50 protein-coding genes and 2 tRNA genes are annotated in these 45,129 nt (G+C 68.0%); 30 read left to right on the forward strand and 22 right to left on the reverse strand.

Annotated features, from left to right (window positions below):
• Window positions 1–157: 157 nt before the first annotated feature.
• Both VFY73_RS08445 and VFY73_RS08450 read left to right on the forward strand, forming a co-directional pair.
• Window positions 158–1,708: a methyl-accepting chemotaxis protein gene (locus tag VFY73_RS08445; RefSeq protein ID WP_329717606.1), complete on the forward strand. Its 1,551-nt coding sequence runs from the start codon at window positions 158–160 to the stop codon at window positions 1,706–1,708.
• A 267-nt stretch (window positions 1,709–1,975) separates the two neighbouring features.
• On the forward strand, window positions 1,976–2,572 hold the full coding sequence (locus VFY73_RS08450) for a chalcone isomerase family protein (protein WP_329717608.1): 597 nt from the start codon (window positions 1,976–1,978) through the stop codon (window positions 2,570–2,572).
• A gap of 89 nt (window positions 2,573–2,661) precedes the next feature.
• On the opposite strand, the gene VFY73_RS08455 is transcribed toward VFY73_RS08450, so the two are convergent.
• The 3 genes from VFY73_RS08455 to VFY73_RS08465 form a co-directional block, all read right to left on the reverse strand.
• Entirely contained in the window at window positions 2,662–2,967 is a 306-nt protein-coding gene (locus VFY73_RS08455) for a 2TM domain-containing protein (RefSeq protein ID WP_329717610.1), read from the reverse strand.
• 126 nt (window positions 2,968–3,093) lie between these two features.
• Window positions 3,094–3,951, reverse strand: a complete 858-nt coding sequence (locus tag VFY73_RS08460; RefSeq protein ID WP_329717612.1) for a LytTR family DNA-binding domain-containing protein — start codon at window positions 3,949–3,951, stop codon at window positions 3,094–3,096.
• A complete protein-coding gene (locus tag VFY73_RS08465) occupies window positions 3,948–5,108 on the reverse strand; it encodes a sensor histidine kinase (protein WP_329717614.1) in 1,161 nt (386 codons plus the stop codon). The genes VFY73_RS08460 and VFY73_RS08465 overlap by 4 nt, the downstream gene beginning before the upstream one ends.
• A 194-nt stretch (window positions 5,109–5,302) precedes the next feature.
• Between VFY73_RS08465 and VFY73_RS08470 the strand changes: the two genes are divergently transcribed.
• Window positions 5,303–5,806, forward strand: a complete 504-nt coding sequence (locus VFY73_RS08470) for a hypothetical protein (RefSeq protein ID WP_329717616.1) — start codon at window positions 5,303–5,305, stop codon at window positions 5,804–5,806.
• Here VFY73_RS08470 and VFY73_RS08475 read toward each other — a convergent pair.
• The 5 genes from VFY73_RS08475 to VFY73_RS08495 form a co-directional block, all read right to left on the reverse strand.
• The gene (locus VFY73_RS08475; protein WP_329717618.1) at window positions 5,803–7,365 is read right to left on the reverse strand and encodes a helicase HerA-like C-terminal domain-containing protein; all 1,563 of its coding nucleotides are present in this window, start codon (window positions 7,363–7,365) and stop codon (window positions 5,803–5,805) included. The genes VFY73_RS08470 and VFY73_RS08475 overlap by 4 nt on opposite strands.
• Window positions 7,366–7,496: 131 nt before the next feature.
• Entirely contained in the window at window positions 7,497–8,012 is a 516-nt protein-coding gene (locus VFY73_RS08480) for a hypothetical protein (protein WP_329717620.1), read from the reverse strand.
• Window positions 8,013–8,036: 24 nt separating this feature from the next.
• Entirely contained in the window at window positions 8,037–8,588 is a 552-nt protein-coding gene (locus tag VFY73_RS08485) for a hypothetical protein (RefSeq protein ID WP_329717622.1), read from the reverse strand.
• A 119-nt stretch (window positions 8,589–8,707) separates the two neighbouring features.
• Window positions 8,708–9,208 carry a hypothetical protein gene (locus tag VFY73_RS08490; RefSeq protein WP_329717624.1) on the reverse strand — a complete coding sequence of 167 codons (501 nt, stop codon included), beginning with the start codon at window positions 9,206–9,208 and terminating at the stop codon, window positions 8,708–8,710.
• 152 nt (window positions 9,209–9,360) lie between these two features.
• Window positions 9,361–11,454, reverse strand: a complete 2,094-nt coding sequence (locus VFY73_RS08495) for a BTAD domain-containing putative transcriptional regulator (protein ID WP_329717625.1) — start codon at window positions 11,452–11,454, stop codon at window positions 9,361–9,363.
• Window positions 11,455–11,629: 175 nt separating this feature from the next.
• Here VFY73_RS08495 and VFY73_RS08500 point away from each other — a divergent pair, with 175 nt between their 5' ends.
• The 10 genes from VFY73_RS08500 to rng all read left to right on the forward strand — a co-directional run bounded on the left by VFY73_RS08500 (window position 11,630) and on the right by rng (window position 20,465).
• Entirely contained in the window at window positions 11,630–12,358 is a 729-nt protein-coding gene (locus VFY73_RS08500; protein ID WP_329717627.1) for a YebC/PmpR family DNA-binding transcriptional regulator, read from the forward strand.
• 79 nt (window positions 12,359–12,437) lie between these two features.
• Window positions 12,438–13,727, forward strand: coding sequence for a phosphoribosylamine--glycine ligase (purD, locus tag VFY73_RS08505; protein ID WP_329717629.1), 1,290 nt, complete (start codon window positions 12,438–12,440; stop codon window positions 13,725–13,727).
• A gap of 16 nt (window positions 13,728–13,743) precedes the next feature.
• Complete coding sequence (locus VFY73_RS08510; RefSeq protein ID WP_329717631.1) at window positions 13,744–14,427, forward strand: 1-acyl-sn-glycerol-3-phosphate acyltransferase; 684 nt, start codon at window positions 13,744–13,746, stop codon at window positions 14,425–14,427.
• A gap of 4 nt (window positions 14,428–14,431) precedes the next feature.
• Complete coding sequence (hemF, locus tag VFY73_RS08515) at window positions 14,432–15,361, forward strand: oxygen-dependent coproporphyrinogen oxidase (protein ID WP_329717634.1); 930 nt, start codon at window positions 14,432–14,434, stop codon at window positions 15,359–15,361.
• On the forward strand, window positions 15,358–15,963 hold the full coding sequence (gene nadD, locus VFY73_RS08520; RefSeq protein WP_329717636.1) for a nicotinate-nucleotide adenylyltransferase: 606 nt from the start codon (window positions 15,358–15,360) through the stop codon (window positions 15,961–15,963). Before hemF ends, nadD begins: the two co-directional genes overlap by 4 nt.
• The gene (gene rsfS / locus VFY73_RS08525; RefSeq protein WP_329717638.1) at window positions 15,964–16,728 is read left to right on the forward strand and encodes a ribosome silencing factor; all 765 of its coding nucleotides are present in this window, start codon (window positions 15,964–15,966) and stop codon (window positions 16,726–16,728) included.
• Window positions 16,729–16,747: 19 nt separating this feature from the next.
• On the forward strand, window positions 16,748–17,218 hold the full coding sequence (rlmH, locus tag VFY73_RS08530; protein ID WP_329717640.1) for a 23S rRNA (pseudouridine(1915)-N(3))-methyltransferase RlmH: 471 nt from the start codon (window positions 16,748–16,750) through the stop codon (window positions 17,216–17,218).
• Complete coding sequence (locus tag VFY73_RS08535) at window positions 17,215–18,351, forward strand: acyltransferase (protein WP_329717642.1); 1,137 nt, start codon at window positions 17,215–17,217, stop codon at window positions 18,349–18,351. Before rlmH ends, VFY73_RS08535 begins: the two co-directional genes overlap by 4 nt.
• Window positions 18,352–18,353: 2 nt before the next feature.
• The gene (locus VFY73_RS08540; protein WP_329717697.1) at window positions 18,354–18,962 is read left to right on the forward strand and encodes a Maf family protein; all 609 of its coding nucleotides are present in this window, start codon (window positions 18,354–18,356) and stop codon (window positions 18,960–18,962) included.
• A gap of 24 nt (window positions 18,963–18,986) precedes the next feature.
• The gene (rng, locus tag VFY73_RS08545) at window positions 18,987–20,465 is read left to right on the forward strand and encodes a ribonuclease G (RefSeq protein ID WP_329717644.1); all 1,479 of its coding nucleotides are present in this window, start codon (window positions 18,987–18,989) and stop codon (window positions 20,463–20,465) included.
• 195 nt (window positions 20,466–20,660) lie between these two features.
• Here rng and VFY73_RS08550 read toward each other — a convergent pair whose 3' ends face one another.
• The 3 genes from VFY73_RS08550 to VFY73_RS08560 form a co-directional block, all read right to left on the reverse strand.
• Complete coding sequence (locus tag VFY73_RS08550; RefSeq protein WP_329717646.1) at window positions 20,661–21,080, reverse strand: VOC family protein; 420 nt, start codon at window positions 21,078–21,080, stop codon at window positions 20,661–20,663.
• Window positions 21,081–21,198: 118 nt separating this feature from the next.
• Window positions 21,199–22,065, reverse strand: coding sequence for an aldo/keto reductase (locus VFY73_RS08555; protein ID WP_329717648.1), 867 nt, complete (start codon window positions 22,063–22,065; stop codon window positions 21,199–21,201).
• A gap of 17 nt (window positions 22,066–22,082) precedes the next feature.
• Window positions 22,083–22,682 (reverse strand): peroxidase-related enzyme, encoded by a 600-nt coding sequence (locus tag VFY73_RS08560; RefSeq protein ID WP_329717650.1) that lies wholly within the window; start codon window positions 22,680–22,682, stop codon window positions 22,083–22,085.
• Between the two features lie 119 nt (window positions 22,683–22,801).
• Between VFY73_RS08560 and tolB the strand changes: the two genes are divergently transcribed.
• The 7 genes from tolB (at window position 22,802) to VFY73_RS08595 (ending at window position 27,218) form a co-directional block, all read left to right on the forward strand.
• Entirely contained in the window at window positions 22,802–24,100 is a 1,299-nt protein-coding gene (tolB, locus tag VFY73_RS08565; protein WP_414654434.1) for a Tol-Pal system beta propeller repeat protein TolB, read from the forward strand.
• A gap of 83 nt (window positions 24,101–24,183) precedes the next feature.
• Window positions 24,184–24,687, forward strand: coding sequence for a peptidoglycan-associated lipoprotein Pal (pal, locus tag VFY73_RS08570; RefSeq protein WP_414654436.1), 504 nt, complete (start codon window positions 24,184–24,186; stop codon window positions 24,685–24,687).
• A 4-nt stretch (window positions 24,688–24,691) separates the two neighbouring features.
• Window positions 24,692–25,474: a tol-pal system protein YbgF gene (gene ybgF / locus VFY73_RS08575; protein WP_329717655.1), complete on the forward strand. Its 783-nt coding sequence runs from the start codon at window positions 24,692–24,694 to the stop codon at window positions 25,472–25,474.
• Between the two features lie 4 nt (window positions 25,475–25,478).
• Window positions 25,479–26,321 (forward strand): tRNA threonylcarbamoyladenosine dehydratase, encoded by an 843-nt coding sequence (locus tag VFY73_RS08580; RefSeq protein WP_329717657.1) that lies wholly within the window; start codon window positions 25,479–25,481, stop codon window positions 26,319–26,321.
• Between the two features lie 14 nt (window positions 26,322–26,335).
• A tRNA-Lys gene (locus VFY73_RS08585) sits at window positions 26,336–26,411 on the forward strand.
• A 51-nt stretch (window positions 26,412–26,462) separates the two neighbouring features.
• Window positions 26,463–26,538: transfer RNA gene (locus VFY73_RS08590), tRNA-Lys, on the forward strand.
• Between the two features lie 188 nt (window positions 26,539–26,726).
• On the forward strand, window positions 26,727–27,218 hold the full coding sequence (locus VFY73_RS08595) for a DUF421 domain-containing protein (RefSeq protein WP_329717659.1): 492 nt from the start codon (window positions 26,727–26,729) through the stop codon (window positions 27,216–27,218).
• Between the two features lie 12 nt (window positions 27,219–27,230).
• Here the strand turns inward: VFY73_RS08595 and xth are convergent, their stop codons facing one another.
• Window positions 27,231–28,022, reverse strand: a complete 792-nt coding sequence (xth, locus tag VFY73_RS08600) for an exodeoxyribonuclease III (protein WP_329717661.1) — start codon at window positions 28,020–28,022, stop codon at window positions 27,231–27,233.
• Between the two features lie 201 nt (window positions 28,023–28,223).
• On the opposite strand from xth, the gene VFY73_RS08605 reads away from it, so the two are divergent.
• Window positions 28,224–28,430 (forward strand): hypothetical protein, encoded by a 207-nt coding sequence (locus VFY73_RS08605; protein ID WP_329717663.1) that lies wholly within the window; start codon window positions 28,224–28,226, stop codon window positions 28,428–28,430.
• Between the two features lie 71 nt (window positions 28,431–28,501).
• Complete coding sequence (locus VFY73_RS08610) at window positions 28,502–29,152, forward strand: hypothetical protein (RefSeq protein ID WP_329717665.1); 651 nt, start codon at window positions 28,502–28,504, stop codon at window positions 29,150–29,152.
• Window positions 29,153–29,174: 22 nt separating this feature from the next.
• Here the strand turns inward: VFY73_RS08610 and VFY73_RS08615 are convergent, their stop codons facing one another.
• Complete coding sequence (locus VFY73_RS08615; protein WP_329717667.1) at window positions 29,175–29,372, reverse strand: hypothetical protein; 198 nt, start codon at window positions 29,370–29,372, stop codon at window positions 29,175–29,177.
• A 55-nt stretch (window positions 29,373–29,427) separates the two neighbouring features.
• Window positions 29,428–30,909: a tetratricopeptide repeat-containing sulfotransferase family protein gene (locus VFY73_RS08620; RefSeq protein ID WP_329717669.1), complete on the reverse strand. Its 1,482-nt coding sequence runs from the start codon at window positions 30,907–30,909 to the stop codon at window positions 29,428–29,430.
• A gap of 128 nt (window positions 30,910–31,037) precedes the next feature.
• Between VFY73_RS08620 and apbC the strand changes: the two genes are divergently transcribed.
• Complete coding sequence (apbC, locus tag VFY73_RS08625; protein ID WP_329717671.1) at window positions 31,038–32,129, forward strand: iron-sulfur cluster carrier protein ApbC; 1,092 nt, start codon at window positions 31,038–31,040, stop codon at window positions 32,127–32,129.
• A 50-nt stretch (window positions 32,130–32,179) separates the two neighbouring features.
• On the opposite strand, the gene VFY73_RS08630 is transcribed toward apbC, so the two are convergent.
• The 3 genes from VFY73_RS08630 to VFY73_RS08640 all read right to left on the reverse strand — a co-directional run bounded on the left by VFY73_RS08630 (window position 32,180) and on the right by VFY73_RS08640 (window position 34,574).
• A complete protein-coding gene (locus VFY73_RS08630; protein WP_329717673.1) occupies window positions 32,180–32,731 on the reverse strand; it encodes a DUF962 domain-containing protein in 552 nt (183 codons plus the stop codon).
• A gap of 278 nt (window positions 32,732–33,009) precedes the next feature.
• Entirely contained in the window at window positions 33,010–34,041 is a 1,032-nt protein-coding gene (locus VFY73_RS08635) for a 2-dehydropantoate 2-reductase (protein ID WP_329717675.1), read from the reverse strand.
• Entirely contained in the window at window positions 34,038–34,574 is a 537-nt protein-coding gene (locus VFY73_RS08640; protein WP_329717677.1) for a DUF962 domain-containing protein, read from the reverse strand. Before VFY73_RS08640 ends, VFY73_RS08635 begins: the two co-directional genes overlap by 4 nt.
• A gap of 93 nt (window positions 34,575–34,667) precedes the next feature.
• Here VFY73_RS08640 and VFY73_RS08645 point away from each other — a divergent pair, with 93 nt between their 5' ends.
• The 6 genes from VFY73_RS08645 to VFY73_RS08670 all read left to right on the forward strand — a co-directional run bounded on the left by VFY73_RS08645 (window position 34,668) and on the right by VFY73_RS08670 (window position 39,528).
• Entirely contained in the window at window positions 34,668–35,441 is a 774-nt protein-coding gene (locus tag VFY73_RS08645) for a Crp/Fnr family transcriptional regulator (protein ID WP_329717679.1), read from the forward strand.
• Window positions 35,438–36,946, forward strand: a complete 1,509-nt coding sequence (locus tag VFY73_RS08650) for a C13 family peptidase (RefSeq protein WP_329717681.1) — start codon at window positions 35,438–35,440, stop codon at window positions 36,944–36,946. Before VFY73_RS08645 ends, VFY73_RS08650 begins: the two co-directional genes overlap by 4 nt.
• 30 nt (window positions 36,947–36,976) lie before the next feature.
• Entirely contained in the window at window positions 36,977–37,546 is a 570-nt protein-coding gene (gene dcd, locus VFY73_RS08655) for a dCTP deaminase (protein WP_329717683.1), read from the forward strand.
• A 126-nt stretch (window positions 37,547–37,672) separates the two neighbouring features.
• A complete protein-coding gene (locus tag VFY73_RS08660) occupies window positions 37,673–37,993 on the forward strand; it encodes a hypothetical protein (protein ID WP_329717685.1) in 321 nt (106 codons plus the stop codon).
• A 181-nt stretch (window positions 37,994–38,174) separates the two neighbouring features.
• The gene (gene ypfJ, locus VFY73_RS08665; RefSeq protein ID WP_329717699.1) at window positions 38,175–39,050 is read left to right on the forward strand and encodes a KPN_02809 family neutral zinc metallopeptidase; all 876 of its coding nucleotides are present in this window, start codon (window positions 38,175–38,177) and stop codon (window positions 39,048–39,050) included.
• 52 nt (window positions 39,051–39,102) lie between these two features.
• Window positions 39,103–39,528: a DUF1801 domain-containing protein gene (locus VFY73_RS08670; protein ID WP_329717701.1), complete on the forward strand. Its 426-nt coding sequence runs from the start codon at window positions 39,103–39,105 to the stop codon at window positions 39,526–39,528.
• A gap of 17 nt (window positions 39,529–39,545) precedes the next feature.
• Here VFY73_RS08670 and VFY73_RS08675 read toward each other — a convergent pair whose 3' ends face one another.
• Window positions 39,546–39,833 (reverse strand): hypothetical protein, encoded by a 288-nt coding sequence (locus VFY73_RS08675; RefSeq protein ID WP_329717686.1) that lies wholly within the window; start codon window positions 39,831–39,833, stop codon window positions 39,546–39,548.
• A 191-nt stretch (window positions 39,834–40,024) separates the two neighbouring features.
• Here VFY73_RS08675 and VFY73_RS08680 point away from each other — a divergent pair, with 191 nt between their 5' ends.
• Complete coding sequence (locus VFY73_RS08680) at window positions 40,025–41,242, forward strand: zf-TFIIB domain-containing protein (RefSeq protein WP_329717688.1); 1,218 nt, start codon at window positions 40,025–40,027, stop codon at window positions 41,240–41,242.
• Window positions 41,243–41,249: 7 nt separating this feature from the next.
• On the opposite strand, the gene VFY73_RS08685 is transcribed toward VFY73_RS08680, so the two are convergent.
• From VFY73_RS08685 to VFY73_RS08700, 4 genes are all read right to left on the reverse strand, one after another.
• Window positions 41,250–41,624, reverse strand: coding sequence for a hypothetical protein (locus tag VFY73_RS08685; RefSeq protein ID WP_329717689.1), 375 nt, complete (start codon window positions 41,622–41,624; stop codon window positions 41,250–41,252).
• Window positions 41,625–41,693: 69 nt separating this feature from the next.
• Window positions 41,694–43,151, reverse strand: a complete 1,458-nt coding sequence (locus VFY73_RS08690) for a sensor histidine kinase (protein WP_329717691.1) — start codon at window positions 43,149–43,151, stop codon at window positions 41,694–41,696.
• Window positions 43,152–43,156: 5 nt separating this feature from the next.
• Window positions 43,157–44,521 carry a sigma-54 dependent transcriptional regulator gene (locus VFY73_RS08695; protein ID WP_329717693.1) on the reverse strand — a complete coding sequence of 455 codons (1,365 nt, stop codon included), beginning with the start codon at window positions 44,519–44,521 and terminating at the stop codon, window positions 43,157–43,159.
• 44 nt (window positions 44,522–44,565) lie between these two features.
• Window positions 44,566–45,129 (reverse strand): ABC transporter permease (locus VFY73_RS08700; protein ID WP_329717695.1); only part of this gene is annotated, 564 nt, incomplete at its 5' end.

Below are 45,129 nucleotides of genomic sequence, written 5' to 3' on the forward strand. Positions count from 1 at the left end.
GAGATGGCACCCCACAGAAGACGCCGATTCGCCCTGCATTTCTGCACTCAACAAAACGTTGCTGCTGCCGAAAATGGCCATGAGAAGGCTGGCTCCTGCGTGATGCAAGAGGGCCGCCGGCTGGCCGCCACGGGCCGGTGAAGACCACGGAAACTGCATGCTCAACATCACCCGACTGAAGATTGGCCAGCGGCTGGCCCTTGGCTTTGGCGTCGTGATCGCCGTCTTTGGCGTCATGGCCGCGATGGCCTACATGCGCATCGGCGCGATGAGCGACGAGATCTCCTTGCTGGTCGGCGACCGTTATCAGAAGACGGTGGTCGCCGGGCAGATCAAGTCCGAGCTGAACGAGGTGTCGCGCAACATGGGCAACATCCTGATCATGACCGAGCCGGGTCAGATCAAGAAGGAGCTCGAGAACATCGACAAGGTGATGAAGGCCAATGATGCGACCTTCGCCAGCCTGAAGACGCTGATCACCGATGAGGCCGGCCAGGAGCAGCTGAAGGAAATCGCCGCGCTGCGCGACAAGTTCAAGCCGGTGTCGGCCGCGTTCTCGCAACTGGTTGCCGAGGACAACAAGGACGATGCGATGGTGAAGTTCATCTTCGCGATCCGCCCGGTGCAGCTGAAGTACTTCGCCGCACTCGACAAGTTCATCAGCTACCAGCACAGCCAGATGGAAGAGGCGCGCGTCGACTCGGCCGCGCAGGCCAAGCGCACCGGCCTGCTGATCCTGGGCATGGCGCTCGGCGCCGCCGCGCTGAGCCTGGGGGTCGCCTACTTCTCGACCCACAGCATCACCGTGCCGCTGACGCATGCGGTGAGGATCGCCCAACGTGTGGCCGCCGGCGACCTGACCAGCCGCATGGAAGTCAAGACGCAGGACGAGACCGGCCAACTGATGGCGGCGCTCGTGGACATGAACGAGTGCCTGCAGCGCATCGTCGGCAACGTGCGCGTGGGCACCGAATCGATCGCCGCCGCCTCGGCCGAGATTGCCAGCGGCAACATGGACCTGTCGACCCGCACCGAGCAGCAGGCCGCTTCGCTGCAGCAGACGGCGCACTCGATCAAGGACCTGACCAACAACGTGCGCCAGAACGCCGACAACGCCCGTCAGGCCGATTCGCTGGTCCGCTCGGCGTCCGAGGTGGCCAAGCAAGGCGGCGAGGTCGTCTCGCAGGTCGTGCAGACGATGGGCTCGATCGACGCGTCGTCGAAGAAGATCGGCGACATCATCGGCGTGATCGACGGCATCGCGTTCCAGACCAACATCCTGGCGCTGAACGCGGCGGTCGAAGCCGCGCGCGCTGGCGAGCAGGGCCGCGGCTTCGCCGTGGTGGCGGGCGAAGTGCGCTCCCTCGCGCAACGCTCGGCCGGAGCCGCGAAGGAAATCCGTACGCTGATCACCGACTCGGTCGAGAAGGTGGCACTCGGCAGCAAGCTGGTCGCCCAGGCCGGCACGACGATGGACGAGGTCGTGGCCAGCGTGCGCCGCGTCAACGACATCATGAGCGAGATCAGCGCCGCGAGCCAGGAGCAGAGCCAGGGCATCGAGCAGGTCAGCCGCACCATCGACCAGATGGACAGCTCGACCCAGCAGAACGCCGCGCTGGTCGAACAGGCGGCGGCCGCGGCCGAGTCGCTGCGCGGCCAGTCGCAGACGCTCGAGCAGACCGTCAGCCTGTTCAAGCTGCACGCCTGAGTCGGACGCGAGCCGTGCCTGCGCACGGATCGCGCCTACGAAGGGGCCGGGCGTCCTCGCCCGGCGCGGGCTGCAAGCCTGAGCCGGACATCCCGCGTCCGCTGACAACCGCGGCCACTCCGGCCGCGTTGTCGTTCAAGCGCATCCCATCGCGGATGCGCCATCAACTGTTTCCCGACCTTGACAGGCCGGCGGCGCCTGTGCCCTGATACGAGACCGGCTGCCTGGCCACGTCCTCACCCTTGTCATTCCTTGCCTGGAGTACGCATGAAACTGAGTTCCGCGATCCCCCGCCTGATGGGTGGGCTGCTGTGCGCGATGGCGCTGGCCCTGCCGGCTGCGGCCGTCGAGGTCGAAGGCGTCAAGCTCGACGACAGCGCAAAGGTCGCCGGGAAAGACCTGAGACTCAACGGCGCCGGCGTGCGCACGCGTGCGTTTTTCAAGGTCTACGTGATGGGGCTGTACCTGCCCGACAAGAAGAAGACCACCGCCGACGTGCTGGCTGTCGACGGCCCCCGCCGCTTCACGCTGGTGATGTTGCGTGACATCAGCGGCGAAGACTTCGGCGAAGCCTTCATGAGCGGCATCAACAAGAACACCGACAAGGCGGAGAAGAGCAAGATCATCAACCAGATGGCCAAGTTCGGCGAGATCTTCACCGCCCAGGGCAACCTGAAGAAGGGTGACATCCTGGTGACCGACTGGGTGCCGGGCACCGGCACGGTGATGACGCTGAACGGCAAGTCGGTCTCAGAGCCGCTGCCCGATCTGGCCTTCTACAACGCGTTGCTGAAGATCTGGCTGGGCGACAAGCCGGCCGACACCTCGCTGAAGCCGGCGCTGCTGGGCGAAAAGGCGTCCTGACCGGGCCGCTTCAGGCCCAATGCCGTCCAGGCGCTGAACGCGGCGCCGGTCCGAGCCCCTCCGGGGGCCGGCCGGCGCCGCTTGTGTTTTCAGCCCTGGCCGCGTAGCCGCGCCAGCTCGGCCGTCAGCATGCGTTCGCGCCAACCGTCACCGACCAGGTTCAGGAAGGTGACAACACCGTGGATCGTGAGCCCCAGGCCCCAGCCCCACAGCGGGAACATGCTCCAGTGGCGGCCGCCGATCGCCTGGTTCAGCGTGAACAAGCCCAGGTTGACGAGCGTGAAGACCAGCGCGTGGATGAAGAACCCGGTCTTCATGGCGACGCGGCGGCGCGCGCGGCGCAACAGCTGGGCATCGGCGGCGTTCGAGGCGGTCGGGGTGGTCCAGTCGTTCATCGCAGTCTCTCGGTTCGTTCGGGGTGACTGCATCGTCGCGCGGCAAGCCCAGTCGCTCCAGCCGGTTGCGACGCGTGGTCGCCGGCGTTCGCGAATGGCTCGTCCGCGGCGCCAACGGCGCCGGCCTCACATGCCCTTGAAACGCGGCGCGTAGATGCGGCTGACGTTCAGCCGCTCGGGCCGATGGCGCAGCACCAGCTGCACCCGGCCCGCCTCGTCGCGCAGCGCGTGTTCGATCTCGCGGGCCTGCACGACGGTGCCGCGGTGTACCTGCCAGAAGCGCTGCGGGTCGAGCTGCGGCAGCAGCTCGCGCAGCGAGGTGCGGATCAGGTGCTCGTGTGTGGCGGTGAGCACGCGGACGTACTTGTCGGCCGCCTCGAAGTAGACGACGTCCTCGACCGGCACCATGTGGACGGTCGATCCGCTGGAGGCCTGGATCACGCTGAGCAGCTGCGGCGCGCTGCCGGCCGTTGGTGCCCCCAGCAGCTGACGCAGCTGGCTGAGCAACTGGTCACCGTCGGCCAGTGCTGTCGAGACCACCGGTGCGGGCGTGCCCGAGACCGGCCGCCGACGGGCGACGAGGCCACGCAGGCGCTGGCAGGCGGCCGCCAGCCGCGCCGGCTGGACCGGCTTGAGGATGTAGTCGACCGCGCAGGCCTCGAAGGCCTGCAGGGCGTACTGGTCGTACGCCGTGATGAAGACGACCAGCGGCAAGGCCCGGTCGGCCGGCCAGTCCTCGACGATCGCCTGCGCCGCTTCCAGCCCGCTGCGGCCGGGCATCCGGATGTCGAGGAACAACAGCTCGGGCTGGTGCTGCAGCGCCAGCTCGACCGCGCTGTCGCCGTCCGGGGCCGACGCGACGACCTCCAGCCCCGGCCAAGCGCGCTTCAGTTCGGCCTGCAGCGCCTGGGCCAGCAAGGGTTCGTCTTCGGCGATCAGCGCCGTCGCGGGCAGTTGAGGATCGTCGGCGAAGGGCTGGGTCATGGCGTCATCGATGAAGGGGAGGAAAGCGTGGTAGGCGTGGCCGCCAGCGGCCAGCGCAAGGTGACCACCGTGCCACCGGCATTCGGCGGGCCTGGCTCCAATTGCAGCGAAGCGCGGTCGCCGTACAAGGTGGTCAACCGTTCGCGTACCTGGGCCAGGCCGAATCGGGTACCTGCTGTTGCTGCCGCCGCTGACGCCTGCGGCCCGACGCCGCTGTCGGTCACGCGCAGGACCAACTCGGCGCCGTCGACCAGCGCCTGCACGCGGATCAAGCCGGCACCGCGCTTGGGCTCCAGCCCGTGTTTGATCGCGTTCTCGACCAGCGGTTGCAACAGCAGCGGGGGGATTGGCGTCGCCGCCAGCGCGTCCGGCAGTTCGAGTTCGACCCGCAACCGGTCGCCCATGCGGATCTGCATCAGCGCCAGGTAGTCCGCCAGGCGCGCGAATTCGGCTGACAGCGGGTGCAAGGGTGCACGGCTGGCGCCGAGCGTGGCGCGCAGGAAGTCGATCAGCCGGTCGAGCATGGCCTGCGCACGCTCCGGATCCAGCGCGATCAGCGCGCGCAGGTTCGCCAGCGTGTTGAACAGCATGTGCGGTTCGAGCTGCGACTCCAGCAGCTTCAGCCGCGTCTCGCTGGCCTGGCGCTGCGCCGTCTCGGCCAGCGCCTGCGCCGTCTGCAGGCGACCCTTCGCGCGGTAGTAGTAGGTGATGCCAACGCCCGGCAGGAGCGAGATCACCAGCATCGCCGCGACCATGCCCGGGCCGCCGCTGAACACATGGCCTTCCCGCCCGATGAGCAGGTTGCCGAGCTGGGTGCCGAGCGTGATGCCCGACAGCGTGCCCAGCCCCAGGCAGGCTGACATCCAGCCCCATCCGGGCCAGTCGACCTGCTTCTCGATGCTGGGCTGCGTCTCGTGCCGGCGCACCCACGCGGTGGCGAGGTGCCGCAGCACGTCGATCGAGACGCTGCAGCCGATCGAGATGCACCAGGAATAGACCAGCGTGTGCCAGGAGCTGCGCCGCGACAGCAGCATCAGCAGCACAGCGACGCCGGTGCCCAGCACCAGCGCATAGCCGACGTGCTGCAGCGAGCGCAGTGCCCAGGCGCGCAGCGGAAGCGCGGCGGCCGGCGACGCGGAAATCGATTGATCAGCCATCGGGGCGATTGTCGGCGTCGCCGATCTCCTGGCCAGCCCTGGCGCGACAGTTGGCGCCCGGCGCGCGCGAAGAGGGGATAGGGCGGCGCGATCGGCGTGGCTTAAGCTGGATGGGGTGAATCCGGCTCCGCGTTGAGTGCGTATGCCTTGTTTGACGCCGCGGGCTGTAGCGGCGACTTGCCGAGGAGACACCGATGACCCGCTTTGCCGAAGTCCGCCACGAGGAGTGGATCGCCGCCGACCTGCCGATCGTCAAGTCGCAGTTCGCCGACCTCGAACACCACATTCAGGCGAACGTGCACCCGAAGCTGCACTTCGAGGTACAGCACCAGTCCGCCCGGCGGGCGCGCTATGTGCAGGAAGTCAGGCTGCTGGGCATCCGCCAGCGCGACGTGTTCGAGCGCGAGTTCGGCGCCGGCGGCAGCATGACCGACACCTCGGTCGAAGGCTTCAACAAGGGCGGTTCGCTGCACTTCGAGTTCGGTGCCGAGACGCGCGAGGCGCGCGCCGGCACCCGTGTGACGGTCACGATCCGGCTGCCGCTACCACCTGTCGTCGGCGTGCTGCTGAAGCCTTTGCTCGAACGCCAGATCCGAAAGGAGTTGCTGGCTGCCGTGGCTGAGGACAAGTACGACCTGGAGGTGCGTGGGTACCGGCGACCGGAGGCCGCGCGGCCGACGTTGGCGCAGGCGGCTTAGCGCCGCCGCCGGGTGCCGCCACCCAGGATCGAGCCCAGCACGCCACGCACGATTTCGCGGCCGACGGCGGAGCCGACCGAGCGCATCGCGCTGCGGGCGGCCGATTCGGCCAGGCCTTCGCGACGGCCGCCGCGCGGGCCGGTGCTGCCGAACAGCACGTCGCTGATGCCACCCCACAGCCCGCCACCCGCAGGGGCTTGTCCGGCGGTGCTGGTCGGCGCCGGGCTTTGGCGTGCGGCCCGCTCGGCTTCTTCCGACATGGACTGGGCCGTGTCGGCACTGGCGACGGCGCGGCCCTTGAGCTCTTCATAGGCCGATTCACGGTCCACCGTCTTTTCGTAGACGCCGGCGACCAGCGAGTTCTGCAGCAGGGCCTGGCGCTGCGCTGGCGCGATTGGGCCGATCTGGCTGCCCGGCGGCAGCACGTAGACGCGCTGGGTGATCGATGGACGGCCCTTCTCGTCGAGGAAGCTGATCAGCGCCTCGCCGACGGCCAGCTCGCTGATCGCGGCGGCCACGTCGAGGGCAGGGTTGGGGCGCATGGTCTCGGCGGCGGTGCGGACGGCCTTCTGGTCGCGCGGCGTGAAGGCGCGCAGCGCATGCTGCACACGGTTGCCGAGCTGACCCAGCACGGTATCGGGCACGTCCAGCGGGTTCTGCGTCACGAAGTAGACGCCGACGCCCTTGCTGCGCACCAGCCGCACGACCAGCTCGATGCGCTCGACCAGTGCGGCCGGCGCATCCTTGAACAGCAGATGCGCCTCGTCGAAGAAGAAGACCAGCTTCGGCTTCTCGACGTCACCCACTTCGGGCAGCGTCTCGAACAGCTCCGACAGCATCCACAGCAGGAAGGTGGCGTAGAGGCGCGGCGCATTCATCAGCTTGTCTGCGGCGAGGATGTTGATCACCCCATGGCCGTTGATCGTTTGCATGAAGTCGCCGATGTTGAGCATCGGCTCGCCGAAGAATTGATCGCCGCCTTGTTCTTCGATCTGCAGCAGCCCGCGCTGGATCGCGCCGACGCTGGCCGCGCTGACGTTGCCGTACTCAGTGGTGAACTGGCTGGCGTTCTCGCCGACGTACTGCAGCATCGCGCGCAGGTCTTTCAGATCGAGCAACGCCAGGCCGTGGTCGTCGGCGATCTTGAACACCAGGTTCAGCACGCCGCTCTGGGTCTCGTTCAACGCGAGCATGCGGGCCAGCAGCAGCGGTCCCATGTCGGTGATGGTGGCACGCACCGGGTGGCCGGCTTCGCCGAACACGTCCCACAGCGTGGCGGGGCAGGCGAAGGGCTCGGGGGCATCGAGGCCGCGTTCCTTCAGGACGGCGGCGAGCTTGTCGCTGACCCGGCCGGCCTGGGTGATGCCGGTCAGGTCACCCTTGACGTCGGCCAGGAAGACCGGCACTCCGATCTTCGAGAAGTTTTCCGCCAGCGTCTGCAGCGTGATCGTCTTGCCGGTGCCGGTGGCGCCGGTGATCAACCCGTGGCGGTTGGCCAGACCGGGCAACAGGTGGCACGCGATGTCGCCATGCTGGGCGACGAGGATGGGTTCGGCCATGTGTGAGGCTTCGCGAGGGACTGGAGTGGCGGGCCACCCCAGTCTAGCGGAGTCACCAGGCCGGGACTGCTTGCGGCCGGCCTGCAAGACGGGGGTCGGGCGGCGCGGAGCTCGCTTGCACGCCACGGTGGTTACTGCGTCAACGTCACCATGTGTGCCTGCACCTGGGTGGACGTTTGGGGCAGCAACGTGATTACCACGTGGTAGCTGTTGGCGGCGAAGTTCATCGCCGGTACCAGTACCGTCACCGTGCTGATCGGCACGGCGGCCGCGCTGACGGCGCTGGCCAGCAAGACAACGGAACCGGTGGCCTTGCTCTTTTCGAACAGTTGGGCACGCACGGCACCGCCGACCGGGTCGAGGTACTGCAGCTGCAGGTAGTCCCAGGTCGGTGCCGCCGTGGCGAACGAGTCCAGCACATTGCAGACATAAACCAGCTTGGCCGCCGGCGCAAGCGGTGCGCGGACGTAAGCGCCGGTGGTCGGGATGGTCGCGGTGCCCAGCGTGCTCGAGTTGATCGGCGTGCAGGCGCTGGCAGCGCTTTGCCAGTCGTCGATGAAGGCGGCGTGGGCGCTGGCGGTGACGGCGAGGAGCGCGCCGGCGGCCAGCGCGCGCGCCAGCCGGGCGGGCGGGAATCGGGTGTTCATGGGAGGCTCCTTCTGGTCGGCATATCACGGGGTGACGATGCAGTCGGTCGGCGTCAGCCACATCGCGCCGATCTGGGCCCGGCCGGCCAACGCCGTCTTGCTGAGCACTGCCTCGACGAAGTACGCCCTGCGCGAGAAGTCGAATTCGTGCGCGATGCACCGGAAGGTCGACTGTGCGCTGCTGCTGGGTGCCACGTTGTTGCTGTCCAGCGTCTCTAGCGTGGTCAGGGTGCCGTTGGACCGGTCGTAGGAGCGCAAGCGCAGCTGCACGCGACCTGACGCACCGTTGTCGATGAAGCGCATGCCGAAGGCGAACGAGCTGAGGTTCGGCGGTGGGACGAACAAGCCATCGACCGCGGTGACGTTGTAGTGCAGCGTGGCTTCGCCGCTTGTCGCATTGAACGGCACGCGGGCCCAGTTGATCGAGTGTTCGACGCTGGCTTGTTGGGTGGGGTTGACGGCGCCGGCGGATCCGATGCTGGTCCAGCTGCGTTCGGTCTGCGCCAGTGCAGGGGCGCCGAGCAGCCCGGCGGCCAGCGGAAGCAGGGCGGGAATGAGGCGACGTTGAATGGACATGATGGTCTCCAGTGAAGGTTGGATGAGTGGGGCCGATGTCTCGACCGGTCTTCACTGTTGGGCCAGGTGTCCTACCGTTCGCCTTCCGATCGCGCTGCAGGATGGGGGGAGCGGAGCCCCTAGTTCGTCAGCATCACCATGTGGGCTTCGGCCGGCATCGTCGGCGCGTCGATCTGGATCGTCACGTAGTAGGCGTTGCGCTTGAAGCTCAGCGGTGCTGGCAGCGGCACGCTCGTGACCATGACGATGCTCGACAGGGGGCTCGCGACGCTGGTCACCGGGCTGACGGCGCCGGTGATGCGGTTTTTCGCGTACAGCGTCGCCACGACGCTGCCGCCGCCGCCGTTCGGGTCCAGCGCCTGCAGCTTCAGGAACTTCCAGCTCGGCGTCGCGGCCAGGTCGTCGGGGTTCCAGACCGGGCAGAAATAGGCCACCGGCGGGTTGCGGCCGGCCGAGCGCACATAGCCGCCACCAAGGCTGGTCAGCCCGAAGTCTAGCGACTGTGATGAATCAGGCACGCAGGTGGGTGCAACGGTCAGCCAGTCGGCAGTGGCATGGGCCGCGGGGTGCCAGGCGCCAAAGGCGAGGGCGGCGGCAAGGATCAAGGGGTGGCGAAGCATGAGGCCTCCTGTTCGTTGGTGGATGTGAGCGAGTCGACAGGTCGGTACGACCGGCTGTCAGCTTCGCGCGGACCGTCTTACCAATGCCCTACGGCTGACCTACCGCGCTCCCCTGGAACTGGGGGTGTGCCCCTGGCGTGGGGCCGGCCGGTTCAGGGTCGCCAAGCGGGCAGGCCGAGCTCGGCGGCCAGCCGGCGCGTGTCGTCCGACGGGCCGATGCCCGCCGCCACGTCGAGCATCGTGCAGCAGGCGCGCCAGGCGCGCAGCGCTTCGGCGTGCTGGCCCAGCTGGCTGTGCAGCCGCATCAGGCGCCGGCTCAGCGACTCGGCCAAGGGCTCGATATCCAGCGCGCGTTCGTAGAGCTGCACCGAGGCGGCGGGGTCGAGCGGTTCCATGTGCGACGCCAGCTGGGCGATCGTGATGACGAAGCGTTGGCGGTAGCGCTGGCGCGCCGCTTGCACCCAGTCCGCGTCTTCGCCGACCAGAAAGGGGCCGCGCATCAGGCCGAGCAACTGCTGGCCCCAACCGCGCAACCGGGGCAGCGACGCGGCGTGGGCCGAGCCGATCTGCTGCATCAGCCCATGCAAGGCGCCGGCGTCGCTCCAGGCCCAACGCGGGTCCAGAAACAACCGGCCGCCTTCCAGGTGCACCAGCCGCGGGTCGTCCAGCATGCGGCGCAGGCGCAGCAACGCCACGTCGAACGACTTGCGTTGCGCCGCCGGCTCGGCGTCGGGCCACAGCCAGTCCAGCGCGGTGGCCACCGGCAGCGGGCTGTCGCCATGCGCCAGCAGCGCGCGCAGCAAATCGAGCGGACGCTGGGCGGTTTTGCCGACGCTGCGGGCCAGTGGCATGTCGTGGAGCGTGACTTCGAACTCGCCGAAGCCGCGCAAAAGCAGGGGCCACGGCCAACTGTCCACCGTTGCATCCGGCCCGGGCAAACCATGTTGGCGCACGAAGCGCCGCACGAAGGCTGGCTCGATGTCGTGCGCCAGTGCCAGCCGCGCCAGCTCGGCCATCACCTGCGGCAACCACCAGACGGCCGTGGTGCGAAAGCCGCGTCGGGCCCCTTCGCCCCACGCAATGCGCAGGTCCGACAGCGCTTCATCGCCATGATCCAGACGCTGCAGGCAGGCGGCACGCATCAGCAAAGCGGTGAAGACCAGCAATTCGGCGCCGATCGGCCGCGCTGCGACTAGCGCACGCTCGAACGCCGCCAACGCGGTCGAGGTCTCCCCGGCCACCAGCAGGGCCTGGCCGAGGCTCAGCGCGTGGGTGGCCGTTCGAAACGGGCCGCCGATCTCGGCCGAGTTGTCGAGCGCCGCGCGCGCCAGTTCCACCGCCTGCGCCGCGTCCCCCTCCAGCAGCGCCAGGCCGGCGTGGAAGTGCCAGTAGTGCGTCTGGTCGGCCTGCGGGCCACGGTCGAGCACCGGGCGCATCGCATCCAGGTGCTGGCGGGCGGCCGGCGCGTCCTGTGCAGCCAGGGCCAGCGCGGCACCGTGGGCATGCAGCGCGTATTTGTGCTCGCGCAGGCCGTGCTGGCGCACGAGCTGAAGTGCGGCGTCGATCGCCTCGCGGCCGCGCTCGGGCTGCGCGGCGTAGCGAGCGTGGGTGGCCAGCGTTTCCAGCCAGACCAGCGCTTCGCCCGGCAGCAGGCCGCTCATGTCCAACCCGGGCAGCGCGTCGACGATCAGGCTGGCGCGGCTGAATTCGCCGCGCCACAGGTGGTATTGGGCCAGGAAGGTGGCAAGCTTCAGCCGCGAGGCGCCGGGCTTGAGCTGCCGCACCAGCGTGGCGCCGCGCTCGGCCCACCCTGCCAGCAGCGGGTGTGCCTGGTCACGCAACAGGATGCCGACGCCGCAGGCCAGCACCCGCGCTTCCAGCTCCTGCGAAGCCCAGCAGCCTTGACGGTCGGGCAGGCGGCTGGCCAGCTGGTCGATCCAGCCGTCCAGTGGTTCCAACGGGCCTTCGTCGACGTAGTAGCTTTCGATGATGGCGGCCAGGCACAGCAGCTCGCCCAGCCGGTCCTGTTGGGTGGTGAAAGCGGCGAACGCGGCTTCCAGCAGTGCCCGCGCTTCGGCCACGTCGAGCGCCGCGTCGACCCGCGTCGCCCAGTAGGTGGCCCATGGTGCCTCGGCAGCGCGGGTAGTGGTGGGTGGGGGCAGGCGCAGCTGCGGCCACAGCGCGGGTTGGGCCAGCAGGCTCAGGCACGAGGCGGCGAGTTCCTGCTCGGTGGGGGCAAGGGCCATGCGGGTTGGTGGAAGCCGAAGTGGGTCGCGTGGTTGGCGACGGGTCAGTGTGCGAGGCTGCCGGAACCCCTGTCAACGCGCTGCGCAGCTAAAATGCCAGGTTCCCCCCGTCGACGACAACGCTGCCAGCCATCTTTCCCTTGATGGCGCCCGAGGCAGCGGCACAGGAGTTCTCATGGCCGGTCATTCCAAATGGGCCAACATCCAGCACCGCAAAGGCCGCCAAGACGAAAAGCGCGGCAAGGCCTGGACGCGCGTGATCCGTGAAATCATGGTCGCCGCGCGGTTGGGTGGCGGCGATCCCACGGCCAACCCGCGTCTGCGGCTGGCGATCGAAAAGGCCAAGGCCGTCAACCTGCCGGTCGACACCGTCAAGCGCAACATCGACAAGGCCACCGGCAACCTCGAAGGTGTCAACTACGAGGAAATCCGCTACGAGGGCTACGGCATCGGCGGCGCGGCGATCATCGTCGACTGCATGACCGACAACCGCGTGCGCACCGTGGCCGAAGTGCGGCACGCCTTCAGCAAGTACGGCGGCAACCTGGGCACCGAAGGCTCGGTGGCGTTCCAGTTCAAGCACTGCGGCCAGCTGGTCTTCGCCCCTGGCACCTCGGAAGACAAGGTGATGGAAGTGGCGCTCGAAGCCGGCGCCGAAGACGTGATCGCCGACGACGACGGTGCGATCGAGGTACTGACGCCGCCGGCCGATTTCGAAGCGGTGAAGAACGCGCTCGAAGCCGCTGGCTTGAAGCCCGAGATTGCCGAAGTCACGATGCGCGCCGAGAACACCATCGCACTGGCCGGCGAAGATGCCGCGCGGATGCAGAAGCTGCTCGACATCATCGAAGACCTCGACGACGTGCAGGACGTCTACCACAACGCTGAAATCGAAGAAGCATGATGCCCCCACGCGAACTTCGTCCGCAGCCCCCCGAGGGGGCCCTCGTCCTCCTAGACACGGCTCGTCGGAGGACGGCCTGATGAACGTCCTGGTGATCGGCGGCGGTGGCCGTGAGCACGCGCTGGCCTGGAAGCTGGCGGCGAGCGAGAAGGTGCAGCATGTCTTCGTGGCGCCCGGCAACGGCGGCACGGCGCTGGACAAGCGGCTGACCAACGTCGCGATCACCGACCCGGACAAGCTCGCCGACTTTGCGGTCGCCGAGAAGGTGGGCCTGACGGTCGTCGGCCCCGAGGCGCCGCTGTCGCAAGGCGTGGTCGACATCTTCCGCGCCCGCGGCCTGCGCATCTTCGGGCCCACCAAGGCGGCGGCGCAGCTTGAAAGCTCGAAGGCCTTCGCGAAGGACTTCATGAAGCGCCACGGCATCCCGACCGCGGCCTACGAGACCTTCAGCGACCCGGCCCAGGCGCACGCCTATATCGACCAGCTCGGCGCGCCGATCGTCGTCAAGGCCGACGGCCTGGCGGCGGGCAAGGGCGTGGTCGTCGCGATGACGCTCGAAGAGGCACACGAGGCCGTGCGCTTCATGCTCGAAGACAACACGCTCGGCGTGGTGCACAACGCCGGCGGCGCGCGCGTCGTGATCGAAGAGTTCCTGCAGGGCGAGGAAGCCAGCTTCATCGTGCTGTGCGACGGCAAGAACGTGCTGCCGCTGGCCACCAGCCAGGACCACAAGCGCGTCGGCGACGGCGACACCGGACCGAACACCGGTGGCATGGGTGCCTACTCACCGGCCCCGGTCGTCACGCCCAACGTGCACGCCCGCGCGATGCACGAGATCATCCTGCCGACGATCGCCGGCATGGCGAAAGACGGCATCGCGTTTACCGGCTTCCTCTACGCCGGCCTGATGATCGATGCGAACGGCCAGCCGAAGACGCTCGAGTTCAACACCCGCATGGGCGACCCCGAGACGCAGCCGATCATGATGCGGCTCAAGAGCGACCTGGTCGACGTGATGATGCACGCCACCGACGGCACGCTGGACCAGGTCGAGCTGCACTGGGACCGCCGCTTCGCACTCGGTGTCGTGATGGCCGCTGCCGGCTACCCGGCGAACCCGCGCCAGGGCGACGCGATCAGCGGCCTGCCCGCCGACCCGGCGGGTGTCGAAGACGCGATGGTCTTCCATGCCGGCACCGCGCAGCAGGACAAGCGTCTGGTCACCAGCGGCGGCCGCGTGCTGTGCGTGACCGCGCTGGGCGACTCGGCCCGCGCCGCACAGCATCGCGCCTACGAGGTGCTGCAGGCGATCCACTTCGATGGTGCGATCTCCCGTTCCGACATCGGCCACCGTGCCATCAAGCGCTAACAGCCATCGCGCCCCCATGGCTGGGCTGGTGTCCAGCCTGCCCCCCGAGGGGGGCAAGGAATTCGGGAGCGGCCCGTCATTCCTTGAACCCAGCCCGCAGGTCGTCACAAGCCGGCTGCCGGCCCCGCGCGGCAGTCGCCTCGCCCGGGCGCTGTTGCGCCTGGCCGGTTGGGAGTTGGTGTTCGACGGCCTGCCCGCGCGGCAAGGCATCCTCATTGCCTACCCGCACACGTCGAACTGGGACTTCATCGTCGGTGTGCTGGCCAAGTGGTCGCTGGGCATTCACTTCGCCTTCTGGGGCAAGGACAGCCTGTTCCGCGTCCCTTTGTTCGGCCCGTGGCTGCGCTGGCTGGGGGGCATCCCGGTCGACCGTTTCAATGCCAGTGGCATCGTCGGCGAGATGGCGCAGCGCTTCCAATGGGCCCGTGAGCACGACGAGTTCCTGTGGCTGGCGCTGGCACCCGAAGGCACGCGCAGGTACCAACCGCATTGGCGCAGCGGCTTCTACCAGGTCGCGGTACAAAGCGGCGTACCGCTGGGCCTGGCCTTCTTCGACTATGGCCGCAAGCGCATCGGTGTCGAGCGGTTCCTGCTGTTGAGCGGGGACCTCGACGCCGACTTGGCGGCGATCACCCAGGCCTACCAAAGCGTGGCTGGCAAGCACCCGGTGCTGGCTGCGCCGATCGTCTTCAAAAGGTGACTGCATGAGCTTCGACGCCAGCACCGCGCGCGCCTACTTTCTCGGCCTGCAAGAGCGCATCGTCACGGCGTTGGCCGCCGTCGACGGTCAACCCTTCCTGACTGACGCGTGGACCCGCCCACCAGGCGAACGCCTGCAGGGCGATGGCATCTCGCGCCTGGTCGAGGAGGGCAACCTGTTCGAGCGCGGCGGCTGCAATTTCAGTCATGTGCAGGGACCCGCGATGCCGGCCTCGGCGACGGCGCACCGTCCGGCGTTGGCTGGTGCACCGTTCGAGGCGATGGGCGTGTCGCTGGTGCTGCACCCGCGCAACCCGCATGTGCCAACCGTGCACCTGAACGTGCGCTTGTTCGCTGCCAAGCCGAAAGACGCCGAGCCGGTGGTCTGGTTCGGGGGGGGCATGGATCTGACGCCCTACTACGGCGTCGAGGCCGACGCGGTGCATTTCCACCGCACTTGCCGTGCTGCGCTCGCGCCCTTCGGTGACGAGTTCCACCCGCGCTTCAAGCGCTGGTGCGACGAGTACTTCTTCCTGAAGCATCGCAACGAGCCGCGCGGCGTCGGCGGCATTTTCTTCGACGACTTCAACGAGCTGGGCTTCGAGCGCAGCTTCGCACTGACGCAGAGTGTGGGTGATGCGTTCCTCGACGCCTACGTGCCGATTGTCGAGCGCCGGCGTGGCACGCCGTACACCGAACAGGAGCGCGACTTCCAGGCGTACCGACGGGGCCGCTACGTCGAGTTCAACCTGGTCTTCGACCGCGGCACCTTGTTCGGTTTGCAGTCTGGCGGCCGTACCGAGGCGATCCTGATGTCGATGCCGCCGATCGTGCGCTGGCGCTACGCCTGGCAGCCGGAGCCCGGCTCCCCCGAAGCCAGGTTGTACTCGGACTTCCTGCGCCCACGCGAGTGGACCGACGAAAGCCCTGCGTGACCCGTCGCATCGGCTTGTACGGAGGCAGCTTCGACCCGCCGCACCTCGCGCACCTGGCGCTGGCCCGTGTGGCGCGCGACACGCTGGCGCTGGATGAACTGCGCTGGCAACCCGCCGGCCAACCGTGGCAGAAGCCGGGGCGCCTGGTGGCCAGTCCCACGCAGCGCGAGGCGATGCTGCATCTGTTGGTCGAAGGCGAAGCGGGCTTCGTCATCGATCCCCGTGAGCTGCATCGCCGAGGGCCCAGCTACACCGTCGACACGGTGCGCGAAGTGGCGGCTGAACAACCCGGTGCCGAACTGTTCCTCGTCATCGGTGCCGATCAGTTCGCGCGCCTGGACACCTGGAAAGAGGCCGGCGACATCGTCCGCCTGGCCACGCTGGCTGTCGCCGCACGCGAGGGGCAGGCCGTCCAACCGCCCGCCGCATGGGTCAGCCCGCCGCTGGCCTGGCGGGAACTGCCATTGCCCCGCATCGACATCTCGGCCACCGACGTGCGCCGCCGCGCCGCCGCCGGCGAGCCCGTTTCCCCGCTGGTGGGCGAGGCGGTCGCAGGCTATATTGATCAACAGCAGCTCTACCGGGCAACCCCCGGACACTGAATGGACATCCGCAAACTGCAACGCGCCATCGTCGATGGCCTCGAAGACGTGAAGGCCCAACACATCGTGGTCTTCAACACCGAGCACCTGTCGCCGCTGTTCGAGCGCGTGATCGTGGCCTCGGGCACCAGCAACCGCCAGACCAAGGCGCTCGCCGCCAGCGTGCGCGACGCGGTCAAGTCCAGCGGGCAGCAGGTGCTGCGCACCGAGGGCGAAGACAACGGCGAGTGGATCATCGTCGACTGCGGTGCGGCGGTGGCGCACATCATGCAGCCGGCGATCCGCGATTACTACCGCCTCGAAGAGATCTGGGGTGGCAAGCCGGTCAAGCTGAAGCTGGCCGACGACAAGGTCTCGCTGCCGAAGGCGTCGGAAAGCGATGACGACGACGAGCCGGTGCCGGCAAAGAAGAAGCCGGCGGCGAAGAAGGCCCCGGCCAAGTCGGCGCACCCGGCACGAACCGAAAAGTCGGCTGCCGGCCGCGCGGCACTCGGCAAGGCGTCGCCAAAGCGCAAGAGCGCCGACGATGCGCCAGTCGCCGTGAAGAAGCCGGCCCCGGCGCGCAAAGTCAGCAGCGGCAAGATCGGTGCCGCCGCCCCCGCGGCGAAGAAAGCTCCGGCCCGCAAGGCCGCGGCGCCGAAGCCAGTGGCCAAGAAGGCGCCGGCCAGGAAGGCCGCGCCGGTGAAGGCAGCCGCGAAGAAGGCCGTGCCCGCGAAGAAGGCGCCGGCCAAGAAGGCCGCGCCGCGCAAGGCCACGGCGCGCTGAAGCCGCCGGCACCGCGCCCATGCGCCTGCTGATCGCGGCGGTCGGCCAGCGCCAGCCCGCCTGGGCCGACACCGCCTACGACGACTTCGCCAAGCGCTTCCCGCCCGAGATGCGGCTGGAGCTGAAGGCGGTCAAGGCCGAGCCGCGCAGCGGTGGCAAGACCGCTGCGCAGCTGATGGCGGCCGAGGCGCCACGTCTGGAGGCGGTCGCGCCCAAGGGCGCGCGGCGTGTGCTGCTCGACGAGCGCGGCACACGGTTGACGACCGTGCAACTGGCCGAACGCATGAATGCCTGGCGCAGCGAAGGCCGCGATGTGGTCTTCTTCATCGGCGGCCCGGATGGGCTGGACCCGGTGCTGAAGACGACCGCAGACGAAAGCTTGCGCCTGTCCGACCTGACCCTGCCGCACGCCTTTGTGCGCGTGCTGCTGGCCGAGGCGCTGTACCGCGCCTGGTCGCTGGCCATCGGCCACCCCTACCACCGCGAATGAACGCTCCCACCCCGGCCCGCGATGCGGCGATCGACAGCCTGCGCGGGATCGCGATCACACTCGTGCTGCTGTTGCACTTCGCGCTGGCCTTCGGTGTCTCCGACAGCCTGATCGGCGATCTCCTCGGCCGGCCCTTCACCGGTGCGCTGGTGCGCAGCGGCAACTACGGCGTGACCGTGTTCTTCGTCGTCTCGGGCTTCTTGATCACCAGCGGGCTGCTGGCGCGCCACGGTGAGCTGTCGCGGCTGAACCTGAAGCAGTTCTACGTGGCCCGCGCAGGCCGCATCCTGCCGCCCTTGCTGCTGGCGCTCGCGATCATCGTGCCGCTGGGCCTCGCCGGCGTGCCGTACTTCGACAACAGCGATGGCGATGTGGTCCGCCCGGCGAGCTTCTGGTGGCCGGCGGTCGGCTCGGTGTTGACCTTCTGGCACAACCAGCTGATGCAAAGCGCGGGCTACTTCAACTACTGCCTGAACGTCTACTGGTCGTTGTCGGTCGAGGAGGTGTTCTACCTCGTGTTCCCGCTGCTGTGTCTGCTGCTGCGGCGTGAGGCGTTGATCGCCGCAGCCTGCCTGCTGCTGGTGGCGCTCGGGCCCATGTTTCGGGCGCAGCACAGCGACAACGAAGTCGCCTACCTCTACGCCTATCCGGCGTGCTTCGACGCCATCGCCTTCGGCTGCCTGTGCGCGTTGGCGTGCCGCCGGTGGATGTTGCCCGCGGGCTGGGCGAAGGTGCTGGCGCCGCTGGCGGCGGTGGCGATGGTGGTGGTCTACTTCATCGGCTTTGCGAACCACCCGGTGTTTGGCTTCAGCGCGATGGCGCTCTCGGCGGCGGTGTTCATCTGGGCCACACGCAGGCCTGCGACGACTTTCGGCGGGGGCCTGAGGCGCGCGTTGGTGCGGGCGACCACACCGCTGCGCTGGCTCGGCCGCCACAGCTACGAGCTGTACCTGTTCCACGTTATCGTGCTGGCTGGGATGCGCCAGTTCTTCAGCCGCGAGTCGCTGCACCATGACCAGCGTGCACCGCTGTTGCTGGCCTTCGTCCTGAGCAGCGCGCTGCTGGCCGCGCTCATTTCCAGGCACTTCGCCGAACCGATCAACCGCCGCTGGCGCCTGCGCTGGCAAGCATGACCATGGCCAGCCACGACTTCATCTACCTCGCCTCCCAAAGCCCGCGCCGGCGCCAGCTGCTGGGCCAGATCGGCGTGAGGCACGAGCTGCTGCTGGCCGATGGTGAGGAGGACGCCGAGGCGCTGGAGGCCACGCGCGCGGGCGAGTTGCCGCGCGCCTATGTCGAGCGGGTCACACGCGCCAAGCTGCAGGCGGCGCGCGAGCGCCTGAAGCGCCGAGGCCTGCCGCTGGCGCCCATCCTGTGCGCCGACACCACCGTCGCGCTCGGCCGTCGCATCCTCGGCAAGCCGGTCGACGCGGCTGACGCTGTTGCCACGCTCACCGCGCTGTCGGGCCGCAGCCACCGTGTGTTGACCGCGGTGGCGGTGTTCGACGGCCGTCGCGCGACGCTGGCCGTCAACGACTCTCACGTGAAGTTCGCGCCGTTGCCGCGCGAGGTGATCGCCGCGTATGTCGAGAGCGGCGAACCCTTCGGCAAGGCTGGCGCGTATGCGATCCAGAGCTCGCTCGCGGGTTGGATCGAGCGCATCGCTGGCAGCTACTCCGGTATCATGGGTTTGCCCCTCTACGAGACAACCCAGTTGCTGCGCCGCGCCGGTCTGCGCGTGTAGATTGCAGCGACGGGGCGAGGCCCCATGCACGACATACTGATCAACTGGGCCCCGCAAGAGACGCGGGTCGCCCTCATCGAAAACGGCGCCATCCAGGAGCTTCACCTCGAGCGCACGCTGGAGCGTGGGTTGGTTGGCAATATCTACCTTGGCAAGGTCGCGCGCGTGCTGCCCGGCATGCAAAGCGCGTTCATCGACATCGGCCTGGAGCGCGCTGCCTTTCTGCACGTGGCGGACCTGCACACCGCCGGCTTCAACCCCCGCGCCAGCAACGACAACAGCGCACCGACGCCGATCGAGAAGCAGGTCTTCGAAGGCCAGACGCTGACCGTGCAGGTGGTGAAGGACCCGATCGGGACCAAGGGCGCACGCCTGTCGACGCAGGTCAGCATCGCCGGGCGCATGCTGGTCTTCCTGCCGCAGGACAACCACATCGGCATCTCGCAGAAGATCGGCTCGGTCGAAGCGCGCGAGCAGTTGCGCACCCGCATGCAGACGCTGGTCGGCAAGCCGGAAGAGGGTGGTGGCGGCGGCTTCATCCTGCGCACCAACGCCGAGGAGGCGACCGACGAGGAACTCGCTGACGACATCGCCTATCTGCGCAAGACCTGGGGCCAGATCCGCCAGCGCGCGTTGTCGCAACCGCCCGGTACGCTGCTGCACCAGGACCTGAGCCTGGTCGAGCGGGTGCTGCGCGACCTCGCCACCGAGCAGACCCAGTCGATCCGCATCGATTCGAAGATGCAGTTCGACACGCTGAAGGCCTTTGGCGGCGTCTACACGCCGACCGCGATCGCCAAGCTCGAGCACTACCGCGGCGAGCGGCCGATCTTTGACCTCTTCGGCATCGAAGAAGAGATCTCGCGTGCGCTGGCGCGGCGGGTCGAGCTGAAGTCGGGCGGCTATCTGATCGTCGACCAGACCGAAGCGCTGACGACGATCGACGTCAACACCGGCGGTTATGTCGGCGCACGCAATTTCGACGACACGATCTTCAAGACCAACCTCGAGGCGGCCCAGGCCATTGCGCGCCAGCTGCGGCTGCGCAACCTGGGCGGCATCATCATCGTCGACTTCATCGACATGGTGCGAGAGGACCATCAGCAGTCGGTGCTCGCCGAGTTCCGCAAGCAGCTCAGCAAGGACCGTACGAAGACGACGGTCAGCGGCTTCACCGCGCTGGGCCTGGTCGAGATGACGCGCAAGCGAACGCGCGAGTCGCTGGCCCACATGCTGTGCGAGCCGTGCCCCACTTGCGGCGGGCGTGGCCAGGTCAAGACTGCGCGCAGCGTCTGCTACGACGTGCTGCGCGAGATCCTGCGCGAGGCGCGGCAGTTCAATCCGAAAGAGTTCCGCGTGGTCGCCAGCGCCTCGGTTGTCGAGATGCTGCTCGACGAAGAGAGCCAGCACTTGGCCGATCTGTCGGCCTTCATCGGCAAGCCGATCTCGCTGTCGGCCGAGCCGACGATGAACCCCGAGCAGTACGACATCGTCTTGCTGTAGGCCCCCACGCCCCCTTCCGGGGGCTGCCTTGCAGGCCGCGCCGAGCCAGAGGCTCGGCCCTTTGCTAGGCAAGAACAGTCCTCAGGACTGTTCATGTCCGAGCGAAGCCCCCGAGGGGGGGCGCGCAGCGGACCGGCAAAGCCGGATCCGCGCACGCCACTTGAAAGCGGTCGGCGCTTCGGGCGCCCGCGAGGGCTACTGCTGCTCGTGCTCGACTCCAACCATCCAGCCGACGCCGAACTGGTCGGTCAGCATGCCGAAGCAGGGTGACCAGAAGGTCTTGCCGAGTGGCATCTCGACCTTGCCGCCTTGCGCCAGCGCATCGAAGGTCTTGTGCGCTTCGGCTTCGGTGGCGTAACTGAGGGACAGCGAGAAGCCCTTGAACGGCTTGTCGCCGGAAGGCGGTGCGTCCGAGGCCATCAGCACCGAGTCGCCGATGCGAAAGTTCGCGTGCATGATCGCGTCGCCGGGCATGTTCGCGCACTCGGGCGGCGGCGGCTCGGGGCTTTCCGACATGCGCATCATGAAATCGACCTGCGCGCCGAGCGTCTTCTTGTAGAACTCGATCGCCTGCTCGGCGCGACCGTCGAAGAAGAGGTAGACATTCACGCTCATGGGTCTCTCCTGAGGGGTGGACGAAGCCGCTCACCATACGCGCCTGGTGGCTCGGTGCCAATCCCTGCCGGAGCGAACAGCGACAGTGCGCGATGAAGCGAGGTTGCGGCGCCGTGAGTCAGGGCACGTCGTGGCCTGTCGACGCGCTCCAGATCCGGTACCAGTCGTCCGGACTCAGCTTCACGTTCAACGCAGCGACGGCCTCGTCCGATGCGCTCAGGCGGCGTGAGCCAATCACCGGAATCGGCTGACAAGGCAGGCGCAGCAACCACGCGATCGCCAGCGTGGTGGTCGACACGCCCAGCCGCGCGCCGATCTCGCCCACCGCCCAGCGCACGCGGTGCGCGGCTTGGGTGTCGGCGTTGAAGAGCTGACCGCCGGCCAGTGGCGACCAGATCATCGGCCGGGCGCGCAGGCGCTGGGCCTGGTCGAACGTGCCATCGTGGATCGGCGCCAGCTGCAATGGTGAACACTCGACCTGGTTGGTTTCGAGCCGGATGCGGCTGTTCAGAAGCTCATACTGTTGCACCGTGCAGTTGGAGACGCCGAAGTGCAGCACCTTGCCGTCGCGCCGCAAGCGTTCGAAGGTGGCGGCCACTTCGTCGGCGTCCATCAGCGCATCGGGCCGATGGATCAGCAGCAGATCGATGCGGTCGGTGTGCAGGGCGCGCAGGCTGTTCTCGACCGACGTGGTGATGTGTGCGGCTGAGGTGTCGTAGCAATGCGTCTCGTGCGCCGGCCGCGCCGGGCCGGTCAGCTTGATGCCGCACTTGGTGACCAGCTGCATCTGCCCGCGCAAGCCGGGCGACTTCGCCAGTGCCTCGCCGAACAGCGCTTCGACCTGGTAGCCGCCGTAGATGTCGGCATGGTCGAAGCTGGTCAGGCCGCGTTCGATGTTGCCTTCGATCCAACTGATGCGTTGGTCGACGTTGAAAGCCCACTCGGCCAGGCGCCAGGCGCCGGCGACCAGGGGGGAAAGCTTCAATGCAGGGGTATCTGGCGTCATTTTGGCCGGGGCTCCCGAGGCACGCGGCCCATCAGGTAGAACTCGTCGTTGGGGCGCAGGCCGATCAGGTTGGCCATGCGGTTGGACAGGGCGAAGAACGCGGCGATCGCGCCGATGTCCCAGGCGTCTTCATCGTTGAAGCCGTGCTCGCGCAACGCGGCGTAGTCGGTTTCTTCGATCTCGTCGGCGTGCAGGCAGACCTTCATCGCGAAATCGAGCATCGCGCGCTGGCGCGGCGTGATGTCGGCTTTTCGGTGGTTCGTGGCAACCTGGTCGGCGATGAGCGGCTTCTTCTCGTAGACCCGCAAGATGGCGCCATGCGCGACGACGCAGTACAGGCAGCGGTTGGCGCCCGAAGTCGCGACGATGATCATCTCGCGCTCACCCTTCGACAGCCCGCCGCCTTCCTTCAGCAGCAAGGCATCGTGATAGGCCAGGAAGGCGCGCATCTCTGCCGGCCGATGGGCCAGCGCGAGGAAGACGTTGGGCACGAAGCCGGCCTTTTCCTGCACCTCGAGGATGCGTTGGCGCAGGTCTTCGGGCAGCTCGGCAATGGTCGGGACGGGGAAGCGGCTGATCGGGGGCAGGATACTCATGGCGACAGACGGAACAGGCGTGGCCGAGGGCGTGATGGTATGCCGCCCGGGCCGCGCCCCTAAAATGCGCCGCGCCAGACCTTGACAACAGACGCCGGGGGGAACCTTCGGCCCGCAGCATGACTCGATCAGCCCCTATGTGGTCCCGACGACATTGGATGGGCGCGCTCGGCGCCCTGGGCGGCGCCGCCGCGCTCCCGGCGCAAGCCGAGTTCCGGGTGGAGATCTCCGGCATCGGTGCGACGCAACTGCCGATCACGCTGCTGCGTTTCCGCGGTGAAGAGCAGGGCGGCGAGGACCTGATCTCGGCCATCATCAAGGCCGACCTGGAGCGCAGCGGCGCGTTTCGCTTCGTGGACGCACCGTTGAACATCGACGAAACCGGCGCACCCGGCTTTGCCGACCTGCGCAGCCGCAACACCGACGCGCTGGTTGCCGGTTCGGTCAGCAAGCTGGTCGATGGCCGCTTCGACGTGCGCTACAAGCTGTGGGACGTGGTCAAGGGCGCCGACCAGGGCGGCCAGAGCCTGGCCGTGCCGGCCGGCGACCTGCGACTCGCGGCCCACCGCATCGCCGACGCGATCTACGAAAAGTTGACCGGCGAGAAGGGCGTGTTCGCGACCCGCATCGCGTTCGTCACCAAGGGCGGGGGGCGCTACACGCTGCGCGTGGCCGATGCCGACGGCGAAGGCGGCCAAGTGCCGCTGACCAGCCCCGATCCCATCATCTCGCCGGCCTGGTCGCCTGACGGCCGTGAGCTGGCCTACGTGTCGTTCGAGACGCGCAAGCCGGTGGTCTGGGTGCAGGACATGGCGACCGGCCAGCGCCGCATGGTGGCCAACTTCAAGGGTTCGAACAGTGCACCCGCCTGGTCGCCGGATGGGCGCCAGCTGGCGGTCACCTTGTCGCGCGATGGCGGCTCGCAGCTGTTCCTGCTGAACCGCGATGGTTCGAGCCCGCGCCGCATCACGCAAAGCCCGGCGATCGACACCGAGCCCGTATTCAGCCCCGACGGCAAGTCGATCTATTTCGTCAGCGACCGCGGCGGCAGCCCGCAGATCTATCGCCAGCCCGCCGGCGGCGGCAGTGCCGAGCGCGTGACCTTCCAGGGCGGCTACAACGTCAGCCCCGCGATCAGCCCGGACGGCCGCACGATGGCCTTCGTGCAGCGCCAGGGCGGCGGCGCCTTCAAGGTGATGACGATGGACCTGTCCAGCGGCACCATGCAATCGGTCAGCGACACCAACGACGACGAAAGCCCGAGCTTCTCGCCCAACGGCCGCTTCATCATCTATGCGACCCGCGCCTCAGGGCGAGAACTGTTGATGACGACCACCCTGGATGGCAAGATCAAGACGAGGCTGTTGACCAGCGGCCTCGATATCCGCGAGCCGGTATGGGGCCCTTACGGCAGGTAAGAGCGTCCAGGCGCATCGCAAACAATCACGTCAACACGAAGGAGAGAGCCGTGAAGGTCAAGTGGAACGTTGGGGCTGGCACGATGTCGGCATTGGCGCTGGTCTGGCTGGCGGGCTGCAGCTCGACCAAGCTGGACGAGCCGGCACCGGTGGAAAACCGCACCCCGACGGAGGTCGGCGCAGGCAACACTGCCGCCAAGCCCGCCGAGAGCGCGGTGAAGACGGTGGACCTGGGCGCCAACGCCACGCCGCCCGCCGGGCTGGGCCGCACGGTGTACTTCGACTTCGACAGCTTCGTCGTCAAGGACGAATACCGCCCGATCGTCGAGGGCTATGCCAAGTTTCTGGGTGCCAACAAGGCCAAGAAGATGCTGATCGAAGGCCACACCGACGAGCGTGGCAGCCGTGAGTACAACCTGGCGCTGGGCCAGAAGCGCGCGGAAGCGGTGCAGAAATCGATGCTGCTGGTCGGCGCGACCGAAGGCCAGCTCGAAGCGGTGAGCTTCGGCGAAGAGCGCCCTTCCGTCCAAGGCAGCGACGAGGCCGCCTGGGCCAAAAATCGCCGCGCCGAGTTGAAGGACCGCTGAGCCCATGCTGCTTGCCCGACACATGTTGCGCAGCGTCGCGCTCGGCGCGCTGATGGCCGTTTGGCTGCCCGCCCAGGCGGGCTTGTTCGACGACGAAGAAGCGCGCAGGGCCATCCTCGACCTGCGCAACAAGGTGACGCAGGGTGAGCAGCAACGCGGCGAACTGGCGGCCCAGGTGAAGCAGCTCACCGAGCAGATCCAGACGCTGCAGCGCAACCTGCTTGACCTGAACAACCAGAACGAGCAGTTGCGCTCCGAAATGGCCCGACTGGTCGGACAGAACGAGCAGATGCTGCGCGATGTGTCCGAAGTGCAGCGACGCCAAAAGGACATTGCGCAGAACGTTGACGAGCGGGTGCGCAGGCTCGAGCCGCAGCAGGTGTCGGTCGACGGCAAGGACTTCCTGGTCGAGGCCGAAGAGAAGCGCGCCTACGACGACGCGATGGCCACGATGCGCGCCGGCGAGTTCGACAAGGCAGCGCCGGCGCTGGTCACTTTCCTGAAACGCTACCCGAGCAGTGGTTACGTCGATTCGGCACGTTACTGGTTGGGCAACGCGCAATACGGGTTGCGCCAGTACAAGGATGCGATCGCCACCTTCCGGGCTTTCGTGGCTGCCGCGCCGGACAACCTGCGCGCGCCAGAAGCCTTGCTCGCACTGGCCAACTGCCAGGCCGAGCTGAAGGACAACAAGAGCGCCAAGCGCACGCTCGAAGAACTGATCCGCCAGTACCCGAAGTCCGAAGCCGCGCAAGCCGGCCGCGAGCGCATCGTCACGCTGAAGTGACCGGGTGAACCACCACCACGCGAGCCTCCCCAGTGCGCCGCCTGAAGACACGCCCGATCTGGAGCGCCGCTTCGGCGGCCTGCGGCGGCTGTATGGCCACGCCGCGTATGAACGGCTGCGCGCTCTGCGCATTGCAGTCGTCGGCCTGGGCGGCGTGGGCTCGTGGGCGGTCGAGGCGCTCGCCCGTTCGGGTGTGGCCGAACTGGTGCTGATCGACATGGACCATGTCGCCGAGTCCAACATCAACCGGCAGATCCAGGCCACCGGTGCCACGCTGGGCATGGCCAAGGGCCAGGCGCTGGCGCAGCGTGTGGCCGACATCCACCCGGGTTGCGTGGTGCACGTGGTGGACGAATTCGTCGATGCCGGGAACTGGCCACACCTCCTGCCCGGGCCGGTTGATGCATTGATCGACGCCTGCGATCAGGTTCGCGCGAAGGCCGCGATGGCCGCCTGGGCCTTGCAAGAGCGCGTCTTCCTGGTGTGCTGCGGTGCGGCCGGCGGCAAGCGCCACGCCGAGCGGCTGGACATCGCCGATCTGGCCGCGGTGACGCACGACCCGTTGCTTGCATCGCTGCGCCAGCGCCTGCGTCGCGAACATGGCGCCACCAAAGCCGGCCAGGGCACGATCGGCGTGCGCTGTGTGTTCTCGCGTGAGAGCGTCGCGCCGCCGACCGACGCGGCGTGCGATACCGAAACGGGTGATGGCAGCTTGAACTGCCATGGCTATGGTTCGGCGGTCACGGTGACCGCGAGTTTTGGCTTCGCGGCGGCGGGCGAGGCACTGGCGTTGTGCCTCTCGCAACACGCCTCTTCCCAATCAAGAAAAAGTCATGATATGATCTAGGGCTCTACCGGTAAGGGTTGTTAGCTCAGTCGGTAGAGCAGCGGACTTTTAATCCGTTGGTCGCAGGTTCGAATCCTGCACAACCCACCAACCTGAAGGCTTGCCGCAAGGCCAGACCAGCAGGCGTCGAATGAGATCTCAGGGCTCTTAGCTCAGTTGGTAGAGCAGCGGACTCTTAATCCGTTGGTCGTAGGTTCGAATCCTACAGGGCCCACCAAATTCGAATGAAGAAGGACTCGCCGCAAGGTCAGTCCTTTTTTCATGGCCGATCGCTGCGCATGTGCTTCCTCGCAGGAGCGGCGTCGACGCCGGCTGCGGTGTTGTCTGACTGCCGACCGGTGCGCCGGCCGACACGGGTGAGCCAGCCCAACCGCTAAGTTCTGGTATCGCCCCACGCGCATCACCATGGACTGGTCCCACCTCTTTGCACTCACGGTACCGCCCCTCGAGCTGATGCTGCGGGGCACGTTGCTCTACTGGTTCTTGTTCTTGGTGTTCCGTTTCGTGCTGCGGCGCGATGCCGGCTCGATGGGGGTCACCGACTTCCTGTTCATCGTGCTGATCGGCGACGCCGCGCAGAACGGCATGATCGGCGACGCCACCTCGTCGGCCGATTCGATGCTTTTGATCGCCACGCTCGTCGGCTGGAACGTGCTGCTGGACGCGCTGGCCTACCGCTCACCGGCGTTCGAGCGTTTTGCGATGGGGCGGCGCCAGTGTCTGTTCAAGGATGGGCAATTGCGACGCAGCCAGATGCGACGCGAGTTCATCACTGCCGAAGAACTGAAGGAAAAAGTTCATGAAGAGGGCGTCAAAAGCTTTGACGATGTCGAGTTGATCTACCTCGAGCCGAGCGGCGAGGTCACGGTGATCCCGAAACAATCCGGCAAGAAATAGCCGCAGTGCCGTTCAAGCGCCGCGCTTCGCCGCCAGCGTCACCCAGGCGGGCGCATGGTCGCTGGCTTTTTCGACGCCGCGCATGGCACGGTCGACCCCCGCGTCCTTCAGCCGTCTGGTGGCCGCAGGGTTCAGCAGCAGGTGGTCGATGCGCAGGCCGGCATTGCGTGGCCAGCGCTGGCGGAAGTAGTCCCAGAAGGTGTACATGGGCTCGCCCGGGTGCTTTGCGGCGATCGCGTCGGTCCAGCCCTGCGCCAACAGCTCGCGGTAGGCCGCCCTCGATTCGGGCTGCAGCAGCGCGTCGTCGAGCCAGGAGCGGGGGTTGTAGATGTCGGCCACGTCGTCGGTCGGCACGACGTTGTAGTCGCCCACCAGCAGCACCGGTTCCGTTTGATCGACCAGCTCGCGGGCGTGCGCGATCAGGCGCCTGAACCACGCCAGCTTGTAGTCGAACTTGGGGCCGGGCTGCGGGTTGCCGTTGGGCAGGTACAGGCAGCCCACCAGCACACCGGATGCGGCGGCTTCGAGGTAGCGGCTCTGCACGTCCTGCGGGTCTCCAGGCAATCCGCGCCGGGTCTCGACCGGCTGGTTGCCGCGGGCCAGGATGGCGACGCCGTTGTAAGACTTCTGCCCGCTCCATAACGCCCCATAGCCAGCCTCTTCGATCGCAGCCTTCGGAAAGGTCGCATCCGACGTCTTCAACTCTTGCAGGCAGACAACGTCGGGCCGGGCTTCGTCCAACCAGCGCAGCAGGCCGGGCAGGCGGCCGTTGATGCCGTTGATGTTGTAGGTCGCGATTTTCATGAAGGCCTCGGCGTCGATCCTATCGGCGCCCGCGGCAATTCACACGCCCGCGGCTGCGTGGGTGGCTTGGTGCTCGCGGCCCATCGCTCCCACATGCCATCCAGCGGGCTGCCGCTGCGGCTGGTCGCACGCCGGTGGCGATGGTCGAAGGGGCTGCCTAGAGTCCACCCATCGACAGCCCTCTCCACCCAGGAGCCGACCATGACCACCAGCCCCCTCCGTTTCGCGCAGCAGGAATCTCAGGTTCGTCGCACGGCCGCCGGCGTTGCGCTGGTGATGGCCCTGAGCCTGATGGCGGCGCTGGGCCAGGTTGCCAATGGCCAGTACGACGACGCGCTGATGGCCCAGGCCGATGTCGCGCCGACGCAGGTGGTGGTGATCACTGCCAAGCGCCTGTCGGGCGCCTGAACCCTCGCGGCCGACTGTGGCAGCGGCTGCATCGTTCGGCGATGCCGGCGAGCCGATGTCATGATGGTGGCGTGAAAGACTCGGCTTCCAAACGCGACCGCGCACAGCTTCCCGCTACCCGCGGCGACAACAGGGCCCCCAGCAGCGCCTCGAAGGTCGCCACCGCGATCCTCGGCTTTCTGGGGGAGGTGCCGGGCTCGAAGGCCAAGCTCAGCCACCAGCCGGCAGAAGCCGCACGAACGATTGCCGCCACTTCGGCGGCCAAGGCAGCGGCGGCGGCGGGCACTCTGGCGCTGCCGCCGGGCCCGCTTGGCTGGTTGACGATCCTGCCGGAGATGCTGGCAGTCTGGCGGATCCAGGCCGGCATGGTGGCCGACATCGCTGCCTATTACGGCAAGTCCGGCACGTTGACGCAAGAGCAGATGCTGTACTGCCTGTTCAAGCACACCGCTTCACAAGCCGTGCGTGACCTGGTGGTGCGGATGGGCGAGCGGGTGATCGTCAAGCAAGCCTCGTTGAAGGTGCTGCAGGCGGTGGCTCAGAAGATCGGGTTGAAGGTTTCGCAACGAGGGCTGTCGCACGGTGCGTCGCGTTGGTTGCCGGTGGTGGGTGCCTTGGGCGTGGCCGCCTATGCGTACTACGACACGGCTCAGGTGGCCAAGGCCGCGATCGAGCTGTTCGAGCGCGACATCGAGCTGCAGCCCCCCGACGCAGACCTATGAAGCCGGTGTTGCGCGGCGGGCTTCAATCGACGGCGATCCAATAGACGTGGCCCTTTTCGCACTTGTACTCGGCGAGCGTCTTGCCGGCTTCCTGCCGCGTATTGCCGGTAGGCGTCATCGTCGTCTTGTCGACCGGGCAGGGTTGAACCTCGACCACGGCGGGCACGCCGGCCAACAGCAGCGCCGCGACCAGGCTGAGCGAACTCGTGAACTTGCGCATACGGCACCTCCAGCGGGGAACGGAGCAAAGCCCGTTCCCGCGGCGTGTCAGTTGCTCAGATCAGATCGCGGCCCAACTGACGCCGCAGTTCGGCGACCAGCGGATCGAGATGGCGCGCATAGTTGCGCCAGCGGCCCGAGGAACGGGTGTAGAGCGCTTCGCGGGCCTGCCACACCGTGGAGGTCTTGATTGCGGAGTCGTTCAGGTGAAAGTCCAGGCAGGCCGGTTCCCATGCCAGGCCCAGATTGCCGAACAGGTCGCGCAGCAGCGGCTCGGGCTCGGTGACCAACGCGTCGTAGCTGATGTCGAGAATGTCCGAGCCGTACAGCGCCTTCCAGTGCAGCATCAACCGGTGGTACTGGCCGTACCAATGCGCCACGTCGGTCAGCTCCAGCGCATAGGGCACCGTGTGGCTCAGGTGCAGGAAGTAGATCGCCAAGCAGTTGTCGATCGGGTGGCGCCGGGTGTGGATGATCCTGGCCTGGGGGAACATGGCCTTGATCAAGCCGATGTAGAGGAAGTTGTCGGGCCGTTTGTCGATCAGCACCGTGGCGTTCGGGTGCAGCCCACGCACGGTGGCCAGGTAACGCTCGCGCATGCGGGCGATGGTCACCATGTCGATCGGCACGCCGCTGTCCAGGCCGGGCAGGTGCTGGCGGATGAGCGTGGGCAGCAGGTCTGGCTCACTGCCGGCGGTGACTTGGGAGTGGCTCGACAGAATCTGCTCGACCAGCGTCGCACCGGAGCGCAACATGCCGCAAGCAAAGACCATCCGGGGAACGCTCTCGTGAGCCCTGCCTGCCGGCGAGGCCTGCGGAAAGGCCTGCATCAGGTGGTCGACCATCTCCTCGTGGGCCCGCCGGTCGTAGTGCGCGCCTGCCGGAGAAGCCGCCTGCCGACTGGCCGTGTTGGCCGCCTGGTAGGCTGCAAACGCCTCATCGTAGGCCTTGACCTTGTCCAGCGCCGCGCCCAGGCTGAAGCCCAGATCGGCGCGTTCGGCGGCTTGCGCGTTGGGACGGGCAATGGCCTGTTTCATCCGCTGGATCAACAGATCGTCGGCGCGCGACAGCGGCTGGATGCTCGTCAGCCGGGCCAGCGCCAGGGCATTGAACGGGTCGATGAACAGCGCGCGGCTGTAGTGTGCGATCGCGCCTGAGCGGTCGCCGCGGTGCTCGCAGATGTTGCCCAGGTTCAGCAGCGCCGGCACGTAGCGAGGGTTCAGGCCCAGCGCGGTGCGAAGCTCACCTTCGGCGTCGAAAGGGCGCCCCAGGTAGTCCGCCAGGATGACGGCACGGTTCAGGTGCACCTCCTCGGGCTGCTCGGCCTTGAAGTCGAGTGCCTGTTGGTAGGCGAGCAGTGCCTCGTCGAACCGGCGCACACGTCGCAGCAGCCGCGCGAGGTTGTACCAACTGTTGGGTGAGGCCGGGCGCAGATCCAGCGCCTTCTGGTAGGCAGCGATGGCCTCGCGGACCTGGCCAACGCGGGCGAGGTGCGCGGCCTGAGCGAACAGGGTATCGACGCTTGCTTCGGGGGGCACAGCAGATCCGGGGGCAGGATTGGAAGCGGAAATGCCCATCAGCACATGAAAAGAGCCTGGGCTAGACTGCATAGCTTACGTTGCCGCGCGAATGCCGCACGTCGCCCTTTCTCACAGTCCACCACACCATGCCCGTTTCCGAGACCGCGCTGCTCGACGCCTTGCGCACCGTCGTCGATCCCCAAACCCAGCAGGACTTTGTTTCGGGCAAACAGTTGCGGCACTTGCGCATCGACGGCGACAACGTGTCGTTCGAGGTCGAACTGGGCTACCCCGCGAAGAGCCAGTATCCCGCGCTGCGCACCGGGTTGTCGGCCGCGGCGCGCAGCGTCGAAGGCGTCGGGCAGGTCGACATCCAGTTCGGCTTCAAGGTCGTGGCCCATGCGGTCCAGCGCGGCGTCGCGCTGTTGCCCCAGGTGCGCAACATCATCGCCGTGGCCTCCGGAAAAGGCGGCGTCGGCAAGAGCACGACAACCGTGAACCTGGCGCTGGCGCTGGCGGCCGAAGGGGCCCGCGTCGGCATCCTGGACGCCGACATCTACGGCCCCAGCCAACCGATGATGATGGGCATCAGCGGCCGGCCCGAGAGCGAGGACGGCAAGACCATGCAGCCGCTGGAAAACCATGGCGTGCAGGTGATGTCGATCGGCTTCATCGTCGAGCCCGACCAGGCGATGATCTGGCGTGGCCCGATGGCGACCCAGGCGCTGGACCAACTGCTGCGGCAGACGAATTGGAGTGATCTCGATTACCTGCTGGTCGACATGCCGCCGGGCACCGGCGACATCCAGCTCACGCTCAGCCAGCGCGTGCCGCTGACCGGCGCGGTGATCGTGACCACGCCGCAGGACATCGCCCTGATCGACGCGCAGCGGGGCCTGTCGATGTTCGAAAAGGTTGGCGTGCCGGTGCTTGGCATCGTCGAAAACATGGCCATCTATTGCTGTCCGAACTGTGGCCACACCGAGCACATCTTCGGCGCCGACGGTGGCCGCAAAATGGCCGAGCAACGCGGCGTGCCTTACTTGGGCGCATTGCCGCTGACGATGAAGATCCGCGAACAGGCCGACAGTGGCCACCCGACGGTGGTGGCGGAACCCGATGGCGAGATTGCCGGGTTGTACAAGTCGGTCGCACGCCAGGTGGCGGTGAGGGTGGCTCAAAAGGCCAAGGACTTCTCGGCCAAGTTCCCGACGATCAGCGTCTCGAAATCGACCTGAGCATCGAATCGGCCGGCGCGGCACGTTGCGTCAGCGCGCCGTCGTCGGCGTCAAGCCGGCAAGGCGAGGTCGCGGATGTGGGTCGGGCCGGCGCGGCGCTCGATCTCGTCGCGCAGGCCGTGCAGCAAGCCGAGCGAGAACAAGGCTTCGGCGGTCACGAACTGGGGGCCGACGAGCAGGCCGATCAGGTCGTCGGTGAAAGCCGGTTTACGGCCTTCGTAGACGTGGCCCAGAAACTGGATCACCCAGCCCAGCAGGAACAGCCCCAGGCCCCAAGCCAACCAGGTGGCCACGCCATGCGCGGCCAGTGGTGCCGCCAGCAGGATCAGCGCGCCGTTGAGCAGGCTGACGGCAGCGCCGAGCATGAATTCGCCCCGTGTCAGGTACCACAGCGTGCTGATGCCCCACAGCAACAGCGCGGGTGTGAGCAGCAGCTCGCCGACCGGCGTGGCCACATCCATCGTCGGTCGCGCCAGCAACACACCGATGGCGAACACGATCATCGGAATACCGACAAAGTGGGTCGCGATGTTGCGGCGGTCACGGTGGTAGTGGGCGTACTGGACCAGCAGCTCACGGGCCGGGCGGAAAGGTGAGGGCATGGCAGCCTCCCGGTGTCGGTGCATGACTAGTGTCGTGTCCCGCAAAAAACCGTCATTGCGATGGGCCGCAATGGGGATGGTCGCGAGACGACGAGCCGGGCAGATACCTCGTGGTATCTGCCCGGCTTGGCGGCCCAGCCGTCCAAACGCACGATCATCACCATCTGGTCGAATCTCAATGGCAGCTATTTGTGGGACAAGACACTAGATGCTAGCGCTGCGCAAGGGGGCTGAACAGGGTTCCGTGACGGTTGTGTGGCGGCTTTGTGTGACACCTGTCAATGCAAGCCCAGGCGCTGCTTCAAGGCAGCCGCCGGCAGCGGCCCCGGGTCGTTCGGCCACGCCTCGACCAAGGCCTGGATGCGCTGGTTCAAAGGGGCTTCCTGCCCCTGTGCACGGGCCAGGCGCACGACCTCGCCGCACAAGGCGTCGACCTCGGTCGTGCGGCTCAGGGCCAGGTCGTCCGCCATGCTGGACCGGGCTTCGGGGTCGATGCGCAACATGCGTGCGGCGATGCGGCGAAACAACCAATCCGGCAACGACAGGATCGTCGGCAGCCGCTCTGGCGGCACCGCCGCCACCTGTGCCGGGCTGATGCCGGCGGCGGCCAGCGCCGCCAGGGCTTCGCGCTGCAATGCGGCAAACACCTGGCGGTAGCCGCGCTGCATCAGCTCGGCCCGCAAGGGCAGGCCGGACAAGGCGTTGACCGGGTTGTTCAGGTTCAGCAGCAGCTTGCCCCACTGCACGGGCTTCAAGTCGTCGTACAGGCGCAGCGGCAGCCGGGCCGCATCGAACAGCGGCAGCCAGGCTCGAAGGGCCGGGGCGTCCTCGGCTGCCAGCTTGCCGCCGGTGCCGCGGTGCAAATGCCCGGGCCCGAGTTCGGCGATGTTGTAAGGCACCATGCCGGGCAGCCAGCGAAGCGCCGGCGCCTCGGCGCGGCCGACGTCTGCGTTGCCGAGCCCGTTCTGCAACGACAGCACCGGCGTGCCCGCCGGCAGCATGGCCCCCAACGCGGCGGCGGCCTCGCGCGTGGCGCCGCACTTGACCGTCAGCAGCACCAGCGCCGGCGTCACGCTGGCTGGCACCGCTCCCCACAGGTGCAGCGCGGGTGGAGGCAGGCGCTCGTCACGGCCGTCCTGGTCGGTCACGCGCAGGCCATGCACGCGCCAAGCCCCGAGTGTGCGTGGGCGGCCGACGAAATGCACCTCGGCGCCGGCGGCCTGCAGGCACGCGCCGACATAGCCACCGACGCTGCCGGCGCCCATCACCAGCAGCGGCCCCGGTGCGGCAGGCAGCTTGGCCGCAGTCAATGCGAGGCCAGGGGCTGCTTCAGGTCGCGGATGTGCGTCGGGCCGGCCTGGCGCTCGATCTCGGCATGCAGCTCACGACCCCAACCGAGCGCGAACAGTGCCTCGGCGGTCACGAACATCGGGCCGACCAGCAGGCCGACCAGGTCGTCGACGAACGCCGGCTTGCGACCCTCGTAATAGTGACCGACGAACTGCAGCACCCAGCCGACGACGAAGGTGCCGACACCCCACACCAGCCATTCGGTGGTGCTGCCACCGGCAACCTGGTGGGCCAGCGCCACCAGCAGCCAAGTGGCTGCGCTGACGGCCACGGCCAGATCGAGCCGGCCACGCAACAGGTACCACACGGTCACCAGTGCGGCGGCGACCCACGCCGCAGTCAGCGCGAAGCCTCCCACCGTGAAGCTCGCCCGTGCCAGCAGCACGCCGATGGCGAAGACGATCATCGGAATGCCGACGAAGTGCGTCGCGATGTTGCGGCGGTCGCGGTGGTAGTGGGCATACTGGATCAACAGTTCGTTCGCACGGCGCATGGTCGGCCTCCTTGGGCGGCAAGTGGCCACATGCTAGGAGCGTGCGGCCGGGCTGACTGTCAAAACGCCGACATTCGGCCCGCGCTCACGACCATGCACGATCAGGACATTCCCGAAGCTCCCTGGCCCGAGGCGTTGGCCGCCTGGCGCGCAGTGATGTGGGCCGACACCTGGTTCGCCGGCATTCCCCCTTCATTGCGCCAGGCGCTGCTGCAACTCGGGCGGGTGCAGTCGCTGGGCCCGGGCCGGGCGCTGTTCGGCCGTGGCCAGGCGGCCGAAGGCCTGTGTTGCGTGCTGGAGGGCGCGCTGCGCGTGGGCGCGGTGCAAGCCGACGGCAGCGAGTCGGTGCTCGCTTTCGTCGAGCCTGGCCAGTGGTTCGGTGAGATCTCGCTGATCGATGGCCAGCCGCGCACCCACGATGCCACTGCCGATGGTCCGACCACCGTGCTGCAGGTGCCCCAGGCGGCGTTGCTCGGCTGGTTGGCCAAGTACCCCGCGCATTGGCAGGCGATCGCGCAACTGGCGTGCGCGAAGCTGCGCATGCTGTTCGGCGTGATCGAGGACATAGCGCACCGCCCGCTCGAGGCCCGCCTGGCCAAGCGGCTGTGGCTGGTCGCGCACGGCTATGGCGGCCGGACCTCCGCGCCGCGCACGACGTTGCGGTTGCCGCAAGAGCAGCTGGCGCTGATGCTGGGGGTCAGCCGCCAGAGCGCCAACAAGGCGCTGCGGGCACTGGAGGCCAGAGGGGTGATCGCGCTGCGCTATGGCGGCATCGACCTGCTCGACCTGGCCGCGCTGGCGGTGCTCGGCGGGGGCCTCGGCTTCATCGGTACAGTGCCGGCTGCAAGGGAGGCAGACACAACATGACGGAAGAGATGGGGATGCCGGTGGCCGTGGCAACGGCTGTCGCGGTGCCGGTGCGCATGCCCGCGCCGCGGCACGCGCCGATGAAAAAGGGGGCGCTGGGCGCGTGGTGGGCGCAGGGCGTGCGTACTGCGCTGTTCATGCGGCCGGATTGGCGGGGGCTGCAGGTGTCGCCGGCCAATCTGTGTTGGCTGGTGCTGGTGGCTTGCGGCGCCGCGATCGGGCTGGAGCGCTTGTACATCGATGGACCGGCACGTTTCTACTGGCCGGCGTTGATGTCCAGTGCCGTGTGGGTCGTCGTCTGGGCCTGGACTTGCTGGTGGGTCATGCCGCCGGTCCCGGCGCCGGCCGACGCGGCCCCGAACGCATGTCGCGCACCAGACGGCGCAGGGTTGCTGTCGATGATGCTGGCGCAGTCGCTTCCGATCACCGTCTGCATCGGCCTGCTGATGCTGCCGATGGTGCAGGGCGAACTCGACCTGGTGCAGGCCTTTGGCCCCTGGAGCGCCTGGTCGCTGATGGTGCTGCCGGCGTTGTGGCCGATGTTGTCCCAGATCGTCCTGTTGTGGCGCGGTGCGACGGCCCGGCCGCGCGCCAAGCTTGCTGCCAGTGTGCTGCTTGCGATGGCGATGGCGCTGATGATGGCCGGCGACTCGTACTTTCGCCACTGGTACCCCACGGCGCCCAGCGGGATGACGGACGAGGACAGCATCGACACGTTCGAGCTGACGCAGGAGCTGATCGAGCTGCAGTCCACCCTGATGACGCAACGCCTGAAGGCGCTGCAACCCCAGCGCAAGAACGCGATCGACGTCTATGCCGTCACCTTTGCTCCCTACGCCGAGGTCGATGTGTTCCGCCGCGAGAGCCAGCTGGTGGTGGACCTGATGGCCGAGCGCTTCGACGCGCAGGGCCGCACGATCCAGCTGGTGAACCACCGCGAAGCCGCACGCGAATGGCCCTGGGCCACGCCGCTGAACCTGCAGCGCGTGATTCGGCAGGTGGCGCAGAAGATGAACCGCGAGCAGGACGTGCTGTTCCTCCACCTGACCTCGCATGGCGCGCAGTCCGGCGAGCTGGCGGCCAGCTTCTGGCCGCTGGAGGTCGACGCGGTCACGCCCGCGCATTTGAAGCAATGGCTGGACGAGGCCGGCATCCGCCACCGCATCGTGTCGATTTCCGCCTGCTACTCCGGCAGCTGGATTGCCCCGTTGGCCGACCCGGACACGTTGGTGATGACGGCGGCTGACGCCGAGCACACCTCGTACGGATGCGGCCGTCGCTCGGAGCTGACCTTCTTCGGCCGCGCGATGTACGCCGAGCAACTGCGCCAGACCCGTTCGTTCGAGCACGGCCATGCGCAGGCGCGGGTCGTGATCGAGCAGCGCGAGAAGGAAGCCGGCAAGACCGACGGCTATTCGAACCCGCAGATTGCGATGGGTCAGGGCATGCGCGAACACCTGCTGCGGCTGGAGGCGCAACTCGACAAAAGCGCGCCGGTGCGATGAGAGAATTCGGGCTTACCTGAAGGCCTCCCGATGAGCATCAAGAGTGACAAGTGGATCCGGCGCATGGCTGAGCAGCACGGCATGATCGAGCCGTTCGAGCCGGGCCAGGTGCGCAATGCGCCCGACGGCCACAAGATCGTCAGCTACGGCACCTCGAGCTACGGCTACGACATCCGCTGCGCGCGCGAATTCAAGGTCTTCACCAACATCCACTCGACGGTGGTCGACCCGAAGAACTTCGACGAGAAGAGCTTTGTCGACATCGAGAGCGATGTCTGCATCATCCCGCCCAACAGCTTCGCGCTGGCGCGCACGGTCGAGTACTTCCGCATCCCTCGCAGCGTACTGACGATCTGCCTGGGCAAGAGCACCTATGCCCGCTGCGGCATCATCGTCAACGTCACCCCTTTCGAGCCCGAGTGGGAGGGCTATGTGACGCTGGAGTTCAGCAACACCACACCGCTGCCGGCCAAGATCTACGCCGGCGAAGGTTGCGCGCAGGTGCTGTTCTTCGAGAGCGACGAGGTCTGCGAGACCAGCTACGCCGATCGCGGCGGCAAGTACCAGGGCCAGCGCGGCGTCACACTGCCGAAGGCCTGACTGAGCTGGGGCGATCTGCGGCGTTTCGGCCCGGTTTTGGCCGCTGTTCGGCGGATCGGCCGCCTGCCGCTGGCCGCACCATCGCAGGCGCTTGGGTCCCACGCCAGGCGCCCTCAGGAGACTGCGATGCCGACCTCGACCACAGCCCATGCCCCCATGCCCGCCCGTCTGCCTTTCGTGGCCGGCCTGGACGCTGGGGTACTGGCCAGCCTGCCGTTGGGGGCCGCTGGCGGCGATGCCGGCGTCCAGGCCCTGCAGCGCTTCCACGCGCTGATGGCCGCCGAAGGCCACCCGGTGCAGATGACGCGCATGTGTTTCGACAGGCTCTACGCCTACGAGCGCATCGCCTTGGCCCATGCCGGCAGCGACCCCGCGCTGCGCCAGTTGGCGCTGCAGCTGTTCCATGCGTGCCACTACAGCCGCTCGCCGCAGCGCACTTTGTCATAAATAGTTTCACAATCGGTCGATCGGGCCCGTGAAGGCGGTCGCCCCTGCCGGCCGGCTCTCCGGGCGCTTGGCGCGAGTCTTGCCCTTGCCCCAGACGACCCGATGGCTCGGGTCGACGCTGTGTGTGAACAAGGCCCGGCCGGGTGACCGCCCGGCGCTGAAAACCGTGGGGGATGGTGCCATGCGCTGGGAAGGCAACCGACAAAGCGACAACGTCGAGGATCGCCGCGCCGCTGGCGGCGGGGGGGGCATCGGCCTGGGGGGCCGCAGCATCGGCCTGGGCACCGTCGCGGTTGCGGTCGTCGCCGGCTGGATCTTCGGCATCAACCCGCTGACGATGCTGGGTCTGCTCAGCGGCGACCCCGTTGCCGGTCCGCCGGCGGCCGAGGCGCCCGGCCAGGCGCCGCCGGCCAATGATCGCGAGGCCGCCTTCGTCTCGACGGTGCTGGCCGATACCGAAGACGTCTGGGGCCAGCTGTTCCAGCAGGCTGGCGGCCAGTACCAGCCACCCAAGTTGATCCTGTTCCGCGGCTCGACGCGCACGGCCTGCGGCCTGGGCCAATCGGCGATGGGGCCGTTCTATTGCCCGGGCGATCAAAAGGTCTACATCGACCTGGCCTTCTACGACACGCTGCGCCGCCAGCTCGGCGCGCCGGGCGACTTTGCCCAGGCCTATGTGATCGCGCACGAAGTGGGCCACCACGTGCAGAACCTGATGGGCATCAGCGATCAGGTCGAACAGCGTCGGGGCCGCGGCAGCCAGGCGCAGGCCAACGCGCTGTCGGTGCGCCTGGAGCTGCAGGCCGATTGTTTTGCCGGCCTCTGGGGCCACCATGCCAACAACGCGCGCCAGATCCTCGAATCCGGTGACATTGAAGAGGCGTTGAACGCAGCGTCACGCATCGGCGACGACGCGCTGCAACACCGGGCGCAAGGCGAGGTGGTGCCCGAGAGCTTCACCCACGGCTCCAGCGCGCAGCGGGTGGCGTGGTTCCGCCGTGGGCTCGAGAGCGGCCGGGTGCAGGACTGCGACACCTTCCAGTCGCGCCAGCTCTAGCGAACCGAGCTGCCACCGCCCATCACGCGCACTGCTGGAGCCCGACTTGATCATGCGCACCGGCTCCCGTTCCAAGGCCCTGGTCTCCGCCTGGCTGGACTTCCAGCCCGAAGCCCAGCGCGAGGTGGCTCAGGCGTTGCGCGCGGCAGTGCGTGAGGCCGAGCCGGCGTTGAACGAGATCGTGCGCTGGGGCCAGCTGGTCTTTGTCTGGGCGGGCGTGCCGCTGCTGGCGATTGCGCCGCACCGGGGCCATGTCAATCTGCAGATCTTCAACGGCCACCTGCTGCCCGCCGATCTCGCGCCGCTGGAAGGCAGTGGCCGTGGCGCGCGCAGCTACAAATGCCGCCTGAACCAGCCGGTGGATGTCGTGCTGGTGCAGATGCTGGTGGCCGCCAGCGTGGCGCGTGCGCCGCATGACGAGCGCGCCGGCATGCCCCGCGATCAGCCCGGCACCGACGCGGACGCCGAGCCCAGCTGAGCCTGCGGCTCTCAGGCTCAGGCCGTCGATCGGGTCGAGGGCTGAACCACCTCCAACCAGTCGCAGCGAAGTTGCTGGCGTTCGTGCAGCCGACGCCGAAACCGCAGGTAGGCCGGTGGCATGAAGAACAGCAGCACGCAGGCCAGCACAGCCCACGGGTCGTCCAGCATGATGAAGGCCGGTGCCCCCATCCAGCCCATCAGCCACAGTGTCAGCACGGCGTCCCAGGCGTAGGACTCGATCGGCGCGCCCCGGCGGTGCGCCACCATCCAGGCCTTCATTGCGGACAGTTGAGCGAGGTTCATGGCGGGCTCCGGCGGCTGCTTGGGCCAGATCGTAGCGCTGTTGTCAGTTTCATGTCAGCTTCAGTTTGGGGAGGCGACTCACTCATTTGCGGGACGCCGGCCAACGGCCGAGTCGAACTTCACGCTCGGCCGTGATTTCGGTTCGGGCGGGCGGTGCCTGCCGATACGGCCTCTCGCCGAGAATGCGCGCCGTGACGCCGACGACGCCCGCTGACCCGACCTTCCACTCGCCGATGGGCTGCCCGCGCTGCCGAACACCGATGCAGGTGCTGGCCCTGCCGTCGCACAAAGGGGCGCCGGTCACGGTGGAGCAGTGCCCGGGTTGCCGGCTGGTCTGGTTCGACCGTTTCGAATCGGTGCACCTGGAGGCATTGGGCTGGGTGCGGTTGCTGCGGGTGATGGAGACGTCGGCGAAGCAGCCGCTGGCCCAGGCGCAGGTCGAACACCCCACTTGCCCGATCTGCGCCGCGCGGCTGCGCCCCGTGCAGAACCAGACCCGCTTCGGCCTCTTCGCGGTGCTCGAATGCCGCCATGGCCACGGCCACCTGCACAGCCACAGCGGCCTGCTGTCGGAGCGGGGCCTCGTCAGGCGCCCGGGCCTGGCCGAGCGGCGCGCGCTCGCTGAAGAGAAGCTCGCGCTGCACTGCCTGAACTGCGGCGGCCCGGCGGCCACCGGCGACGACCACTGCCGCTATTGCCGCACGCCGCTGGTGGTGCTCGATCTGCCCCGGTTGGCGCATTCGCTGCGGCCGCGCGCCGAGTCGATGGCCGCCTCGCCGCAAGGCCTGGGCCGGCACCTGAACTGGCCCTGCCGGGGCTGCGGAGCGCCGCTGGATCCGGGCCGCGACATCAACTGCTCGCGCTGTGGCCACATGGTGGTCGCACACGACCTGCCGGACATCGATCCCTTGCTCGACTCGGCGGAGGCCGAACTGGCCGAACTGGCCGCTGTCCAGGCCCGCCGGCTGGCCCGCTACCCCAGCATGCAGCGGCGGCCGGCCCCACAGGCCGAGCAGGCGCCGGCCGCCCCCTCACGCTTTCACGGTGTGATGCTGGGCGGCTGGACGCCGCTGTTGTTGCTGCTGGTGCTGGCCATGGCGCCGGTGGTCGGGGCGTTCGCCGGCTTGTTCAAGTCGACGCAGACGGAACGCATGGCCCTGGTCTTCATGGCCGGCGCGCTGGTTGCCTTCATGGCGTTCTGCGGCCTGGCGCGTGGGGTGGGTGAGCGCCGCGCCTGTCACGCGGCGATGCTGATCGCTGCGGTGCCGAGCTTCTGGCTCGGCGGCGGCGAAGGGGCGGCATCGGTGCTGCTGATCGGGGCGTACGTCAGCCTCTCGGCGGTCGTGACGTTCGTCTTCACATTCTTTTATCGCGGCTACCGCGACCTGGTGTTCAGGCGCTTCGACTAAGAGCCTCTCAGGCTCTGACGCCGCCGGAGGTGGCGCTGCCCACCCCGCCGATCACGCCACCCAGCACGAGCACGTACCACAGCGACGCGCTGCTGTCGCCGCGCAGCTGCACCAAGCCTGCGCCACTGGCCATCAGGCCAATCGCGGCCAGCAACGCCAGCAACAGCAGGCCACCGCCAAGCAGCCGCGTCGGCGCCCGCACGGCGGGGTCACGGCTGCCGACCACCAGCAGACCGTAGCCGATCAGTGTGAACAGCGGGAACAGGACCCACAGCGTCAGCCCGGGGGTCGCCGCCATCCAGCCCATCGGCGCTGTCACCAGAACCACGGCCGACAGGAAGCCCAGCAGGGCGAGAACGCCACCGGTGATCACGATCAGCATGGTGCGACGACTTCAAGAGATGAGAGAGCGGAAAGCATAGCGCCGGTGGCATTGCTCCACGCTCGGCGTTCACCCGGCGGGCAGGATCAACGTCACGACCAATCCTCCGCCTTCGCGGTTGGCCAGCGCAATGCGCCCACCATGGGCCTCGGCGATCTCGCGGGCCAGTGCGAGGCCGAGGCCGGTGCCGCTGCGTTTGGTCGAGTAGAACGGCAGCAGCGCCTGGGCCAGCACGGCCTCGCTCATGCCGGGGCCTCGATCGGCGATGGTGAAGCGGGTGTCGCCTTCCCGGCTGGTGATGCCCAGGCTCACCGCATCGGCCGCGCTGCCCGATTCATGCGCGTTCTTCAGCAGGTTGATCAGCGCCTGCTCGATCTGCCCGGCGTCGAAGCGTGCGGGCGCGCCGGGCGCGTCACCGTCCAGGCGAAACTGGCTGTGGCCGGCCAGGCGTGCCAGGAAGTCGGGCCAATCGACCGGCTCGATACGTGGCTGCGGCAGCTTGGCGAACTGCGCATAGCTGGACAGGAAGCTGTGCAGGTGGGCGGCTCGGCCGCCGATGCTGTCGAAGACCTGTGGCAGCCTGTCAGCCTGGCCGCGGCGGGCCAGCTCGGCACCGCTGTGCGCGAGCGACGAGATTGGCGCCAGCGAGTTGTTCAGTTCGTGGCTGATGACCCGGATGACGCGCTTCCAGCTGGCCACCTCTTCGCGCGCCAGTTCACGCGTCATGCGCCGCAGTAGCAGCAGCCGATGCGGCGTGCCTTGCAGCAGCAGCGAACGCTGCGAGAGATGAAAGTGCTCTTGGTGGCCGCTGTCGTCGGCGACCGAGAACAACTGGTCCTGCTGGCTGGCCACGGCCTGGCGCAGGTCGGGCGATGCGTCGGCCAGCACCGCCTCGAGCTGCATGCCGACGAGGTTGCGCCCGTGTGCCAGCAACTGCCGCGCGGCGATGTTGGCGTAGACGACCTGGCCGGCGTGGAGCGAGGCAGGGCCATCCCCCGACGACCGGCCCGTGTCGGGCGGCGACGGCGCCACCGCCTGGGGCCGCGCATCGCTGCACAGCAGCAGCGCCAGCGGGGTGTTCTGCACCACGGTGTCGAGCAGCAGTTCGCGTTGAGCCAGTTGCTGGCGCTGCTCGCGCAGCGCGTGGCCGAGTTCGCTGTGCAGCCGCAGCAGCTCGCCCAGCTCACCGCGGCCCTGCGCGCGGATCGACATGCTGAAGTCACCTTCACGGTAACTCAGCACGGCCCCTTGCAACGCCCGCAGAAGGCGGTGCAGCGGTGCCGTGGCGTAGGCGGCCAGCCCGAACACGAAGGGCAGCAGCAACACCAGCGTCCAGCCCAGTGCCGCGGCGCTGCCAGGCACCGGCGCGCTGACATTCCAGCCCAGCTCGCGATGCAACAACGCCAGCATCGGCGGCAGCGCCCATTGCACCAGCGCCATGTGCAGCAATGCCGCCAGCAGCACGACCGCCATCAGCAACAGCGCCAGGCGCGCCTGCAAACCGATCAATGGCCCGCGTGCGGCCATGGGTGTCAGGTGGGCGAGCCGGTGCCGGCCTCGATGGCCAGGCCGTAGCGCTCCATGCGCCGGTACAGGGCCTGTCTCGACAGACCAAGCGCCTGCGCCGCGCGGCTGACCACGCCGTGCGCATCGGCCAGCGCGGTCAGCACGGCCTCGCGGCTGGGCTCGTTGAGATCACGCGCGGCAGCAGGCCGGGCCGGTGCCTCGATCTGCAGATGGGCCGGCGCGATGACGCCATCGCCCGCCAGCAGCGCGGCGCGGGCCATCACGTTCTTCAGCTCACGCACGTTGCCAGGCCAGGCGTGGGCCAACAGCGCATCGCGCGCCGCGTCGCCCAGGCGGTCGGCCCGGCCGCCCAGGAAGTGGATCGCCAATGGCAATACGTCGTCGCGCCGCAGCGCCAACGGTGGCACACGCAGTTCGAACACATTGAGCCGGTAGTACAGATCTTCGCGGAAGGTGCCGACCGCGACCATGGCCTTCAGGTCGGCGTTGGTGGCGCTGACGATGCGGGCGTCGGATTCGCGCGTCTTGCTCGAACCCAGGCGCTCGAACCGGCCGGTCTCCAGCACACGCAACAGCTTGACCTGGCCGGCCAGCGGCAGGTTGCCGATCTCGTCGAGGAACAACGTGCCGCCGTGCGCGGCTTCGAAACGGCCTTCACGGGCGCGATGGGCGCCGGTGTAGGCGCCGCTGTCGGCGCCGAACAGCTCGGCCTCGATCAGCTCGGCCGGCAGCGCACCGCAGTTCAGCGCGACGAAAGGCGAGCGTCGGCGCGTGGAGTTGGCATGCACCAGCGCCGCGACATGCTCCTTGCCGCTGCCGTTGGGCCCGGTCACCAACACCGGCAGATCGGTGCGTGCCACCTGCGCCGCCAGCTCCAGCATCGACAGCATCGCTTCAGACTGGAAGACCAGGCCGTCGATGTCGAAGTTGCGCAGCAGGGCGTCACGACGGGTTCTGCGTTCTTGCCGGCTGCGGCTCAGTTCGCGGTTCGAGTCGCCCAGCTCCAGCAGGTTCTCCACCGTGGCCAGCAGCTTCGCGTCGTCCCACGGCTTGGCCAGGTAGTCGGCAGCACCGGCCTTGATCAGCTCGACCGCGCTTTCCAATCGCGTCCACGCGGTCAGCAGGATCACCGGCAGGTCAGGGCTGCGCTGGCGCAGTGCACGAAACAGCGCCACGCCTTCTTCGCCCGAAGTGGTGTCGGCGCTGAAATTCATGTCCTGGATCACCAGGTCGACCGGCTGGCGGGCCAGCAGTTCCAGGCCTGCGGCCGGTGTTGCGGCGTGCAGGGCGTGGATGTCCTGCAGCGACAGCAGCAGGCCGAGGGCTTCGCCGACGCCGGGGTTGTCGTCGATGATCAGAACGGTGTGCATGAGCCAGCGAGCATATCAACCGCTCGCGCGGTGGCGGCCCGTCATCAGCTGCGCAGCGCCGCCACCGGCGGTAGTGCCGCGGCGCGGCGGGCCGGCGCGAGCACCGCGATCTGGCCCAGCGCCCACAAGGCCAACGCGCCGATCGGCAGGTAGACCAGCGGCAGCCGCGGCATCTCGTAACTCGCCATCAGCACCAGGCTCAGGCCGAATGCACCGCCCATGCCCAGCACGATGCCGACCGTCGACAGCAGGAAGTTCTCGAGCTGGAAATAGCGCAGGATCTGCCCGCACGTGGCGCCCATCGCGCGGCGGGTGCCGATCATCCGCGTGCGCTGCTGGACCCAGAAGCTGGCCAGTCCGACGATGCCGAACGCGGTGACCACCAGCAGCGCCACGATCACGCCACCCATCAGCCAGACCATCGCGCGGTCTTGCGCGTAGTAGGCGGCGCGCATTTCGGTCAGGGTCTTGGCTTGGGTCACGATGCGCGTGGCGTCGACGCGCTCGATGATCCCGGTCGCGGCCTTCAGCACCGCCTCACGCTGGGCCGGGTCGACACGAACGATGTAGTTGCCGCCGCGAAAGCTCGGTCGCACCGGAAAGAGCAT

Source organism: Ideonella sp. (assembly GCF_036277275.1).
Taxonomy (GTDB): Bacteria; Pseudomonadota; Gammaproteobacteria; order Burkholderiales; family Burkholderiaceae_C; genus Ideonella.

Bases quoted from the DNA above. Each gene is read 5' to 3' on its own strand.
- VFY73_RS08650 (WP_329717681.1), top strand. From the start codon at position 35,438: ATGACGGAAGAGATGGGGATGCCGGTGGCCGTGGCAACGGCTGTCGCG.
- rng (WP_329717644.1), top strand. From the start codon at position 18,987: ATGCACGACATACTGATCAACTGGGCCCCGCAAGAGACGCGGGTCGCC.
- VFY73_RS08540 (WP_329717697.1), top strand. From the start codon at position 18,354: ATGGCCAGCCACGACTTCATCTACCTCGCCTCCCAAAGCCCGCGCCGG.
- VFY73_RS08475 (WP_329717618.1), bottom strand. From the start codon at position 7,365: ATGGCCGAACCCATCCTCGTCGCCCAGCATGGCGACATCGCGTGCCAC.
- VFY73_RS08470 (WP_329717616.1), top strand. From the start codon at position 5,303: ATGACCCGCTTTGCCGAAGTCCGCCACGAGGAGTGGATCGCCGCCGAC.
- VFY73_RS08455 (WP_329717610.1), bottom strand. From the start codon at position 2,967: ATGAACGACTGGACCACCCCGACCGCCTCGAACGCCGCCGATGCCCAG.
- VFY73_RS08690 (WP_329717691.1), bottom strand. From the start codon at position 43,151: ATGGCCGCACGCGGGCCATTGATCGGTTTGCAGGCGCGCCTGGCGCTG.
- VFY73_RS08550 (WP_329717646.1), bottom strand. From the start codon at position 21,080: ATGAGCGTGAATGTCTACCTCTTCTTCGACGGTCGCGCCGAGCAGGCG.
- VFY73_RS08675 (WP_329717686.1), bottom strand. From the start codon at position 39,833: ATGAACCTCGCTCAACTGTCCGCAATGAAGGCCTGGATGGTGGCGCAC.
- VFY73_RS08465 (WP_329717614.1), bottom strand. From the start codon at position 5,108: ATGGCTGATCAATCGATTTCCGCGTCGCCGGCCGCCGCGCTTCCGCTG.
- VFY73_RS08595 (WP_329717659.1), top strand. From the start codon at position 26,727: ATGGACTGGTCCCACCTCTTTGCACTCACGGTACCGCCCCTCGAGCTG.
- VFY73_RS08630 (WP_329717673.1), bottom strand. From the start codon at position 32,731: ATGCCCTCACCTTTCCGCCCGGCCCGTGAGCTGCTGGTCCAGTACGCC.
- VFY73_RS08640 (WP_329717677.1), bottom strand. From the start codon at position 34,574: ATGCGCCGTGCGAACGAACTGTTGATCCAGTATGCCCACTACCACCGC.
- ypfJ (WP_329717699.1), top strand. From the start codon at position 38,175: ATGCGCTGGGAAGGCAACCGACAAAGCGACAACGTCGAGGATCGCCGC.
- VFY73_RS08535 (WP_329717642.1), top strand. From the start codon at position 17,215: ATGAACGCTCCCACCCCGGCCCGCGATGCGGCGATCGACAGCCTGCGC.
- apbC (WP_329717671.1), top strand. From the start codon at position 31,038: ATGCCCGTTTCCGAGACCGCGCTGCTCGACGCCTTGCGCACCGTCGTC.
- ybgF (WP_329717655.1), top strand. From the start codon at position 24,692: ATGCTGCTTGCCCGACACATGTTGCGCAGCGTCGCGCTCGGCGCGCTG.
- VFY73_RS08500 (WP_329717627.1), top strand. From the start codon at position 11,630: ATGGCCGGTCATTCCAAATGGGCCAACATCCAGCACCGCAAAGGCCGC.
- pal (WP_414654436.1), top strand. From the start codon at position 24,184: ATGTCGGCATTGGCGCTGGTCTGGCTGGCGGGCTGCAGCTCGACCAAG.
- xth (WP_329717661.1), bottom strand. From the start codon at position 28,022: ATGAAAATCGCGACCTACAACATCAACGGCATCAACGGCCGCCTGCCC.
- rlmH (WP_329717640.1), top strand. From the start codon at position 16,748: ATGCGCCTGCTGATCGCGGCGGTCGGCCAGCGCCAGCCCGCCTGGGCC.
- VFY73_RS08460 (WP_329717612.1), bottom strand. From the start codon at position 3,951: ATGACCCAGCCCTTCGCCGACGATCCTCAACTGCCCGCGACGGCGCTG.
- VFY73_RS08450 (WP_329717608.1), top strand. From the start codon at position 1,976: ATGAAACTGAGTTCCGCGATCCCCCGCCTGATGGGTGGGCTGCTGTGC.
- VFY73_RS08670 (WP_329717701.1), top strand. From the start codon at position 39,103: ATGCGCACCGGCTCCCGTTCCAAGGCCCTGGTCTCCGCCTGGCTGGAC.
- VFY73_RS08660 (WP_329717685.1), top strand. From the start codon at position 37,673: ATGCCGACCTCGACCACAGCCCATGCCCCCATGCCCGCCCGTCTGCCT.
- VFY73_RS08645 (WP_329717679.1), top strand. From the start codon at position 34,668: ATGCACGATCAGGACATTCCCGAAGCTCCCTGGCCCGAGGCGTTGGCC.
- VFY73_RS08605 (WP_329717663.1), top strand. From the start codon at position 28,224: ATGACCACCAGCCCCCTCCGTTTCGCGCAGCAGGAATCTCAGGTTCGT.
- tolB (WP_414654434.1), top strand. From the start codon at position 22,802: ATGACTCGATCAGCCCCTATGTGGTCCCGACGACATTGGATGGGCGCG.
- VFY73_RS08685 (WP_329717689.1), bottom strand. From the start codon at position 41,624: ATGCTGATCGTGATCACCGGTGGCGTTCTCGCCCTGCTGGGCTTCCTG.
- VFY73_RS08490 (WP_329717624.1), bottom strand. From the start codon at position 9,208: ATGCTTCGCCACCCCTTGATCCTTGCCGCCGCCCTCGCCTTTGGCGCC.
- VFY73_RS08480 (WP_329717620.1), bottom strand. From the start codon at position 8,012: ATGAACACCCGATTCCCGCCCGCCCGGCTGGCGCGCGCGCTGGCCGCC.
- VFY73_RS08510 (WP_329717631.1), top strand. From the start codon at position 13,744: ATGGCTGGGCTGGTGTCCAGCCTGCCCCCCGAGGGGGGCAAGGAATTC.
- VFY73_RS08615 (WP_329717667.1), bottom strand. From the start codon at position 29,372: ATGCGCAAGTTCACGAGTTCGCTCAGCCTGGTCGCGGCGCTGCTGTTG.
- VFY73_RS08495 (WP_329717625.1), bottom strand. From the start codon at position 11,454: ATGGCCCTTGCCCCCACCGAGCAGGAACTCGCCGCCTCGTGCCTGAGC.
- VFY73_RS08695 (WP_329717693.1), bottom strand. From the start codon at position 44,521: ATGCACACCGTTCTGATCATCGACGACAACCCCGGCGTCGGCGAAGCC.
- hemF (WP_329717634.1), top strand. From the start codon at position 14,432: ATGAGCTTCGACGCCAGCACCGCGCGCGCCTACTTTCTCGGCCTGCAA.
- purD (WP_329717629.1), top strand. From the start codon at position 12,438: ATGAACGTCCTGGTGATCGGCGGCGGTGGCCGTGAGCACGCGCTGGCC.
- VFY73_RS08445 (WP_329717606.1), top strand. From the start codon at position 158: ATGCTCAACATCACCCGACTGAAGATTGGCCAGCGGCTGGCCCTTGGC.
- dcd (WP_329717683.1), top strand. From the start codon at position 36,977: ATGAGCATCAAGAGTGACAAGTGGATCCGGCGCATGGCTGAGCAGCAC.
- VFY73_RS08560 (WP_329717650.1), bottom strand. From the start codon at position 22,682: ATGAGTATCCTGCCCCCGATCAGCCGCTTCCCCGTCCCGACCATTGCC.
- rsfS (WP_329717638.1), top strand. From the start codon at position 15,964: ATGGACATCCGCAAACTGCAACGCGCCATCGTCGATGGCCTCGAAGAC.
- VFY73_RS08485 (WP_329717622.1), bottom strand. From the start codon at position 8,588: ATGTCCATTCAACGTCGCCTCATTCCCGCCCTGCTTCCGCTGGCCGCC.